We start from the raw sequence: 57,240 nt of genomic DNA on the forward strand, positions 1-57,240 counted from the left end.
CACCAGCGAGCAACGCTCGCGAGAGGGGGAGGCTCCGTCTGGCTCTACCAGCGGAGGGGGCGACGTGAGCCCCCATAATAAATCTGAAAGGAGTATCGAAATGTTAGTGCCGATTGTGATCGAGCAAACGAACCGCGGCGAGCGCGCGTACGACATCTATTCGCGTCTACTTAAAGATCGGATCATTTTTATCGGGGCGCCGATCGATGACGTCTTTTCCAATTTGATTATCGCCCAGCTCCTGTTCTTGGATGCGGAAGATCCCGGGAAGGACATCAATCTGTATATCAACAGTCCCGGCGGTATGGTAACGGCCGGTCTCGCGATCTACGACACGATGCAGTACATCAAGTCGGATGTCTCCACCACCTGCATCGGCCAGGCCTCGAGCATGGGCGCGCTCCTTCTGACGGCCGGAAAGAAGGGCAAGCGCTTCGTGTTGCCCAATTCGAGGATCATGATCCACCAGCCGATGGGCGGCTTCCAGGGACAGGCCACGGATGTCGACATCCAGGCCCGTGAGATCCTGAAGGTGCGCGAGCGCCTCAACGAGATTCTCGCCCACCACAGCGGCCAGCCCATCGACCGGATCCGTCTGGATACCGAACGGGACTATTTCATGTCCGGGGAGGAGGCCCGGAAATACGGCTTGATCGACGAGGTCATCAGCCGCGCGCCGGACCTGAAAGAAAAGGGAAAATAGGAGATAAATCGGCATGGCCAAATCCGAGAAAAACGACGCCCTGTTGCGATGTTCTTTTTGCGGGAAGAGCCGGGACGAGGTGCAAAAGCTGATCGCCGGCCCCACCGTCTACATCTGCAACGAATGCATCGATCTGTGCAACGACATCATCGCGGAGGAATGGGAGGAGGATCGGGAGGCCGTCTCCTCCAAGCTCCCCAAGCCGAAAGAGATCAAGAAGATCGTGGACCACTACGTGATCGGCCAGGAGCGGGCGAAGAAAATGCTGGCGGTTGCGGTGCATAACCACTACAAACGGGTTTCGGCCGCGCCCGAGGTGGACGACGTGGAGCTGCAAAAAGGCAACATCCTGATGATCGGGCCGACGGGGACCGGCAAGACCCTGCTGGCCCAGACCCTGGCCCGGATCCTGGACGTTCCCTTCACCATCGCGGACGCCACGACGCTGACCGAGGCCGGGTATGTCGGGGAGGATGTCGAAAACATCATTTTAAAGCTCCTCCAGGCGGCGGACTACGACGTCGAACGGGCCGAACGCGGCATCGTGTACATCGATGAGATCGACAAGATCAGCCGGAAGAGCGACAGTCCCTCGATCACGCGCGACGTCTCGGGCGAAGGGGTTCAGCAGGCCCTCCTGAAGCTGATCGAAGGGACCGTGGCCAATGTCCCGCCTCAAGGAGGCCGCAAGCATCCCCATCAGGAATTCATCCAGGTGGACACCTCCCACATCCTGTTTATCTGCGGCGGAGCCTTCGTGGGGCTGGAGGCCCTGATCGAGCAGCGGATCGGACAGAAATCGATGGGTTTCGGGGCGCAGGTCCGGCCCAAAAAAGACCGTCATGTCGGCGACCTTCTGCGGATGGTCCAGCCGGAGGATCTTTTAAAATACGGCCTGATCCCCGAGTTCGTCGGCCGGCTCCCGGTGATCGCGACGCTGGAGGAGCTGGACGAGAAGACCCTGATCCGGGTTCTGACCGAGCCGCGGAACGCGCTGATCAAGCAGTATGAAAAATTGTTCGCCTTTGAGAAAGTGAAGCTCAAGTTCACGGACAACGCCATCGCGGCCATCTCGCAGAAGGCCCACGGGCAGAAGACCGGCGCCCGGGGGCTGCGGGCCATTCTCGAGGAAGTCATGCTGGACCTGATGTACGAGCTGCCCTCCCAGAAAAACGTGAAGGAGGTCATCATCAACGAGGACGTGATCCATCAGACGGGCCAGCCGATCCTCCTGTACGAGAATGACAAAGACGTCAAGACGGCCTAGCCGCCGGCACGGAGCATGCGACCGATCATCGGCATCACGCCGGATTTTAGCGACGGGATACGCAAGAGTCCCCGCTCGCCGGGCGAGCCCACCTATTTTCTAAGGGCGCGGTACGTGGACGCGATCAAGGATCTGGGCGGGATTCCCTTTCTTCTGCCGATCACCCGGGATGCCGAACTTCAGGCCGATCTTCTGAACCGGATCGACGGGTTGCTGATCACCGGCAGCGGTCCGGATCTGGACCCCCGGCTCTACCGCGAGCGTCCGACGGCGCGCTTCAAGATCATGAGCCGGGAGCGGGCCGCTTCCGAGCTGGGTCTGGCCCGGCGAGCCTTGAAGCGCAATCAACCGGTGCTGGGAATCTGCGGCGGGCTTCAACTCCTGAATGTGGCGATGGGCGGCAGTCTGGTTCAGGACATCGCGACCCAGGTCCGCGGGGCCCTGGTCCACCGGCAGGAAACCGCGGCCACCCGGCCCTCGCACCCGGTCAGGATTGTCCGGGGGACGCGCCTTCACCGGATCCTCCGGACCGAGCGCTTGAAGGTCAACAGTTCGCACCACCAAGCCCCGAAAATAGTGGCCAAGGGATGGAGGGTCAACGCCTTCTCGCCCGACGGGGTGATCGAGGGACTGGAAAGTCCGCGGCACCGCTTTGCCGTCGGCGTCCAATGGCATCCGGAGTTTTTATATCGCAGGGACGAGGCCAGCCGCCGGCTGTTTAAATCGTTCTTGCGACAGGCCGCGCGTCACGCCTCCCCCTGAATTATAACGCCGCATCGTTCGTGCCCATCCCTCATCGGTAGCCCGGCTTCACGTCCCGGTCCCTTTGGCTCCATCGCACCGACGGGGCCGTTCCGGAGGCGGGATTTGACAATTGGAAAAAATTTCTTTATTATGAATAGGTTATAACCGTACTGAGATTTGGAGCGGGTCATGAACGATTTTCCTCGAATCAAGCGCCTCCCTCCCTACGTGTTTGCGAGCGTGAACGCGCTCAAACTGGAGGCCCGGCGCAAGGGCGAAGACATCATCGATTTCGGCATGGGCAATCCGGACCAGCCCACCCCGAAGCATATCGTGGACAAGGCGGTCGAGGCGCTCAAAAACCCCCGGAACCATCGCTACTCGGCCTCCCGGGGCATCACGAAGCTGCGGGCGGCGATCGCGGACTGGTACCGTCGTAATTTCCAGGTCGAGATCGATCCGGAGACGGAGGCGATCGTGACGATCGGCTCGAAGGAGGGCATCGCCCACCTGGCCCTGGCCACGCTCGGTCCCGGGGACGCCGTGCTGTGTCCCAGCCCCACCTATCCGATTCATACCTACAGCGTCATCATCGCCGGGGCCGAAGTGCGGAGCGTCCCGCTCCGGGAGGACAATGATTTTTTTGAAGACCTCACCTCGGCCTACCGGAACGCCCTTCCCAGGCCCAAGATGCTGATCGTGAATTTTCCGCACAATCCGACGACGCGCGTCGTGGATGCGGGTTTTTTCAAAAAACTGGCGGACTTCGCGGCGGAGCACCGCCTGATCGTGGTGCATGATCTGGCCTATGCCGATCTGGTGTTCGACGGGTACAAGGCCCCCAGTTTTCTCCAGGTGCCGGGGGCCAAGGCGATCGGGGTCGAATTTTTCACCCTGTCGAAAAGCTATAACATGCCGGGATGGCGGGTGGGGTTCTGCGTCGGAAACCGGGAGATCATCAAGGCCCTGACGCAGATCAAGAGTTATCTGGATTACGGAATATTCCAGCCGCTCCAGATCGCGAGCATCATCGCGTTGAACGGGCCTCAGGACTGTGTCCGGGAGGCGGTCCGGATGTACCGCAGCCGGCGGAACACGCTGGTGGACGGCCTCAACCGGATCGGTTGGAAGGTGGAAAAGCCGCTCGCGACGATGTTCGTCTGGGCCCGGATCCCGGAGCCGTTCCGGGAAATGGGGTCCCTGGAATTCACCAAGATGCTTCTGAGCGAGGCGAAGGTGGCGGTCTCCCCGGGCATCGGGTTCGGAGAATACGGAGACGACCATGTCCGTTTTGCCTTGGTTGAAAACGAACACCGCACGCGCCAGGCCATTCAGGGAATCAAGAAAGTGCTGAAAAAAGCGTGAGGCGTGAGGAGTAAGGAGACCTAAGGGCGAACGGCATTGCGCCCGGAATCTTATGAATCCCAAAAGACAGAAGATCGGCGTAGGCCTCATCGGGTTCGGGACGGTCGGAACCGGGGTGGTCAAGATCCTCACGAAGCGCGCGGAGGAAATCCGCCGTCGACTGGGCGTTCCGCTGGAACTGGTCCGGATCGCAGACCTCGATTGGAAACGGGACCGCGGCGTCGCGGTGAAGCCGGCCCTTCGGTGCTCGAAGGCCGAGGAAGTGATCGACGATCCGGAGGTGGATATCGTCGTCGAATTGGTCGGCGGCTATGAGCCGGCGCGCACGCTCATCCTCAAGGCCTTTGAAAAAGGGAAGTGCGTCGTGACGGCCAACAAGGCCTTGCTGGCCGTTCACGGGGAGGAACTCTATCGCGCGGCGCAGAAGGCCGGGATGGATCTGGGGTTTGAGGCCAGCGTGGGCGGGGGGATTCCGATCATCCGGGCGATGAAGGAGGGCCTGGCCGCCAACCGCATCCTGTCCATTTACGGGATCATCAACGGAACGGCCAACTATATTTTAAGCAAGATGACCGAGGAGAAACGGCCCTTCGCCGAGGTATTGGCCGAGGCCCAGCGTCTCGGATACGCCGAAGCCGACCCCCGCTTCGACGTCGACGGCGTCGATTCCGCCCACAAACTGGCGATCCTGGTGACCCTGGCGTTCGGAACGCCGGTCGATATCAAATCGATCTACACCGAGGGCATTACCGGAGTGACCCCGACCGACATCGAGTACGCCAAGGAGTTCGGTTACCGGATCAAACTGCTCGCGATCGCCAAGGCCAACGACGGCTCCATCGAAGTCCGCGTCCATCCGACCATGGTCCCGGAGGAGTATCTGATCGCGACGGTGAACGGCGTTTACAATGCGATCTATGTCGTGGGCGACGCCGTGGGAAACACGCTCTTCTACGGCCAGGGGGCGGGGGCCATGCCGACCGGAAGCGCCGTCGTGAGCGATTTGATGGAGGCCGGCCGGAATCTGCTGTACGATTCGGTGGGCTGCGTGCCGCCGACCGGCTTCGATCCCGACCGGAGGGAGGTCCTGCGAATCCGTCCGATGGAGGAAATCCGGAGCTTCTATTATCTCCGGTTCATGGCCCTGGACAAGCCGGGGGTGCTTTCGCGGATCTCCGGCATCCTGGGAAAATACAACATCAGTATTTCTTCCATGATCCAAAAAGGCCGGAAAGTCGGCGAGGCCGTTCCGGTCGTGATGATGACCCACAAAGCCGTGGAGCGGGACGTTCGCCAGGCGCTGGCCGAGATCGACCGTTTTCCCGACGTCAGCGACCGAACGGTCTTGATCCGCGTCGAGGGGGAAGAGGAAGCCTGACCATGTGGAACGGGGTGATCGAGGCCTACCGGTCGTTTCTTCCGGTGACGGACCGGACGCCGGTCGTAACGCTGCTCGAGGGCAACACGCCCCTGATCCGGGCGAAGCATCTGGTGGCGGCGATCCAGCCGGAGGTCGAGCTGTATTTGAAATACGAAGGCGCGAATCCCACGGGATCGTTCAAGGACCGCGGCATGACGCTGGCGATCTCCAAGGCGATCGAAGGGGGGGCCTCGGCCGTGATTTGCGCCTCGACCGGCAACACCTCCGCTTCCGCGGCCGCGTACGGCGCGCGGGCCGGGATCAAGGTCTATGTCCTGATTCCGGAGGGAAAGATCGCGTCGGGCAAGCTGGCCCAGGCGATGATCCATCGTGCGGTCGTGATCCAGGTGGAAGGGAATTTCGACGAGGCCCTGACGATCGTCAAGGAAGTCTCGGAGAAATATCGCCTCACGCTGGTCAACTCGATCAACCCCTACCGCCTGGAAGGCCAGAAGACGGCCGCGTTTGAAGTCTGCGATCAGCTGGGAGGAGCGCCCGCGTTTCATTTTCTTCCCGTCGGCAACGCCGGAAATATCACGGCCTACTGGAAGGGCTACAAAGAATACCGCGGGCAAGGGCGGATCGACTCGCTTCCCCGGATGATGGGATTTCAGGCGGCGGGCGCGGCGCCGATCGTGCTGGGCCATGTGGTCGAGAAACCCCGGACGATCGCCACGGCGATCCGGATCGGGAATCCGGCCAGCTGGAAGAGCGCGGAGGCCGCGGCCGCGGAGTCCCGGGGCGAGATCAACCTGGTGACGGACGAGGAGATCGTGGAGGCCTACCGGATGATCGCCGGGACGGAGGGGGTCTTCTGCGAGCCGGCCTCGGCGGCCTCGGTCGCCGGCGTGATCAAGATGGGCCGGCAGGGGATTTTCAAGAAGGGCGATCGCGTCGTCTGCACGCTCACCGGGCACGGGCTGAAGGACGTGGAGACGGCGATGAACGTATCCCAGAAGCCGATCACGATCAAGGCCCGGCTGGAGGATGTCGTCAAGGTATTGGGGTATTAAAATGGCATTGATCGTTCAAAAATTCGGCGGGACGTCCGTCGGCAATGTCGAGCGCATTCAAAACGTGGCGGAGCGCGTGGCCAAGGTCAAGGCGGGCGGAAACGACGTGGTCGTGGTGGTCTCGGCGATGGCCGGCGAGACGGACCGCCTGCTGAAGCTCGCCAGCCAGGTCTCTTCCAGCCCCCAAGAACGGGAGGTGGACCTTCTGCTTTCTTCCGGCGAGCGGGTGACCAGCGCGCTGCTGGCGCTGGCGCTCCAGGAAAAGGGGTTCAAGGCGCAGGCCTTCACCGGCCGTCAGGTCGGAATCATCACGGACAGCACGCACACGAAGGCCAAGATCGAACGGATCGTGGCGGACCGCGTGCGGGAGGCGATCGGCGATGGGATCATTCCGGTCATCGCCGGTTTCCAAGGCATCAACCAGAAGTCGGATGTGACCACCCTGGGGCGGGGCGGCTCGGATCTGACGGCCGTCGCGCTGGCCGCGGCCCTGAAGGCCGAGCGCTGCGACATCTACACCGACGTCGACGGCGTCTACACGACCGATCCTCATGTCGTGCCGGAGGCCCGCCGGCTTAATAAAATCTCGTATGAAGAGATGCTGGAGATGGCCAGTCTGGGCGCCAAAGTGCTCCAGGCCCGTTCGGTCGAGTTTGCGGCCAAGTATCAGGTGGCGGTGCGTGTGCTGTCCAGTTTCAACGACGGGGAGGGGACGCTGGTGACCAAGGAGGACCGGGATATGGAACGGGTGGTGGTGTCGGGCGTGACCTACGACAAGAACCAGGCCAAGATCACGATCACAGGGGTGCCCGATCAGCCCGGGATCGCCGCGCGGCTGTTCGGCGTCATCGCCGGGGCGGGGGTCATCGTGGACATGATCCTTCAGAACGTCAGCCAGGAAGGCCTGACCGATATCTCCTTCACCGTCCCGAAGGGGGACGCCCGAAAGGCCGTCGAGATCGCGCGCCAGATCGCCCGGGAGATCGGCGCCCGGGATGTGCAGATGAAAGAGGACATTGCGAAGGTGTCGATCGTGGGCGTCGGGATGCGGACCCATTCCGGCGTGGCGGCCCAGATGTTCGCCGCCTTGTCGAAGGAAGGGATCAACATCATGATGATCTCGACCAGCGAGATCAAGATCTCCTGCGTCATCGACGCCAAATATACCGAATTGGCCGTCCGGGCCTTACATGATGCGTTTGAACTGGGGAAGTCCTAAATAAGCGAGCGACGGCGAGCGCAGGGAAGGGGGAGGCTCCATCCGGCTTTGCCGGTGGAGGGGGGATGGTCGCTCCCCCTGTAATCGTCGCGTTTGAACTGGGAAAAGGGTGAGGTTCGTCCATGCACTTTGTCGAAATTTACGATACGACGCTCCGGGACGGCGCCCAGTCCGAAGACGTCTCGTTTTCGGTCGAGGATAAACTCCGGATCGCCGAGAAATTGGACGGTCTCGGCCTGCACTACATCGAGGGCGGCTGGCCCGGGTCCAATCCCAAGGACATCGAGTTCTTCAAAAAAGTCCGGCAGCTCCCGCTGAAGAACGCGAAGATCGTCGCCTTCGGGGCGACCCGGAAGGCGGACAACCCGGTGGCCAAGGACCCCAACATTCAGGCCCTCCTGGAATCCGGCACCGATCTGATCACCCTGTTCGGAAAAAGCTGGGATCTGCATGTGACCGACGCCCTGGGCATTTCGCTCAAGAAAAACCTGGAACTGATCGCCGATTCGATCCAGTACCTCCGGGCCAAGCGGAAGAAGGTTTATTACGACGCGGAGCATTTCTTCGACGGATACAAGGCCAACCCGGACTACGCCTTAAAGACGCTGCGGCAGGCCGTGCAGGCCGGGGCGGATTGCATCATCCTGTGCGACACCAACGGAGGAGCGATGCCCCGGGAGGTGAGGGACATCTTCTCGACCGTCATGCAGGAGGTTCGGGTCCCCCTGGGCATTCATGCCCACAACGATTCGGAGATGGCCGTCGCCAACTCCATCATCGCGGTGGAGCTGGGGGCGGTTCAGGTCCAGGGGACGATCAACGGATTCGGGGAGCGGTGCGGGAACGCCAACCTCTGCTCGATCGTCCCCAACCTCAAGCTCAAAATGAAGGTGGACTGCATCTCGGACGAGCAGCTCGGACGCCTCAAGGACGTTTCGCGGTTCGTGACCGAGATCGCCAACCTGTCTCCGGACAAGCACCAGCCCTACGTCGGGGAAAGCGCCTTCGCGCACAAAGGAGGCGTGCACGTTCATGCCGTGCAGAAAAATCCGCTGACCTACGAGCATGTCCGGCCGGAAATCGTGGGAAACCGCCAGCGGGTCCTGATCTCCGACTACGCCGGGCGGAGCGTCCTCGAGGGCAAGGCGAGCGAGTTTCATATCCGCTTGAAGAAACGCAGTCCGAAGTTGACGCATCTGCTGCAGACCCTCAAGGAACTGGAGAGCCAGGGTTTCCAATTCGAGGGGGCCGAAGGGTCCTTCGAACTCCTGATGCGGAAGGCCGAGGGAACGCACCGGCGGTTTTTCGATCTGGTCGGTTTCCGCGTCATCATCGAAAAACGACGGGAGCGGGAGGAGCCGATCTCGGAAGCCACCATCCAGGTGAAGGTGGGCGATCACCTCGAGCATACCGCGGCCGTCGGCAACGGACCGGTGAACGCGCTGGACCATGCGCTGCGAAAGGCGCTGGAGAAGTTTTATCCGCAGCTCAAGGAAATGAAACTTCTCGATTACAAGGTGAGGGTGCTGGCGGCCAACAAGGGAACGGCGGCGCGCGTCCGCGTCCTCATCGAGTCGGGGGATCGGACCCGAAAATGGGGCACGGTCGGCGTCTCGGAAAATATCATCGAGGCAAGCTGGCAGGCGCTGGTCGACAGCATCGAATACAAACTTTTACAGGATCGAAGAAAGAAACGGTAAATAAAGCCGGTTCGCGGCTTTGCCGCGAGAGGCGCGGGGGGTGGGGGCATCGGAGGACGTTTTAAGAATCATCCGCACGGGCCCCCACGTACAATAGAAGGAAACGATGGATGATATGCCGTGAGCTCATGGCCGCCCGCGCGCGGGATCGGAGCCCTCTTCAAAGCGCCCTCTTTCTCGGGCTCGTCCTCGGAGCCGCTTCGGGAGGGGTCACGGGCTGCCGCTACGCCGCCGACCCGCCCCGGGACCAGCCGCCCGGACCGGAGGCCGCGGCGACGAGCGTGTATCATCCGGCGGGAGACCGGCCGGCGATTCCGGCGGTGGGAGAGTTGATTCCGCGCCATCGCTTTGCCCAGATCGCAAAATCGGTGGCGCCGGCAGTGGTTCACCTGAAAACCGTCCAGGAGCTCCGTGAAGAAGGCTCCCTGTTTCATCGAAGTCCCGGCCGGGCCTTTCTAAGGCATTTCTTCAAAAACCTCCTGGGGCTCTCCAGGGAAGTGGTCCTCAAGCAGGAGGGCGTGGGCTCCGGTTTTATCGTCGATCCGGCCGGATATGTCCTGACGAATTTTCACGTGGTCAAGCACGCTGTTGAAATCCGCGCCGTGCTGTCGGATGAGCGCGAGATGCCCGCCCGCGTGGTCGGCCAGGACGCGCGCGTGGACCTGGCCCTGTTGCGGCTTGAGGGCGAAGGTCCGTTTCCGGCGGCCGTCCTGGGGGATTCCGCCCGCCTGGAGTCCGGGGAGTGGGCGATGGCGGCGGGCAGCCCCTTGGGTCTGGCCCAGACGTTCACGGTCGGCGTCATCAGCGCCACCGGCCGGTCGCATCTCGGGATCACCTCCCGCGAAAATTTTATTCAGACCGATGCCTCGATCAATTACGGCAACAGCGGCGGGCCTCTCCTGAACATCAACGCCGAGGTCGTCGGAATCAATACGGCGATCATGCCCACGGGGCACGGGATCGGTTTTGCCATTCCGATCAACATGGCCCGTGAGTTCATCGGGGAGGTGCTGAAAAGTCCCCCGGTGCAAAGGGCCTGGCTCGGGATCGAGGCGAGGATGCCCGTGCCGGGGCGCGGCGATCGCGACGGGGTCGTCCTGCAATCGGTCCAGTGGCCCAGCCCGGCCTGGCGGTCGGGACTTCGAGCGGCCGATCGTATCATCCGGCTGGACGATCGGGAGCTAGGAGATGTCGCGCAGCTTCAGCGGTCGATCGTCAAAGGGGGAATCGGGATCGAGAGACGCCTGACCGTTGAGCGGGGCGGTGTCATCAAGGAGATTCGAGTTCGACCCGAGGAATGGCCGATGCGTATTTTCCCTTGACATTCTCTCTAACCTGTTGTATTTTATGTCCAATTTTTTAATCGAGGAATGATTCCCGAATTTGGCCGATCGAGTGGCCACCGAACGTCGTCGTAAACACCGGTCTTGAGGTCCTAGAAAAGGAGGCGAGGGATGAGAAAAGCCGACATTGCCAATGAGGTTTACGAGCGGGTCGGGATTTCGAAGAAAGAGGCGGCCGAGATCATCGAAACCGTTTTGAACACGATCAAGAGCGTGCTTCAAAAAGGAGAAGCGGTCAAGATCGCCGGTTTTGGGAACTTCGTCGTCCGAAGCAAGCGGGCGCGAAAAGGGCGGAACCCCAAAACGGGTCAGGAGATCGGAATTACCCCCCGGCGCGTGGTGACGTTCCGTCCCAGCCAGGTGTTCAAGAAATTTGTTAACAAGACATAGGTGGTCCTTGAAAAAGAAAACCAGCCTCGCGGCGGGGGCGCTGGGTCAACCCGAGAAGAGCCTGGACCCGGACTCACGGCCGGATTCGAATGGTCACGAGCGATTATTTTATAAGATCAGCGAAGTGAGCGACATCACCGGCCTGGAAGCCTACGTTCTCCGCTATTGGGAAAGCGAGTTTCCGATCCTCCGTCCCCAGAAAAGCCGGGGCGGGCAGCGCATTTACCAGAAAAAAGACATCGAAGCGATTCTGAAGATCAAACAGATGCTCTATGAAAAGGGATTTACCATCGCCGGAGCGCGGAAAGTGCTGGCGGCGAGGAACGGTGAACCTTCCGAAACCGCGGCCCGGCCGCTGTCCAAGGAATTTGTCTACCGCCTCCGGGGCGAGTTGGCCGAAATCCTGAGGATTCTTTCTTCACACGACAAACACCGTGTTTGATCCCGTTTTTTTATAAAAACACCCCGATTCCTGTCGGCTTGATCTTGGCGCACATTTGAAAACAAACACGGGGCGTGGCGCAGCCTGGTAGCGTACTCGCTTGGGGTGCGAGTGGTCGGCGGTTCAAATCCGCCCGCCCCGAAAAATTTGCACGGCAAATTTTTGGAGCAATGGAGCAATGGACATTGGAGAATGGACAGGGCTTCCATTGCGGTCTATTTTCCACTGATCCATTGTTCTTCCAAACCCCATGCTCATTCTTGTCACCAATGACGACGGCATCCAGTCGCCGGGGATCCGGGCCTTGGCGAAGGCGATGAAGCGGTTGGGGGAGGTCTATGTCGTGGCGCCGGATCGCGAGCGAACCGCGGCCGGGCACTCCCTCACCTTGCACAAACCCCTCCGGATCGAGCCCCTGGGCCGCCGCGCGTTCAGCGTCAGCGGGACCCCCACGGATTGCGTGAACCTGGCGGTCAATGAAATCCTCCCGCGCCGGCCCGACCTCGTGGTTTCCGGCATCAACCGGGGCGGAAATCTCGGGGACGACGTGACCTATTCTGGAACGGTATCGGCCGCCATGGAAGGGACGCTGGTGGGGATCCCGTCCATCGCCCTCTCGCAACTGGGAGAGGCGCATTTCCATTTTGAAACGTCGGCGCGGTTTGCGACGCGCCTCGTCCGCCAGGTGTATCGCTTCGGTCTTCCCCCGGACACCCTCTTGAATGTCAACGTCCCCGATCTGCCTCCTCCGGCGGTCAAAGGGGTGCGCGTGACCTGTTTGGGCAAGCGAATTTTTGATTCCAATAACATCATCAAGAAAGAAGATCCGCGGGGCAAGACCTATTACTGGATCGCCGGAAACCGGGTCTCCTGGGAGGAACGCAAGGACACGGATCAGGAGGCGGTGGAAAGCGGCCGGATCTCGGTGACGCCCGTTCATCTGGATCTGACCAATTATACCGCCCTGGCGGCCTTGCGGGAATGGGAGAAACGGTTGACGCCGTTTCGCCGGCGGACGCGTCCCTCCCGCCGTCCCTGACGCCCCGCGCCGGTCCATTCCAATCCGGAATCCGTTTTATGATGATCGACGACGAACGCGCACGGCTGAGGATGGTGGATGAGCAGCTCACCGCCCGGGGCATCCGGGACCGGCGGGTCCTGTCGGCGATGGGGCGGGTGCCTCGCCACCGCTTTGTGGAGGAGGCCCTTCGGGACCGAGCCTACGGCGACCATGCCCTTCCCATCGGCGAACAACAGACCATTTCGCAGCCCTACATGGTGGCCTTGATGACCGAGACCCTCGCGCTGAAGGGCTCCGAGCGGGTTCTCGAGATCGGAACGGGGTCGGGGTACCAAACCGCGGTCCTGGCCGAGCTGGCCGCGCAGGTTTATTCGATCGAACGGATCGATGCCCTGGCGTTGAAGGCGCGCCGGCTGCTCGCCGCGCTCGGCTACCGGAACGTGACGATCAAGGTGTTCGACGGAACCTACGGCTGGAAGGAGGAGTCGCCGTTCGATGCCATCCTGGTGACGGCCGGCTCGCCGGAGATCCCCCTGCCGCTGACCGAGCAACTCGGGGAGGGAGGGTGCATGGTGATCCCGGTGGGGGATCGAACGAACCAGGTTTTAAAGAAGGTGAAGAAGACCTCCGCCGGCCTCGAGGTCACGGCGCTGAAGGGATGCGTCTTTGTGCCGCTCATCGGCGGTCACGGGTGGCTGGACTAAAACGGGTGATGAACGGATGCTGAATATCGCGAATACCATGACCGGAAGGAAGGAGCCGTTCCGCCCGGGGCGGGGCCGGAACGTCGGGATGTACGTCTGCGGCGTGACGGTGTACGATCGCTGCCACCTGGGCCACGCCCGCTCGGCCGTCGTTTTCGATCTGATCCGGCGCTATCTCGAATACAAAAAATTCCGGGTCCGCTTCGTCAAGAACTTCACGGATGTGGACGATAAGATCATCCGGCGGGCGGTTCAGGAAGGCCGGTCCTGGACCGAGGTGGCCGAGACCTATATCGGGGCCTATCGGGAGGACATGGGGCGTCTTGGAGTGCGACCGGCGGACCGGGAGCCGAAGGCGACCGAATTTATCCCGGAAATGATCCGCTTGATCAAAAAGCTGATCCGGAAGGGCCACGCCTACTCCGTCGACGGCGACGTCTATTACCGCGTCGAGACGTTTAAAGGTTACGGCAAGCTTTCCAAACGGAAATCCGACGAACTCCTGGCGGGCGCGCGCGTGGAACCGGACGAGCGGAAGGAGAATCCCTTGGACTTCGCCCTCTGGAAAGCGGCCAAGCCGGGGGAGCCGAGCTGGGAGAGCCCGTGGGGTCCCGGCCGTCCGGGGTGGCACATCGAATGCTCGGCGATGTCGATGAAGCTTCTGGGGATCTCTTTCGATATTCACGGCGGCGGGATGGACCTGATCTTCCCCCATCACGAGAACGAGATCGCGCAGTCCGAGGGTGCGACCGGGGAAACCTTGGCGCGCTATTGGGTCCACAACGGCTTCGTGAACGTGAACCGGGAAAAGATGTCCAAGTCGCTCGGGAATTTTTTCACGATCCAGGAGATTTTCGAGAAATCGCCCTGGCCCGAGCCCGTAACCGCTGAGGTCCTTCGTTACTTTCTTCTCTCGACCCATTATCGAAGCCCGATCGACTTTTCGGACGAGGCGCTCCAATCGGCCAAGGCGGGCCTGGACAATTTCTACACCATGTTCCAGAAACTGGAGGAGCAGACCGAAACGGCGTCCCGGCCGCTCGAGCGGAAACTCGGCGCGGCGCTCAAGGCCTTTCCGAAAAGATTCGAGGCCGCGATGGATGACGACTTCAATTCCGCCATCGCCATCGGCGAGATGCAGCAGCTTCGCGCGGTGGTCAACGCCGTGTTGGCCCGGGGAATCTCCCGGTCTTCGTCTCAAGCCGTCATGAAACTTTTTCGGAAGTACGGCGGCTTGGTGGGCCTCTTTCAGGTTCCCTTAATAAATTGGCGATTCGATGTAAAGGCGGCAGCTATAAGCCATGCCGAAGCGCATGCCTCCGGTACTTCAAGCGCTAAAGCTATTTCCGAGTCACGGGGCTCTGATGAGTTTGAGAAAGAGATCAACCAATTGGTTATTGCTCGAGAAGAAGCACGGAAAAAGAAGAACTGGGCCGAGGCAGATCGGATCCGCGATGAACTGGCAAGGAAGGGAGTGGTCCTTGAGGACCGGCCGGACGGAACGACGCGGGTGAGGCGGTGAAGGAGTCTTCCGGCCCAAAGACCTCCCGTTCGGACCCCCGGGATAAAGCAGACCGCATCTTCGGCATCCATCCGCTGATGGAGGCGCTTCAGGGGGAGCGGAGCGTCGAGCGCATTTATATCGCCAAAGGACGGGGCGGGGGCGCCGTGGAAGATCTGATCCGGCTTGCGCGATCCAAGGGCGTGCCGCTTCATTTTGAGCCCCGCGAAGTCCTCGACCGTATCGTCGGCAGCACCAAACATCAAGGCGTCATGGGTCTGGTCGCGGCCAAGGCGTACGGGACGCTGGATGCGATCCTGGAGCGCGCCTCGAAACAAGGGGAGGCGCCGGCCGTTCTGGTGTTGGACGGCGTGGAGGATCCGCGAAATCTCGGGGCGATCTTACGGACCGCCGACGCGGCCGGATTCCACGGCGTGGTCATTCCGCAGCGCCGGGCGGCCGGGCTGACCGAGACGGTGGCCAAGGCCTCGGCCGGCGCGCTCGAGCATGTCGCCGTGGCCCGCGTCGTCAATCTGACCCAGGCGCTTGAAACCTTGAAGGCGGCGGGGCTGTGGATTTACGGGCTGGACCCCGGCGCGGAGAAAAATTATCTGGAGATCGATTATCGCGGGCCGGTCGCGATCGTCGTCGGCGCGGAGGGGGGAGGCATCAGCCGGCGGGTGCTGTCGGGCTGCGATGAGCGCGTCCGTCTGCCGATGAAGGGCCGGGTGGCCTCGCTGAATGTCTCGGTGGCGGTCGGCGTGATGGCCTACGAAATCCTCCGCCAAAGGACGCCCCGTCCATAAGAGAGGGCCCGTTTGACCGAGCCCTCCCTGCTCCGGCGGCTTTTGTTTGACCCGGCTAAGGCTCGGGCGCTAAATTATGCGAAGGTAAGGCGCGAAAAATTTGCCCGACGTGGGCGGGCCGCGTCCTTCGCCAAGCCGGGGACCCAAACAAAAGCCGAGGTCGCAGTCCGGGCTGAGTCAAACAGGCGCACCAAGAGTCATTGTCGGAATGAGGCCTGAAGCCGGAGGGTGAGAGAGCCGGCCATGCGCTCGAGGACAATTTAAGATCCAAACCACTCTAGGGGATGCAGTAACGGCTGCGTCCCCGGACAGACGTAATCCGAAACAAGACTCGATCTCCCTCGGACGCATATGGGCAGCGAAAGAATCCTTCGGCGAAGGCCTCAAACCCGGCACACGGTCACGTCTGGAAAGGTTCGGTTTAACAGGTAACCTATCAGTTAGAACGACTTCAGCAGTTCCTGTTTCTTCTCGTTATACTCTTCGTCGGTAATCAAGCCCTCTTCCTTGAGCTTGTTCAGCGTTTTGAGCTTGTCTTCCAACGTGAACGGCAGGGGCGCGACCGGGGCCGGCTCGACTTTCGCCGGTTCCGTCGGCGGCGCGGCGGGCTGGGGCGCCGCGGTTTGGGGAGGCGCGTTCAGAAGGGAGGCGTAATCGATGCTGAGCCACCGATTCGGGGAGACCTTTTCCTGACCGCCGGGGGCCTTGGTTTCTTCTACGAGCGACTGGAAGGGGCCGGGGGTGAGGTAGAAATCCTGGTCGTTCGTTCCCGGGAAGGGGTTGCCGCCGGTCGGGATGTCCGGTTGACCCGGCTGGTTGCCCATCCGATACCGCCCCAGGATGATGTTGAGATGTTTGTCTTTGACAAACGCCACCCCGGAAGAGGTGGTCCCTTTATAGACGCTCCGTTGATGGTGGAGGAAGAACACGACCCGTTCGTCGGGTTGCGCGGTCCGGAGCGCGGTCGCGAGCGGCTTCGCCAGGAAGGCGGCTTCCGCCGGAATGAAGGCCGGCTCGGGGGTCGCCTTGGACTTCAGAATAAGCGCGGAGAGCATCCCCGGCGGCTCGACGACCTGTATCGATTCCAGAATCCGCTTCATGTCGGCGTCGCCGATGTCCGCCGGATGGTCGAAATGCAGAGGGATCGGCTGCTTCGACTTGTCCAGCCAGGTTTCCAGGGTGACCGAATTGTAGTTGTCCTCCAGGATCGCCTTGGAAACGGTCCGGCCGGTGGCGCACCCCGCGGCGAAGGCGCACAGGAGGAGAACCCCGATGAAGAATAACGGCTTTCGCATCGCGTTCCTTCTGGAATAGTGATGGGCGATATTAAATCACAGTTCCTTCCCGGATGCAATTTTAATTCGAGGGGCCCGGATTGCGGTTGAGTAAGCCCGGGGATTCTGGTATCGTTTAGGATGATGACTCAAAAAGGGGATCGAAAATTTCCGGCGACGATGGCCACGCAGCATCCGGACCATGCCAACGTCCCGTACTGGAAGAAAAACGGCGAGGCCTTCATCAACACCCAGGAGGAGGTCGAGGAATGCATCAGCGCGTTTCGCGACCTCCGTTGCCAGGAGTACATGTGGGATTGGGAGGGAAAGTACGTCGACGAGGCCGTCGTGGACAAGCTCGTCTCGAGCTATTACGACTTCTTCAAACGTCTCCATCTCGGAAGAGACGTCTTCCTGACCTTCCGTCTCCCGAACATCTGGCACGAGAAGGGCTACCGCCTGGCCCGCGCCTACATGGGGATCCTGACCTTCGAGGACCTGACCTCGGATCTGGGCTTCGCCCATCCGCCGGTCTTCGAGGTGATCCTGCCGATGACCGACGAGGCCAAAAAACTGATCCATCTCCAGAGAACCTTCGGGCAGGTGGCGCAGCTCAAGAACGCGGCGTTCGGCAGCCGGAAAGGCATCGATTACCTCCGGGTCATCCCCTTGATCGAGGGCATTTCGGAGCTGACCGGTTCCCGGAAGATCCTGCACGATTATCTGGAGCTCCATGAAAAAGAGTACGGGACGCGTCCGGACTACCTGAGGCCTTTCATCGCGCGGTCCGACCCGCCCTTAAACGCCGGCCTGGTCCCGGCCGTGGTCGCCGCGAAGATCGCCTTATCGGAATATTACAAGTTCGAGGAAGAGTCGGGCGTTCCGGTCTCTCCGATCATCGGCGTGGGGTCGCTGCCGTTTCGCGGCGGGCTGGCCCCCGACCGGGTGAAGGATTTCCTGGCCGAGTACCCCGGGGTCCGCACGGTCACGATCCAGTCGGCCTACCGCTACGACTATCCCCTCGACGAGGTGAAGCGGTCGCTCCAATTTCTCAACCGCCATCTGGCGAAGGGCCGTCCCCGGATCTATTCGCCCGAAGAAATCCGGGAAGGGGAGGTCCTCAGCGGAATCTTCGCGAAACATTACCAGCAGACGGTCGAGGGCCTGGCCGGAATGGTCAACAAGTTTTCGAAGATCATCCCGCAGCGTCGGGAGCGCATGCTCCATATCGGGCTGTTCGGCTATGCGCGGGGCCTCGGCGGCAAACGCCTCCCTCGCGCGATCGGATTCACGGCGGTGCTCTATTCCCTGGGCATCCCTCCGGAGCTGATCGGAACCGGCCGCGGCTTGCGCGAGGTCCGGGAGAAGGGACTGACGGAGGCCTTGAAAGGATTCTATCATAACCTGGAGAAGGACCTGATCCGGGCCGGCCATTTTCTCAACAAAGAAAACCTGAACTTCCTGGCCCGACGGTCCCCGGCCTGGCGGGGCGTCGAGAAAGACGTGGAGGGGATCGAAAAATTTCTGGGCCGCGAGCTGGGGCCCGAGACGGTCGAGCATTATCTCCACCGAAACCTCGTCTCGAGCGCCTATCTCCTATGGCAGTCCGGCAAGATCCCGTCCGACCGGATCCTGGAAGCCGCGAAGATTCGGCGGAGTATTGGGTAGGAACAAGATCGCCTCTCGAACGAATATGAAAAACGCCTCCGGTTCAAGATTGGATCATCCACGTGTCCTTCTGATCACCCCGCCCTTTACCCAGTTGAACACCCCTTATCCGGCGACGGCTTATCTCACCGGCTTCCTGCAATCAAAGGGCTTCCCGGTTTTCCAGGCCGATCTTTCGATCGAGACCTTCCTCGCTCTTTTTTCCCGGCCCGGGCTGTCCCGCCTCTTCTCGGCGATCCGCGATCGGGAAGAAAATCGATCCTCCTCCGGCGGGGTCCTCACGTGGGGGCTCATGATGGAGGAGCGGTATCTCGACACGATCGATCCGACGATCCGCTTCCTCGAAGGCGCCGACCCTTCCCTGGCGACGCAGATCTGCGGGCGGCGCTTTCTGCCGGAAGGCCCCCGGTTCGCGAATCTAAAAGAGGATGATTGGGCCTTCGGAAGCCTCGGCCAGTCGGATCGGGCCAAGCATATCGCCTCCCTTTATATCGACGACCTGACCGACTTGATCCGGGCGACGGTCGAGCCCCGCTTCGGCCTCAGCCGGTACGCCGAGCGCCTGGCGGCCTCGGCCGCGTCCTTCGATCCGCTCCGCTCGGCGCTGGAGTCCCCGCCGGGGCTGATCGACCGGATGTTGGAGGAGGCGCTCGAGCGTTCCCTGAACGAGACCGTCCCCGACCTGGTCGGGATCACCGTTCCCTTCCCCGGAAATCTCTACGGCGCGCTCCGCGCGGCGGCGTTTATCCGCCGGCACCGTCCCCGGACGAAGATCATCCTCGGCGGCGGCTACGTCAACACCGAGTTGCGGGAGCTGGCCGAGCCCCGGCTTTTCGATTACGTCGACTACGTGACCCTCGACGCGGGCGAGGCCCCCGTTCTCGCGATCCTTGACGCCCTCCGAGCGTCCGATCCGGACCCGCCCCTCTGCCGGACCTTCGTGCGGCGCGGCGGACGGGTCGTCTACCGCGACACGACGCCGGAGCGGATCGTTCCCTTCGCCGAGACCGGAACGCCGACCTATCGCGGCCTCCCGCTCAAGCGGTATGTCTCGATCGTCGAGATGTTGAATCCGATGCATCGGCTCTGGTCGGACGGCCGATGGAACAAATTGACCGTGGCCCACGGCTGCTACTGGAAAAAATGCGCCTTCTGCGACGTGGGGCTTGATTATATCCAACGTTACGAGCCGGCCCCGGCGACCCTTCTGGCCGACCGGATCGAGGCCCTGGTCGAGGAAACGGGGGAAAGCGGGTTTCATTTTGTCGACGAGGCGGCGCCCCCCTCCCGTCTCGCCGATCTGGCGCTGGAGCTCCTCGACCGCGGCCGCGTCATTTCCTGGTGGGGAAATATCCGTTTCGAAGAGAGCTTCACACCCGATCTCTGCCGTCTGCTGGCCGCGTCCGGCTGCATCGCCGTGACCGGCGGTATGGAGGTCGCCGCCGACCGGCTCCTCGCGCTCATGGAGAAGGGGATCGATGTCGCGCGGGTGGCGCGGGTCGCCCGCGCCTTCACAGGGGCCGGGATCATGGTCCATGCCTATCTGATGTACGGCTTCCCGACCGAAACCGTTCGGGAGACGATCGAGAGCCTGGAGCGGGTCCGCCAGCTCTTTGAGGCCGGGATTCTCCATTCGGCCTTCTGGCATCGCTTCACGGCGACACGCCACAGCCCCGTGGGGCTCCGCCCCGGAGCGTACGGAATCACGATCACCGGCCCGGCCCGCGGCCCCTTCGCCAATAACGATCTGACGCACCGCGACCCCGCCGGAAGCGATCCGGAACGGTTGGGGCCCGGCCTCGCGAAGGCGGTTTACAATTATATGCACGGGACCGGACTGGAAGCCGACGTCCGCCGTTTCTTCGACTTCAAGCTCCCCAAGCCGAAGGTTCCGAAGAATTTCATCCGGGCCTCACTTCGGGCTTCTTCATCTTCACGGGATGATCTTGATGGAAGGGTGATCTGGCTGGGAGGGACCCCGTCGGTCAGGCCGCTCCGGTCCGGCAAGGTCTCGCTCCTCCTTCCCGGAAACGAGGAGACCGATGAGATCGAATTAAAAGCCGCTCCGGCCGAATGGCTTCGTTCGCTCATACGGGATTCCAGGCCGCGGGGGCGAAAGGGCGCCCCATATCCCCGCCTGGCCGAGGCGAAGGGGCGTTACCCGGGGTCGGGGGGGAAAGCGTTTGAGACGTTCATCAAAAGCCAAGAGTGGAAGGCCGTCCGCGCGGCCGGACTGCTCCTGATCTGAGATCCTTCCCCGCATCGCGCCGGGGAGAAAGGGATCCGTCCATTGAATCCGACCGAAAGTTCTCCCGGGCTTTTTTTGAAGAGGGCCTGGAAACGATTGAGCCCGATTCCCGGCGGGGCCTGGCTCTTCAGCCGACTGATCGGCTGGCGGGTGCCCTACAGCGGCAGCATCGGAGCGCGGGTCGTCGCGTTAGGTCCGGGTTACGCGCGGGTGACGCTCCGCGACCATCGCCGCGTTCGCAACCATCTCCGTTCCATCCATGCCGTGGCCCTCGTCAACCTCGGCGAGATGACCAGCGGGCTGGCGCTCTACACATCCCTTCCCCCCGATATCCGCGGAATCGTCCTGTCGATCTCGATCGAATATTACAAAAAGGCCCGCGGCCGCTTGACCGCCGAAAGCACGGTGACCCTTCCGCCGATCGGCTCGGGCATCGACCATGACGTTCACGCCGAGATCAAGGACGCGGCGGGGGTCCGCCTGGCGCGAACCACCGTCCGTTGGCGGCTCGGGCCGGCATGACCGGGACTTCGCCAAATCCCCCCTCGCTCGACACCCCCTTGACCCGCCATGCCGGAATCGCGGTTCCGCTGATCTGCGGGGCGATGTACCCCTGCAGCAATCCGGAATTGATCGCGGCGGTCTCCGAAGCCGGCGGGATCGGGATTGTCCAACCGGTCTCGCTGACCTATGTCCACGGACATGACTTCCGGGAGGGTCTCCGGCTGATCAGACGGCTAACCCGGAAACCGATCGGGATGAACGCGCTGATCGAAGAGACCTCGAAGGTATACCGCGATCGGATGGCCCGATGGATCGATATCGCCCTGGAGGAGGGGATCCGGTTTTTCATCACCTCGCTCGGCAAGCCCGACTGGGTCGTCGCAAGGGTCCATTCGGCCGGGGGGATCGTCTACCACGATGTCACGGAGCGCCCGTGGGCCGAGAAGGGGAGGGATGCCGGGGTCGACGGACTGATCGCGGTGAACGATCGGGCCGGTGGGCACGCGGGACCGCTAGGCGCGGAGGCTTTGATGGACACGCTCCGGCCGTTCGGGCTTCCGCTGGTCTGCGCCGGCGGGATCGGGACGGAAAACGACTTCGCGGCGGCGCTGCGCATGGGGTATGCCGGCGTCCAGATGGGAACGCGCTTTATCGCCACGGAGGAATGCCGGGCCAGTGCCGCGTACAAGGCGGCGATCCTTCGGGCCGGGGAGGGGGACATCGTATTGACCGAGCGGGTCACGGGCGTTCCGTTGGCGGTGATCCGAACGCCGTATGTCGAACGACGGGGGCTGAAGGCCGGCCCGGTCGGGCGGTGGATGCTGCGCGGCCGGAAGACCAAGCACCTCATGCGGACAATCTACGCGCTTCGTTCGGTCTTCGAATTGAGGCGGGCTTCATTGGACGAAACCGGAAAGCGGGAATATTGGCAGGCGGGGAAGAGCGTGGCCGGCATCGACCGGATCGAAGCCGCCGGGGCGATCGTCCGGCGCTTCGCCGCGGCCGTTTGAAAGAACGGGACGGCTGTATTATAATCCGGACGGTCCGGCGGGTTTCGCGCCGGAGGCTCAACCCCGGAGAAAAAAGATGACCGACAATGAGAAAATCGGACGCCAATTGAATTTCCATTTTTGGATCCTCGTGCTTTTTGTCCTGTCGGCCATTGCGACGGCTTCGGGCGCGGCGCGGGCGGAGGAATCCAGGGAGGTCAAGGCGGACGAGAAGAAGCTGGGGACCCTCGACCCGGCGACCTTCGTCCCGAAATCGCTTGTTTACAGTTCGGACGGGCGGCACGCCATCTGGCTGATTCGAAGCCAAGATCAATATCAAGTTCTGGTGGACGGAACCCCCGGTCCCCTATTCGACGGGACCTTCCGGCCCCCCGTCTTTCTGAGCCCGGACGGCCGACACGCGGCCTACGTCGTGGAAAATCAAAAAGACCGTCGCCTGTCCGTGATCAGCGACCAAACGGTCGGACCGGCGTTTGAGAGCATTCTTCGGGGGACGCCGGTTTTCAGCCCGGACAGCCGGCACATCGCCTACGCGGGGGAGAATCAGGAAAAGCACCGGGTTTTACTCGACGGAAAACCGGGCCCCGAATACGAGCTGGTCGGCCACCTTTCCTTCAGTCCCGACAGCCGGCGTTTCGTGTACGCCGCCCAAAAGGATAAAAGAAGGTTCGTGGTGGTCGACGGTGTTCCCGGTCCCCCCTACGATGACGTTTATCCCACCGGTTTCAGCCCCGACAGCCGACACGTCGTCTATTACGCGACCCAGGGGAAAAAACAACGGATCATCGTGGACGATCATCCGGGGCCGGAATATGACGGGATCGGCCCGCTTCATTTCAATCCGGCTCAGGGGACCTTGCCTCCTTCCCTCGGCTACATCGGTCTGCTCGGAAAGGATTTGATCGAGGTGACGCAGCCCTTGCCGTGATTCCCTCGGTCATTTTGCGTCCGGCCGGGGGGCGCGGCGGAGCCGTTCCTCCCGATCGGAATCGACCTCCGAAAGTCGGAGGCCGAATCGGGTGAACGTCTCGCGGATTCTCGTCACGCAGCGAAGGGCCAGCTCCGGCTCCTTTCGGTCCTCGTAGATGTCGGCCAGGCCCCTCAGGGCCTCGGCCTCCCCCGAGGGGTTTCCCACCTGGCCGAAATGGGTGTAGGAATAGTTGAAACAGGTCTCGGCCTTGCGGTCCTTCCCCAGCTGGCGATAGGCGCGGCCGAGCTGGCCCCATGCGGCGGCCAGGCCTTCCTCGTTGCCGGTTTTTTTGTGGAGATCGATCGCGCGTTTGAGAAATGAAACCGCCTCGCCCGGGCGCCGGCCGTCCATTTCCAGCAGCCCCAGATTTCCGTACAGCAAGCCCAGGGAGAAGTCGTCCCGGACGGACCGGAGCAGCTCCTCCGCCTCCAGATAATAGGCGCGCGAACGTTCCGTCTCGCCGAGCTCCCTCGACAGGTTGCCGAGATTGACCAGGGTCTGGCCCGCCAGACGCTCGTCCGGATTCATTCGCAGCTGTTCCAGGACTTCCCGATAGAGGGACCGGGCCCTTTCCTTTTCATTCAACGCGGCATAGACGTTTCCGAGGTTTCCAATCACGGCCGCAAGCAGCCGCGGGTTGTTTGATCCCCGGACTTCCTCCCGCGCGGTCTCAAAACATCGACGCGCGCCCTCCAGGTCCCCCCGGTGGAGGAGCAGGGCCCCCTGAACATAGGCGGCCGGAAAACTTATAGCGCCGCTGTCCGATTCGTTTGGCATCCGATTCCAATCCGCCGGTCTGTTTACAGCGCCATCAGCGTTCTGATCATCTTCGCATTTTGGACGGCGTAGCCGTTGAGCGTGTTGTTGAAATAGACATGGACCGTCTTACCGTCGTCTAAAAGCGGCCGGATTCGCCCGGCCCAGGCCCGGAGTTCTTTATCGGAATAGCGAGAGGCAAAAAGGTCCCCGGGGCCGTGAAATCGGTAATAGACGATGTCGGCCGTGACCTCCTCGACGCAGGGGTAGCGGGAGGATTGGGCGATGCAAAGCGTGGCCCCGGCCTCACGCAGTATCGAATAGGTCTTCTCGGTAAACCAGGAGGCATGCCGGAATTCGAAAACCGGGTGAACCGGGGACGGGGAGGAATCCTTCCGCAGGAGATCCAGGAACCGGGACAGTCTTTTCCAGTCGGCGCGAAACCCCGGAGGGAACTGCAGCAGCACAGGGCCCAGGCGCCCTCCCAACGTTCGCGCGCCGTCCGAGAACTTTTTCCATGATTTTCCCGCTCGAAAGAGTTTCTGGATATGGGTGATATAACGGCTGGCCTTGACCGCAAAAAGGAAGTCCTCCGCGACGGCCCCGGCCCACTTTTGGTAGGTCGAAACCTTCGGGAGGTGATAGAAGGAATAATTCACCTCGACCGTATCGAAATGCTTTGCGTAAAACGCCAGGCGGTCCTGAGTCGCCTTGACCCCTTCCGGATAGAACAGCCGGTCCCATTCCCCGTAAGCCCACCCCGAAGTTCCGACGCGCAAGCGCGGTTTCATATCTTCCTCCGAGCGTATAAGATGAACACATTCCTGCGGCGGGTGTCAAACAATTCCGGGGGTTCCTTGTTTCCGTACATGACCCGAAGGCCAGGGGTGGAGAAACCGATCGGGCGCCCGAGGACGAATTAAAATCCAAACGACCCCCCGGGATGCCGTAACGGCTGCGTCCCAGGCCCATCCGAACCCGCCCGGGATCCCAATCCCCCTCGGACGCATAGGATCGGTGACGGAATCCCTTGTCGAGGGCCATGCATCATCCGAGGCAGCGGGTGTTTCGGCGGGTTGATTTTCAACCCCCGATGGATTATGATAAGCCTTCTCACCTCTTTAATTGACCGGTGAATTATGCCCCGTTCCAAAACGTCGTTTGTTTGCCAGAACTGCGGTTATTCTTCCCCGAAATGGCTTGGAAAATGTCCGGACTGCGATCAATGGAACAGCCTTCAGGAGGAGTCGGCGGTTCCGGCCGCGGCGTCCCGCTGGATGGCCTCGAATCGGGAACCGCAGAAGCCCCGGCCGATCGGCGAGATTCCGCAGGCGGCGGACGATCGTTTCAGCACCGGGATGGGAGAGCTGGACCGTGTCCTGGGCGGCGGGGTCGTGGCCGGCTCGATGGTGCTCATCGGCGGCGATCCGGGCATTGGTAAATCGACGCTGCTTCTCCAGGCCTTTCAAAAGATCAGCCGGGATCGGCCGGTACTTTACGTCTCCGGAGAGGAGTCGCCGCACCAGATCAAGATGCGCGGGGAGCGCCTGGGCGTCGATTCCAGGAACCTGCTGATCCTTTCCGAGACGTCGCTGGAAGAAATATTGAAAACCGCCCAGTCGATGAGGCCCCGCGCGATCGTGATCGATTCGATCCAGACGGTTTACACCGCCCAGATCACCTCCGCGCCCGGAAGCGTCAGCCAGATCCGGGAATCGGCGGCCCAGTTGATGGTCCACGCGAAACAGACCAACACCCCGACGTTCCTGGTCGGCCATGTCACAAAGGACGGCTCGATCGCCGGTCCGCGCATCCTGGAACATATGGTCGATACGGTGCTTTATTTCGAGGGAGACAAGGGGCATCCGTACCGGATCCTCCGGGCCGTGAAAAATCGCTTCGGCTCGACGAACGAGATCGGCGTTTTCGAGATGAAATCGCTGGGCTTGGAAGAGGTCTCGAATCCCTCCGAGCTGTTTTTGAGCGAACGGCCGTCGAACACGGCCGGCTCGGTGGTCGTCTCCAGCATCGAGGGGACGCGGCCGATCCTGGTGGAGTTGCAGGCGCTGGTCAGCCCGACCAATTTCGGACTGCCCCGACGCATGGCGATCGGCGTGGACCCCAACCGGGTTTCGCTTCTTCTCGCCGTCCTGGAAAAACGCGCCGGGCTGCAGCTCCAGGGACAGGATGTCTTCATCAACGTGGTCGGGGGAATGCAGATCGACGAGCCCGCGGTGGACCTGGGGATCGTGGCGGCCGTCGCGTCGGGGTTCCGGGAGCGGCCGCTGGATCCCAAGATTCTCGTGTTGGGCGAGGTGGGGCTGGGGGGAGAGGTGCGCGCGATCCATCAACCCGAGGTCCGGCTTCGGGAGGCGGCGAAGATGGGCTTCAAGCAATGCCTGTTGCCGGAGCGGAACCGGGCGCGGCTGAGCGGCGTCGACGGAATCGATTTGATCGGCATCGGGACCCTCCGCCAAGCCCTGGAGAATTTATTTGGAAAATAAACGGCGGCTGAAACGATCAGGGGCTTTCCCGAGTGAATAGAGGGTGGGGAAGAGGGTCGCGGTTGATCCCGGGTTTGATGATTGTCCTGATCGCCGGATGCGTTCCGCGTTATTCGGTTGCGCCCGGACCGCCGCTTCGCTCGGCGTCCCTCCAGGACCTCCTCAATGGCCTGGACCGCCGGACGCAGGCGATCGACACGCTCAAGGCCCTGATGAAGATTCGGTCGGAAAGGCAGGCCGGCCTTACGGCGAGCCTGCATTTCTCCCGTTCACCCGAGGGCGTCCCGCCGTCCCTCCGGTTGAGAGGGTTTGATCCGTTCGGGGGGACCCTGTTCGACCTGGTTTGGTCGAACAACCGGGTCCTGTTGACGATTCCGGGCCAAGGACGGGCGCTGGAGAGCGGGCCGGAAAAGGGCGGGGGGCCGTCGCTGCCGCCCGAATTCGGACTGGAAGCGGCCGAGCTGCGGCTGGCCGTCTCGGCGATGGTCGGTCCCTTTGTCGAGCCCGGTGAAATTCCGGTCCTGGAGGAGACGGGGTCGGACTATTTGATCCATTTGATCCGCGTTTCGGGCGGGGAAGGCCGCCTGACGAAGCGGCTTTGGATCGAACGCAGCCGTTTCCGATTGATCCGTGAAGAAATATTTGAACGGGCCCCTTCGACGGAGGGTCTCCATTCCGGGGCCGCGAGCGAGGAGGGGGCGACCGTTGTGGAATTCATCGATTATCAACCTCGATCGGTCCCGGCGGGCGCGGAGATCGACTGGCCCGGCCGGGTGATCGTCACGCGGCCCGGATACGGGGCCGGCCGGGGAAACCGTCTCGAACTGGATTTTGTCGAGGTCCATCCGAACGCGGCGATTTCTCCCGAGGAGTACAGGATTCCGTGAAGGAAGGGCGATGAGGATACTGGGCATAGAGACCGCGACCGGCCTGGGGGGCGTGGCCCTGATCGAGGGCGAGACGCTTCGGGCCGAATACCGGATCGACATGACGATGGCGCATGCCGAGCGGCTGATGGTCCTGATCGACCGGGTGCTCCGGGACAGCGGCCGGGGTCCGGATGATCTGGACGCCCTGGCCGTTTCGATCGGGCCGGGCTCATTCACGGGACTGCGCGTCGCGGTGAACACGGTGAAGGGTCTGTTGTTCGGAAGACCGATTCCCGTCGCGGCGGTGCCGACCCTGGAGGCCATGGCCTGGAACGCCTCGGCCGGGGGGTATGCCGTCTGTCCGATGATTGACGCCAAGAAGCAGGAGGTGTACGCGGCCCTGTTCTCGAGCGAGGCCGGCGGGACGCTCAAGCGCGTGATGGAGGATCGGGTCATTTCGGCGGAGGCCCTGTGCGAGCACCTGTCAAGGTCGCCGGGTCCTCCGACCGTCTTTCTGGGAGACGGGGCCGCGCGATACCGGGACGTTTTGCAAAAACGACTCGGTCACCGGGCCGTCTTTGTTCCCCCGCCGTTGTCGGATTCCCTTCCCTCCATGGTCGCCCGGCTGGGTCTCCAGCGGATTCAACGGGGCGAGGCGTCGGACGCCGGGACCCTGGTCCCGGTCTATGTCCGGCGGTCGGATGCGGAGGTCAATTGGGAAAAGGGCGTCACCCCGCGAAAATTAAATCTCAAACGGGTGTCGGGCCGGTCGAACCGGTGATGAGACACGGGGAGGTGGGCCGGGATCAAAAAATATCGATACGGCCGATGACCCCGGCCGACCTGGACGAGGTGATGCCGATCGAGCAGGCGTCCTACACCACGCCCTGGAAGCGGTCGATGTTTGAGTCGGATCTGCAGGGCAACCCCTTCGCCCGGTTCTTCGTGGCCCGGGATTCCGAGCGGGGTGCGGTGGTCGGCTACGTCTGTTTCTGGAAGGTGTTTTCCGAGCTGCATCTCATGAATCTGTCGGTCCATCCGGACCGGCGGCGTCTGGGAATCGGGGAAACGCTGGGTCGTTGGACCCTGACGTGGGCCGGGGAAAACGACATTTCTTTGATCACGCTGGAGGTGAGGGCCTCCAACGAGGCCGCGAAACGGCTGTACGAGAAACTGGGTTTTAAGCTCGTGGCGGTTCGGCGCAACTATTACCGCGATCCGAGCGAGGACGCCTTGATCATGAATTGGTCCGAGGGATGAGCATCCCGGAAAGGAGATCGGCCATGCTGAATGAACGGATGGAGTTTCGAGAAGTCTTGCGCCAACGGAATTCGGAATTTCAGAAGCTGGAGGAAGTGCATCATCGCCTGGAGGAGGAATTGAACGCTTTGACCCGACGCAAGACCCTGACGCCGCAGGAGGAGTCGCACAAAAAACAGATCCAGGTGGAAAAATTGCACACGAAAGATCGCATGGAAGCGATCCTTCGCGATTATCTGAAACAGCACGAGACACCTTCCTGAGGCGGAAAATGTTTGGGATCGGACTGCCGGAACTGATCGTGATCCTGGTCATCGCCCTGCTGGTCCTGGGCCCCCAGCGCCTTCCGGAAGTGGCGCGCGCCCTCGGCCGGGGCATGGCGGAGTTGAAGCGCGCCACACAGGACCTCAAGGACGAGTTCGACGCCGAGGCCCGAAAGATGGATGAGCCGGTCGAGGCCAAGTCGCATGGGCCGTTGCCGACGGGCGGGAGGGCCCTGCCGTCTCAGGAATCCGGAGCCTCCGGCCCATCCTCCGAGGAGAAACCGTCATGACAGCCCTTCGCGGCCGTCCCGATGAAGCGTCTCGGATGCCGATCACCGGCCATCTGGAAGAGCTCCGAAGCCGGCTGCTCAGGGTGGTCTGGGCCCTTCTCGTCGGAATGGCGCTCGCGTACACGGTCTCGGACGATCTTGTCGGATGGCTCAAGCGGCCGCTGGCGGCCGATCTGTATTTTTTTTCCCCGATGGAGGCCTTCTGGGTGACGATCAAGGTGTCATTTTTCGCGGGAATTTTCCTGTCCCTCCCGGTGGCGCTCTACCAGATCTGGCGCTTCGTCTCGCCCGGCCTCCTTTCCCACGAACGGCGCCTGGCCGCGCCCTTCGTGCTGCTCGGCTGTCTGTTTTTTGTAGCGGGACTGGCCTTCTGCTATTTCGTCGTCGCGCCGTTTGCGCTGAATTTCCTGGTGGGGTTCGGGGTGCAGCAGGGCTTGAAGCCGGTCTTCTCGATCGGGCTTTATATCGACTTTCTCCTCAAGTTTCTGCTGGCCTTCGGCCTGGTTTTCGAGCTGCCCTTGGCGATCACGATCCTGGCCAAGCTGGGGCTCGTGACGCCGCAGTTTCTGTCGCGCCGGCGCCGCTACGCGATTTTGGTGAACGCGATCCTCGCCGCGATTCTCACCCCCACGACGGATGTCTTTAACATGATGCTGATGATGGTCCCCCTGCTGATTTTCTACGAACTGGGGATCTGGGGCGCCCGGCTCTTCGGACGGAAACCGATCCGGTCCGGGGTGGCCGAGGAGGCCAAGGGCGAGGCCTGATGCCAGAGGAGGGGAATTTGAATCCGCATAGCGAGCACAATCCCCGCCTGGAAGGCGGGGTTAGCGAGCGAATTAAAATGGAGATTTTGTCCACCCGGATCGAAGAATCCCCGGCCGGAACGCCGGGGTTCTTCAAACGACGATACCGTATCATCATGACCTTCTTAGGGTTGGGTTTGATCGTCTGGATCGCGGCGGGCCATCCTCCAACCGCGATAAGCCAGACGGAAATGCCGGATCCCCGAAACAGCGTTCAGGCCCTGGCGCTGGACCCGGATGGGACCCTGTTCATGGGGACGTTTGGGAACGGAATTTATAAGAGTCGGGACGGCGGCCTTCATTGGGAAGCGATCTCGGAGGGATTGGGCGATCCTTACATCATGACCCTGCTGATCCGGCCGTCTCCCGAGAAAAAGCCGGGTGTTTCGAAAACGATCATGTTCGCCGGGACGGCCCGGCTCGGCGTTTTCCGGAGCCGGGATGCCGGGCTTCATTGGGAGCATGTGAACGCCGGCCTCGCCAACACCCAGGTTTCGGCGCTGCTTTACGATTCCAGGAACAAGCTCTACGCCGCCACGGGGGACGGCGTGTTTCGAAGCGAGGATCACGGCGATCACTGGACGGCCCACAACACCGGACTGAGCGACGTCCTGGTGCGCTCCCTGATCATCGATCGCGAGGGAACCCTGTATGCCGGGACCGGAGGCAAGGGACTTTACAAGCGCAAACTCAGTCAGGAAAACTGGGAGCGGCTGTCCCGGGGGTTCGAGGGCGATCGGGGGCTTCTGGAGAATTTTATCCGCGTCCTGACCCTCGGGGCGGACGGGACCGTTTACGCCGGAACCTTCGACGGCGGGATCTACACATCCCGGGATGGAGGAAAAAGCTGGAACGACCTGAACCAGGGTCTGGTCAATCAGTCCATCCGGGCGATCCTCATCGGCAAGGACGGCGTGTTGTATCTCGGCACCGGCCGGGGGGTCTTCGCGCGCTCACCGAAAGACACCCGCTGGAACTCGATCAACGGGGCGCTGGAGGATCTCAACATCCAATCGATGGTGATCGACGGGGAAGGTCATATCTATGCCGGCACGGCGCGGCATTTGTATAAAGGCTCGGCCAAGGGCGACTGGGCCCCCCTTACGGAGGAGCTGTTCCACTCGAAGAAGGGGATGTGAGGAAGGGCGGCGATGGCGCACGATCCGTTGAATATCCTGATCATCCATGGGATGGGCGATCAGCCCAAGGATTTCTCGATCGGCTTTCAGAAAGAGCTCCTTTCGAAATTTAACACGTCCCTGGCCTACTTGGCCAAGGATTATGCGGTTTCGAAGCCTTCCGGGGCCGAGCCCATGAATTTCATCTCGGGCTGGTGGGCCCCGGTCATGGACGCGACGCAGAAGGAGCTGGAGAGGAGAATTTATAATAAGAAGATTCCCTTTCTCCGGAAATTCGGGATGGGCTTCATGGGGGATGTGGTCGCGTATCAGGGCCGGCCCGTTTACAACGAGATTCACCGACATCTCGCCGAAGCGCTCCGCGCCCATCTCAAATCCGGGAGCGGGCATCTCACGATCATCGCCCACAGCCTCGGGAGCGTGATCGCCTCCGATTTCGTGTACGATCACACGCTCAAGATCGGAAAAACCTTCCAGGACGGCTTCGGCGTCTCCTTCTCGAACTTCTTCACGCTGGGCTCTCCGCTGGTCCTCTACGCCATGCGTTCCGCCAACGGGGAGGCCTTCAGTCCGGGCAGGCTCCTGGATCATTTTGACCGGCCGGTGAGGGTCGAATCCGAAACGGGTTGCTGGCTGAACCTCGTTGACGACAACGATATCATCGGTTACCCGATCAAGACGATCAACCGTTTCTATCGGGAGGCCGTGACGGCGGATCTCACCGTGGACGTCGGGGATTTCCTCACACGGTGGAACCCGTTGAGCCACGCGCATTACTGGGACAATGGCGGGGTCGGCCGGATCATCGCCGATAAGCTCGCGATTGATTTTGCCGGGATCCATCTGGGCTTGAAAGGGCCCGACCTCCAAGCGGCGCTGGTCCATTTCCATCGGCGTTACGGGTTGTGATGAAGCCGAGCCGTTTCGTCCTCATCGTCGCGATCGTCGTCCTGTTCGGTTCGGTTCTGTCCGTTCCGGAAGGCCGGGCCGGGTTTTCCGAGCGGCCGGTGGCGACGGGTCTCGATTTTCCGGTGGCGATGGCCTTCTCCCCCGACGGTCGTCTTTTCTTTACGGAGCGTTTTTCCGGCCAGGTCCGGCTGATTGCGGACCCCACCTCCGCCCATCCCCGTCTCCTTCCCGGCGCGGTTTACCGGTTCGGTCCGGTCTCGACCTTTTTCGAACGGGGCCTTCTCGGGCTGGCGCTCGATCCCGATTTTCAGACCAACGGTCGCCTCTACGTCTATTATTCCCACCGGGGCCGGAATTCCAAGACCGATCCCTACCGCCATCGCCTGATGCGGATCACGGTGAAGGGCGATCGCGGGGATGCGCCGGTCGCCCTCCTGGACCGCCTTCCGATCGGAAGCGACTCCGAGTCGGGGGCCGGAAATCACAACGGCGGCATCCTGGTCTTCGGGCCGGACGGCAAGCTGTACCTCAGCATCGGGGAACTCGCCACCCCCGGAAACTCCCAGAATCTGGATTCCTTCGCCGGGAAGATCCTGCGCTTGAATCCGGACGGCACGGCCCCGACCGACAATCCCTTCTACGATCCCAAGCGTCCGACCTCGCCCCGGTCCTACGTGTACGCGCTCGGTCTGCGGAACAGTTTTGGTTTGACCTTCGGGCCCGGTCCTCCCGGGCAGGCCCGCTTGTTCGCCACCGAGAACGGTCCCGCGACCAATGACGAATTGGATCTCATCGAGCCGGGGAAAAATTACGGCTGGGATGACGACCGGGTCAGCGGGATCCGAAACAAACCGGGGTATGTCGATCCGATCCTGGTCTACCGCCGGACGATCGCGCCCACCGGGATCGTCTACTACACCGGCGCGGGTTATCCGGAACGGTATCGGGGGCATCTGTTTTTTGCGGACTGGAACGAGGGACGGATTCGCATGGTGACCCTCGCCGGTCGCGATTCGGTCCCCGCGGCCGGCGGGGCGGAGGATCTCTTCCGCCATCGCGGCGAAGGGGTGGTCGGTCTGGCCGCGGGCCCCGACGGGCTTCTTTATTTCACGACCCCCAAGGGAATTTATCGCCTGGTCTATGATGATGCGCATTGATCCGGCCCGGGTGCTCGACAAAGCCGGGCCCCGCATCATCCGGATCGACGGATGGCTGTGCGGCGGGCTGCGATGGCTGGCCGTCGGATTGTTCTTAGTCGCGGGCTGCGGTATCGATAAACCCTTCATTTATCATCCCGAACGTGAAATCCAGGCCACCCCGGAATCGGTCGGGCTATCCTACGACGACGTCTATTTCAAAACTGCCGACGGCGTCAGCCTGAACGGGTGGTTCGTCCCCGGCCCGGATCCGTCCAAGGTGATGATCTGGTTTCACGGCAACGGCGGAAACATGAGCCATCGCGTCAAGCGGCTTCGGCTGTTTCACGACGAGCTGGGTCTCTCGGTCTTTCTCTTCGATTACCGTGAGTACGGCCGGAGCGGGGGATCGGTTTCGGAAGAGGGCACATACCAGGACGCCCAGGCGGCCCTGCGGTATTTGAAAACCCGCACCGGGCTGTTGGCGAATCGGATCATCTATTTTGGCCACTCGCTCGGAAGCGCCGTGGCCGTCCATCTGGCCGTGGAAGCTCCCCCGCGCGCCTTGATCCTGGAGTCCCCCATCACCTCGATCGACGATATGGCCCGTGTGAAGCTCCCGTACCTCCCCGTCGGGTTCATGATCCACGACAAGTATGACGCGTTTTCCAGGATCGGCAAGGTCCATGCGCCCCTTCTGGTCCTCCATGGCGACCGCGATGAGGTCGTTCCGTTTGATCAGGGCCGTCGATTGTTCGAGGCCGCCAATCCTCCCAAGGTGTTTTATGTCATCCCGGACGCCCATCACAACGACACCTTCACCGCCGGCGGTCAACCGTACTGGAAGGCCTGGAAGCGATTTTTGGACCGCCTCGAATGACCGGTCGTTTGTAGGTTTCACGATAAGCGGTGGTCCTCTTCGTTTGCCTGACAGGGTGTCGCGTGGACAAGGCGTTTATTTATTTTCCCAGCCGCGAGATCGAGGCCACGCCGGCGTCGGTCGGCCTGGCCTACGACGACGTCTATTTCAAGACGGCCGACGGGGTGCGCTTGAACGGCTGGTTCGTGGCCGGTCCGGGACCGGAATCCGGATCGCATGCCGTGATGATCTGGTTTCACGGCAATGCCGGGAATATCGGCCACCGGGTGGAGAATCTCCTCCGGTTTCACGACGAACTGGGCGTATCGGTCTTTATCTTCGACTATCGCGAATACGGGCGGAGCGGGGGATCGGTTTCGGAGGAAGGAACGTACCGGGACGCCGAAGCCGCCTTGGATTATGTAAAATCCCGGACCGGTTTTCCCGCAGACCGGATCCTCTATTTCGGCCGATCCCTTGGGGCCGCCGTGGCGGTCGAGCTGGCGCTGAAGGCCCCGCCCCGCGCCTTGATCCTTGAGACGCCCATGACCTCGATCCGGGAGATGGCCAGGGCGCACTACCCTTCCCTTCCGCTCGGCCCCCTAATTCGCACCGAGTATGATTCCCTTTCGAAGATCGGGAGGATCCGCGTGCCGCTTCTGATTTTACACGGGGATCGGGACGAGATCGTTCCGATCGATCAGGGCCGCCGGCTGTTCGAGGCCGCGAACCCGCCCAAGGAATTCTACCCCATCCCCGGCGCCTCCCACAACGATACCTATGTCGTCGGCGGTCCGCCGTACTGGAAGGCCTGGCGGAAATTCCTGAACGGACTTCCCTGAGTCGCGCCGGTCCGGATCAGTCCGATACGATTCGGAAGGCGGGCGGGCTGATCCCCTCATGGCGGCATTGGGGGCAGCGGCTGGGGCTGGAATACCGCCGGCGGTCGGAAAAAACGAATCCGCAGCGGTTGCAGACGGAGGGCTCGATGATCAGCCGCTTCGGGGGATGGAGACTCTTCGCGACATGCTCCATGTGGGCGATCGCCTCTTTCTCCGAAATCCGGATCCTCTTGGAGAGATCCCGCGCCGTCATCGGGCCCTTCTCGAGCTCGGCCGTGATGCGTTGGCGGATGGTCATGTTGTCCGGGGATGACATAAACGGTTATGGATGCGTTGGCGTCTTAAGTGCGGCTAGGCGATAAACGACGGCCGAGATGATGATCACCGCGACGGTCAGGGCAAAAACCAAACCGCGCGGAATATCCATGTAGATCAGTTTTTCGAGATAGTGGGCGATAAAGGAGCCGGAATAGGAGCCGGACGGTGTTCGGTTCCAGAGCCAAAGCTCCAGATAGGTGAGAGGGCAGATCCAGTTGAAGGATTGCAGAAGCACGCTGTACGTTAACGCTCCCAAATGAAGCCACATCACCCGTCGCACCCGTCGGCCGATGAGGGCGCCTCCGATCAAGAAGAGGATCCAGGCGAAATGGATAACCACCACGGCATCGGCCGCGATGATGGTGATCGGACCCATGTTTTTCCCTCCGGACCGAATCCACGACGGGTCGAAACCGATTATAAGCGGAACTTGCCGAAAAGTCATCTTGGTGCTACCTTTAATTCTGTCGACCGGATTTCAGGGAGTCCCATGGCGCGAATCGACGGACTGTTTAAAATTCTCCGCGAAAAGAAAGGGTCCGACCTCCATCTGTCGCCCGACAATCCGCCCCTGATGCGGGTCGCGGGCGATCTGGTCCCGATGGCCTCCCAGAAACTGACCCACGAAGAAAATCACGCGCTGCTGTTCGAAATGATGAACGAGCCGCAGCGCAAGCAGTTCGAGGCGACCCGCGACATCGACTTCGCGTACGAGGTGGCCGAGTTGGAGGCCCGCTTTCGCGCGAACATCTTCTACGGCCGTCTGGGCATCGGCGCCGTTTTCCGGCTCATTCCGACGCAGATCCTGACCGTCGAGCAACTCGGGCTTCCTCCGGCCGTGCTGAAGTTCACGCGCCTCAAAAAGGGGCTGGTCGTGGTGACTGGTCCGACCGGAAGCGGGAAGTCCACGACGCTGGCGGCCATGATCGACCACATCAACAAGACTGAAAAGGAACATATCCTCACGGTCGAGGATCCGATCGAGTTCGTGCATGTCAGCCGGGGCTGCCTGATCAATCAACGGGAGGTGGGCCATCACACGAAATCGTTCGCGACGGCGCTCCGGGCCGCCCTGCGGGAGGACCCGGACATCATCCTGGTCGGCGAGATGCGCGATCTGGAGACGATCGAGCTGGCGATCACCGCGGCCGAGACCGGGCATCTGGTGTTCGGCACGCTGCACACCAACAGCGCGGCCAAGACGGTCGACCGGATCATCAACGTTTTCCCGACGGCCCAGCAGGAGCAGATCCGGGCGATGCTGGCCGAGTCGCTCCGGGGGGTGATCGCGCAGCAGCTTCTCAAGACCGTGGACGGCAAACGGTGCGCCGCCCTGGAAATCCTGTCGGTCACCCCGGCCGTCTCCAACCTGATCCGCGAAGGCAAAACCTTCCAGATCCCGTCCGTAATCCAGACCGGAAAGGCCGAGGGGATGCAATTGATGGATCAGGCGATCCAGGCGCTCCTGGCCGCGAAGAAAATCACGGTCGAGGAGGCCCAGAAATTCGCCGCGAACAAGTCGCTTTTCCAGTCCCCCGCGACGGGATCGCCGGCCCATGGATGAACGGCGCGTCGAAAAGGTCACGCAGCCGGTTTCCTTCGAGCTGGCGGACCGCCGCCGGCTGGACGGCGATGTCTTCCTCCAGCAGTACGAATCGCATCACACCGGGCGTCAGACCGTCGGGGATCTCCTGAACGAGGCCGTCCCGTTCATTCCGGTGAAGGCGGCCGGGAAAGTCGTGCTTCTCAACGCGGTCCAGATCGTCACCGCGGCCGTTCCCTCGAAATCCGAGAAGGACGATCTGATGACACTGGGAAAGCGGTACGCGATTCGGATCAAGACGACCCAGGACAAAGAAATTTCGGGAGATATTTTCGTCAACCTTCCCGAAGAATCCTCCCGCGTGAAGGATTATTTCAATCAGTCAACCCGGTTCTTCGCGATATTCCAGCCCGATTCGATTGTTTATGTGAACCCGAATTTTATCCTCACCGTGGAAGAGTGAGTCGCCCCGGACCGAATTGACGGCCTCCCCGTTGATGGTGTACATTCTGGGTCCATATGCTGTCATTCATCCATCTCCACGAGAAGGAACCGTCCTGAATCGATCAATGAACCATTTTATGGTCTGGATCGCCGCCTTCCTGTTCCTTTCCGGTTGTGTGTCCTCATCGAAATATCACACCCTGGAGGAGTCGTCGAAGGCCGAGCAGGAAAAACTCCGGCAGCAGATCGCCTCGCTCCAGACGCAGAAAGACGGGCTGGACAAGGATCTCGCGGCGCTCCGTCAGGAGAAGCAGACCGCCGAGACGGAGATCGCGTCCCTCAATGAAAAGCTGACGCGGCAGCTGCAACAGTCGGCCGCATTGGCGGCGCAGAAGGACGCCGAGATCCAGCAACTAAAGGGAACCTACGAAAGCCTCGTCAAGGATCTCAAGGGCGAGATCGAGCGGGGTGAGATCAAGGTGACCCAGGTCCGGGACAAGTTGACGGTGGACCTGGTCGAAAAAATCCTGTTCGATTCCGGCCGGGCCGAAGTGAAGCCGGGGGGCAAGGAGGTTCTGAAGAAAGTCGGCAACATCCTGAAGGACGTCAAGGACAAGGACATACGGATCGAAGGCTACACGGACAACGTCCCGATCGGGGAGAAGATCCGTAGCAAGTTTCCGACGAACTGGGAGCTTTCCACCCAGCGGGCGACGAACGTTCTCCGGTTTCTTCAGGATGAGGGGGGAGTGGACGGCGCGCGGCTCGTCGCCTCCGGATACGGCGAGCATCGGCCGATCGCCAGCAACGACACGCCCGAGGGCCGGGCCCAGAACCGCCGGATCGAGATCGTCCTGGTGCCTTCGGATATTCAAGGGGTGTTGAACGAACTGAAATAATTGGGCCGAGGAGTCGGGCGTCGATCCCGTTACGGAAACGGCGGCAGGGGGGCGTAGGACACCGGAAAACCCAGGAGCGTCTCCAGCCAGCCGGCCATTTCATTCTCCGGCAGCGGCGCGCGGTTCAGCCGGGCCTCGATCGCAAATCCGCCGCTTGTCCCGACCATGCCGACGATCACCCACGCGTTTTCCATCCACGGATAGAGCTCCTGAGTCTGAAATTCGCAGAGCGTCGCGTAGAGCCGTCCGTTGGGCGAAATCACGGAGAAGATCTCGGGCAACTCGTTGAATCGGCAATGGACGGAACAACGATACGCATACCGCGCCCCCGGCCCGGCGGTCTTAAAATCGTCCAGGGCGGATTCGGAGAATCCGGTGAGATAGGCCCGAATCTCCGCCGGTTCTCCGCCCCAGGTCGCGGCCAGACGTCCGGCCGGAACGAGAAACTCGTACGCATCCGGGAGGTTGTATTCAAATTGACAAGGGCCGAACGCATCCGGCCAGGAACAGAGCAAGGCCGCGTCCGGCTCGCCGGTCTCGAGAATGATCTTTTCGTTTTTCACACGGGTTTCGATCGGCAGATCAAGGAGCGATACGGCGGTTTGGAAGGCGCGCCGACGTTCATCAAGCCAGAGTTCCCGCCGGTCGTTTCCCCGCGTCTCGTCCGGCGTGATTACCTCGGCGGTCTGCAGGCGAACTCGAATGAAGGAATGTTGGTCGCGGAATCCGATCCAGAACATTCCCTCCGGGAGATGGGTCACCCAGCGCCCTTGCATTTTGCAGGGATGGCTGACCGAGCAGTAGGTTCCGGATCGCTTGTTCCGTTGAAAACAGGTATGATACGCGCCGGCCAGTAGAAAGAAATCCCCGCGCCAGCCCTCGCGGATATGCACCAACGTGACGTCTTCCTTCGGCCAGATATCCAGTTGATTGATTTCACGAGGTGCGGCCACCGGCCATTCCTCGACGTAGCCGATCATTTCTTTATCCCGTGTCGCCGGTTTTAATCCGAGTCCGGCCAAGCGTCCGCTCAACGCCGATACCTCACCCCATTGAAACGTCGCTTTTGATTCCCACCGCCGCTCGCGCATATGCGAAGCTCCGTATTAGTTTCGTTTTGAGCCGGCGGGTCCTGTCCTTCGGCAGCCCCATCCGTCCTCACTTCTGGGCTTACACAGTCTGCGGTTCACCCTCACGGGAGATCCCCTGGCTGTGTCGTTGCGGGCGGATGGGGCGCCCCGCCTCCGGCCGCCCGCCTAATTTCCCCCGGCCTCGATACAGGCGACGCCCCGGGGTCCGACGATCGCTCCGTGTCTCGTTCCGGCGGGGATGATCAAGCGATCGCCGGGATGAAGCTCCACCTCGCGGCCGCTGTCCGGCAATGAGAAGACGATGCTTCCCTCGAGACAAAAGAGCGTTTTGCGATACGGATGCGCATGAGCGGCATAGACATCGCCCGGGCCGTTCGACCACCGGCTGGGCGACAGCCCTCTCGCCTTAAAGAAGTTGATGATTTCTTCCTCCGGAAGCGGATGAGCGTGCGGCCAGCGCAGGACCTGGACGTTGCCGGGTAGAGTTTCATGATAAGAAGGCGGTTTCAAGATCGGGTTCTCCGGAGCGCGGCCGAATTGAATCTCCAGCATAACCGGTTCAAGGATGGATGTGCAAGAGGGCTTTCGTGTATGATACCGCCATGTCCGTCCAGGATCCTCCGTTTGATATAAAAACCCTTCGCGGTCTGTCCGAGAAGGAGGCCGCCGACCGGCTGGGCGAGGAGGGATATAACGAGCTTCCCTCGGCCAAACGGCGCGGGACTGCGGCCATTGCCTTCGAAATCGTCCGTCAGCCGATTTTTATTCTGCTGGCCGCCGCCGGTTTGATTTATCTGATCCTGGGCAATCGCAATGAGGCGCTGATGCTGCTCGCCTTCGTCGGGGTCGTCATCGGCATCACCCTCTATCAGGAGCGAAAGACCGAGCGCGCGTTGGAGGCGCTGCGCGACCTGTCGAGCCCCCGGGCGCTGGTCATCCGGGACGGCCTGCGAAGGCGCGTCGCCGGCCGGGAAGTGGTGCGCGACGATCTTCTCGTGCTGTCCGAAGGGGACCGTGTCCCGGCCGACGCCGTGGTCCTGTCGGCCAACGATCTGTCGGCGGATGAATCGCTGCTGACGGGCGAGTCGGTCCCGGTTCGAAAGTCGGTCTGGAACGGCGTCATGGAACTGTCCCGTCCCGGAGGGGACGATCGGCCGTTTGTATATTCCGGCACGCTGGTGGTGCAGGGACAGGGCATCGCCCGTGCGCGGGCGACCGGCGACCGGACGGAGATCGGGAAGATCGGGATGGTGCTGGAAAAAGTTGAAGCGGAAGAAAGCCCGCTGCAGAGGGAGACCGGCCGCCTGGTTCGGAACCTCGCGATCGCCGGCCTCTCCCTCTGCGGCCTCGTCGTGATTTTATACGGCTTGACGCGGGGGAACTGGCTGAACGGATTTCTGGCCGGGATCACGCTGGCGATGGCGCTTCTGCCGGAGGAGTTTCCGGTCGTGCTGACCGTCTTTCTGGCGATCGGGGCCTGGCGGATCGCACAGCACCGGGTGCTGACCCGCCACGTCACGACGGTCGAAACGCTGGGCGCGGCCACGGTGCTTTGCGTGGACAAGACCGGGACGCTGACGCAAAACCGGATGACGGTCCGCCGGATCTTCTCGAAGGGGGAGGTGTGCGAGATCGGGGAGTCGCCGGGACCGTTGCCGGAGAGCGTTCACGAAATTCTGGAATTCGCCCTACTGGCCAGCGAGATCGATCCCTTTGATCCGATGGAGAGGGCCATCCGGGAACTGGGCGATCGATCTCTGGCCCGGTCCGAACATTTTCACCGGGACTGGACTTTGGTTCAGGATTATTCCCTGACCTCCAAACTCCTGGCGCTGTCGCATGTCTGGAAATCGCCCGACCGTAACGCCTGTATTGTGGCGTCCAAGGGCTCGCCCGAGGCGATCGCCGACCTGTGCCATCTCGATCCGGCCGCAAAGGAAGAGCTCGCCCGCCGGGTCGGTTCGATGGCGGACGAGGGTCTTCGGGTGCTCGGCCTGGCCCGGGCCGAATTCGGCGGGACCGCCTGGCCCGGTGACCAACATGACTTCGATTTTGTCTATCTGGGCCTGATCGGGTTGACCGACCCTGTCCGTCCGTCTGTTCCCGAGGCGCTGCGGGAATGCGAAACCGCCGGCATACGGGTCGTGATGATCACCGGAGACTATCCGGGAACGGCCCGCGCGATCGCACGGCAGATCGGGCTGGGGCCGGTCGATGCGATGATTACCGGCGACGCGCTGGAGCGACTGGGTGACTCCGAGCTCCGCGAGCGGATCAAAAAGGTCAATCTCTTTGCACGGATCCTCCCGGAGCAGAAGTTGCGTCTGGTCGAGGCCTTGAAGGCGAACGGCGAGGTGGTGGCGATGACGGGCGACGGCGTGAATGACGCGCCGGCCTTGAAATCGGCGCATATCGGCATCGCAATGGGGGGCCGCGGCACCGATGTCGCCCGCGAGGCTGCGGCGCTGGTGTTGCTGGAGGATGACTTCGCCTCGATCGTCCAGGCCGTGAAGCTGGGCCGCCGGATCTTCGACAACCTTCGGAAGGCGATGGCCTATATCCTGGCGATCCATGTCCCGATCGCCGGCATGTCGCTGATCCCGTTGATGACGGGTTGGCCCCTTGTTTTTTTCCCCGTCCATATTATGTTTCTCGAATTGATCATCGACCCGGCCTGCTCGATCGTTTTCGAGGCGACGCCGGAGGAGGCCGATCTGATGACCCGGCCTCCCCGGGATCCAAAGCGGCCCTTGTTCGGCATCCGGATTGTCGGGCTGAGTCTTTTGCAGGGGATCATCGTTCTGTTGATCATCCTGGCGGTCTACGGCATCGCCCTGTATCGCGGGCAGGGAGAGTCGGACGCACGCGCGCTGGTCTTTACCGCGCTGGTCATCGCCAACCTTGGACTGATCTTCACCAACCGTTCCTGGTCCCGCACCATTCTGGAGACGCTGCGGAGGCCGAGTCCCGCGCTCTGGTGGGTCGTGGGAGGCGCGTTGGCCTTTCTCGGCCTCGTCTTCTATATCCCCTTTCTGCGAAATCTGTTTCATTTTGCGCCGCTGCGTCCGATGGATGTGGCGGTCGCGTTCGCGGCCGGGGCGAGCGGCATTCTCTGGTTTGAGGCTTTGAAGCTGTTCAACGGCCGGCGGAAGCGATCTAAAATTAAATAAAAAAACGACTTTAATCCTGTGCATCGGCGGGTCCTGTCCTTCGGCAGCCCCAGCGTGCTCGCCACTCCGCCCGGCGTAGGGACCCCGGCTGCTCTGGCTGGGGCGCCCCGCCTGCGGCCACCCGCCGCTATTACTTCTTTCGCCGCCAGAGCATCAAAAGCTCTTTTCCCTCGCGACGGGGAATGGACCTGGGAACGCGATCCAAGACCAATTTAAAGCGGTGGCTGAATCGGTCCAGCAGCTCATCGCGCGTCGCGCCGAACGGCGGGCCGGTCTCGGGCCGTATCGCATAGAAAACGCCGAGCAGGATGCCGTCCGGCTTCAAGAGGCTCGCGGCCGCTTCGACATAGCGGTCCCGATGATCCGGATCGATCGCGCAGAAAAAAGTATTTTCAAAAATAAGATCGTAGGGTCCGCGCAGACGGGCGGGCAGATGAAGAAAGTCGGCCTGTTCGAACCGCGCATTCTTTAAACCTTCCAAATCGGCCAGCCGCGTCGCTTCCTCGACGGCTTTTTTAACGACATCCAGACCGATCACATCGAACCCTGCGGAAGCCAGCGCGCGCGCGTCATGCCCGTGCCCGCAACCCGGGACGAGCGCGCGGCCGTATCGGAACGGCACGGCCCGACCCGACCCCGAATCGTTTTTCAGGAAATCGACCAGGCCGGGCGACGCCCCGCCCTGATCCCAGCCGGTGTCGCCGTTCCTGTACAGCTCCGCCCAGAACGCGGCGTCGACTTCCTGTTCCTTCCGCCCGATGTGGGGATAATGTTTTCGTCCCGGTCTCGTCATGGTTTATAAATTAAAAAAATAAACCCGGAAGCGGATTCTTCATCCTAAAGCGGCTACGACGTCCGCGCTTCCGGGTTTTGGTGGCCCTGGGATTGCATCCCAGGCTTCACCTTCGAGAAGGGTATGGCGCTTAGGACGCGGCCACCTCACTCGCCGTAGGGTTAATACAACTGCCCACTGGACCACCTCCTTCCTCGGAACGGGGGCCCTCCCACGCGTCAGGATCGAACCCCCTTACGCGCGGGCCCCGCCCCTATGCGGCGTTCCACCGCGCCGGGCCGGACCCAGGTCCGCCCGTCCCATCGAACCGGCCGCCGCTGCCGGCCCGACGAGCCGCCTCCCGCATACCGGGAGACTCGGGGAGGAGTGACTCCCCTGAAAACCCGAACAGACATCCCATAAATCTTAGCAGCAGTTAGGGCATATTGCAATACGCCCCCGCAAAATTTCTCTACCGTCCCAGCAGCCGGGAGAGGATCATCTCGGTCGAGCGGGATTTGTTGAGCGTGTAGAAGTGAATTCCGGGCGCGCCCTTGTCCAGCAGATCGCGGGCCTGGCGAAAGGTCCAGTCGATACCGTAGCGGATCACGTACTCCGCGTCGGTCTGACGGGGTTCCAACGTCCGGACGATCTCGGCCGGGACGCGCGCGCCGCACATCGCGGCGAATTTATGAAGCTGGCCGTAGTTCGTGACCGGCATCAGGCCGGGCAGGACCGGAAGCGTGATTCCCAAGGCCCGGACCCGCTCGACGAACCGAAAATAGTCTTCGTTGTTGAAGAACAGCTGGGTCGTTATAAAATCCGCCCCGGCCTCCGCCTTCTCCTTGAGATGACGCAGGTCCTCCTCCATGGTGGGGGCCTCGGGATGTTTTTCGGGATAGCCGGCGACGCCGACGCAGAAACCGTCCATCTTCCGGATGTGGCGGACCAGGTCGACCGCGTACCGGTATTCCCGTCGGTTTTCGGGAGGAAGATGGCCGTCCTTGGGCGGATCGCCCCGGAGCGCCATGATGTTCTCGATCCCGAGGACGCGGATCTTCTCCACGATCGCCTCGATCTCGTTTCGGGTGTGGGCGATGCAGGTGAGATGGGCGACGGTCGTGAGCCCCAGCTCGTTCTGGATCATGCCGGCCGTCTCGATCGTCCGGTCGCGGCTCGATCCCCCGGCCCCGTAGGTGAGCGTGACGAAGGAGGGCGCGAGCCCCTTCAGGTCCCGCACGGTGGACTTGAACTGGGTCATCCCCTCCGGCGTTTTCGGAAGGAAGAACTCGAAGGAAAAAACCGGACGCCGGTCGTTAAAACAGTCCCGAACTTTCATGGCGCCGCGGCCTCGTTTTCGGAGGGGCCTTCACCTTTTTGTCTGTCGGCAATCAACCCAGTTCCCTCCATAGAAATCTTCATAAGATTAGCGCAAACGGGAATCGATGCCAAGAAAAAAATTGCGCCGTTACCATCCCATTCGTTTGGCCAGGAACGGAGCGGCCATCAACGCCAGGCCCACGGCGACGATGCCGAGGGTGCCTGAAACGAAATAGGGATAGATCATCAGGAACAGGCCCGCGGCCAGGGAAGGTCCCGCCCGTTGGCGTTTTCCGTAGACGAAATAGCCAAGGCCGACCGCGCTGAATAGCACGGTCAGGAATAAATTCAGAACGTCGCTGTCCATCGGATGCCCCCGCCCGTGCTCATCCCGGCCGGACCCGATAGAGGACCGCCGGGTCTCCGCCGGGATGGCGCCGGCGGCTCCCATTCAATCGATGATCCGTTCATGAGGTTTAAGGGTCGAGAGGATCGGCTTGGCATCTTCAAAGAACTGAAAGGCCGTCGCCTCGAAGGCCTCGGCCTGGGAATAGGTCAACCAGTTCACCCAGGCGACCGGCAGCAGGCCGAGCCAGAGTCCCATTTTGCGCGTGATCTTGTATGAAAATGTTTTCCGCTGTTCGCCATCCACGAACAAACGGTAGTGCACTTTATAACTTTCCTGGACGCTCCAGGAAGGCAGGGCCGTCAGTGTCACCAAGGAAAGGTAATGGAAGATCGTCGCGGCCGTATGGGGGCGGTTCCATTCCACATCCACCAGACAAAACACGCCCGTCCGGGGGATCTCCATGACGTCGGCCGTATTGGCGAAGGGCGTTTCATTGTTAAAGACCGCCTGCAAGGCGGTCTTGCCCCCTTCGTTCGGAAAGGGGAAGGGATTGATATGATAGGAGAGCAGGTCGTAGGATCTGGATTCGGGCGGTTTTCCGATCATATCGACCGGGAAATCCCGGTAGACGATGATGCAGGAAGATAAAAAGACCGGAAATAAGAGGCCAGCCGAAAGGACAAGGGCGATTTTTTTACGGGGCTGGTTTCGAATGGGCGATCCTCTGAGGGTGTTTTAAGGCCGGGCCGGACGGGGGGTCGCCTCCGGGTGAGCGGATTCATAAGACCGTATCTGGCCTTCATACTGCAAGGTCAGGCCGATGTCGTCCAGGCCGCCCAGCAGACAGCTGCGGCGGAAGTCGTCCACCTCGAATCCAATCTCCAGGCCGTCGCCCGATATCACCTTCTTTATCTCGAGGTCCACGGTCAGCCGGTACCCGGGTGTCCCGCGGACGCGCTGAAAGAGCGTTTCGACCTGTCCTTCCGAAAGCCTCACCGGCAGGATACCGTTCTTAAAACAATTATTGTAGAAAATATCGGCAAAGGACGGCGCGATGACGCACCGGAAACCGTAATCCAATAAGGCCCATGGCGCGTGTTCCCGGGAGGACCCGCAGCCGAAGTTCGCCCGCGCGACCAGAATGGTGGCCCCGCGATAGCGTTCGGCGTTCATCTCGAATTCCGGATTCGGTTTTTGGCCGTCGATGAAGCGCCAATCGTAAAACAGAAACCGTCCGAAGCCCGTCCGCTCGATCCGCTTTAAAAACTGCTTGGGGATGATCTGATCGGTGTCGACATTGGGGAGGTCGAGCAGTGTGACGATCCCGGTGTGTTTTTTAAAAGGGTCCATGGTTCACACGCGTTATTGTAGGGGCGACCCCCTGGGGTCGTCCTGGGCAGGCACGGGGGCCTGCCCCTACATTAATCCTTCGATTCCAATTCGTATTGTCGCACGTCGACGAAACGGCCTTCGACCGCGGCGGCGGCCGCCATGATCGGGCTGACAAGATGCGTCCGCCCGCCCTTTCCCTGACGGCCCTCAAAGTTTCGGTTGGAGGTCGAGGCGCAGCGCTCGCCGGGTTTTAAGATATCCGGGTTCATCCCCAGACACATCGAGCAGCCCGACTCCCGCCAGTCGAACCCGGCCGACCTGAAGATCCGGTCCAGGCCTTCTTCCTCGGCCTGTTTTTTCACCCGTTGCGAGCCGGGCACCACCATCGCGTAAACATTTGGAGCGACCCGCCGCCCCTTCACAAATCGGGCTGCGTGGCGGAGGTCCTCGATCCGGGCGTTGGTGCAGGAGCCGATGAAGACCCGGTCGATCGGGATGTCGGTCATCGCCGTTCCGGCCCTCAACCCCATGTAGTCCAGCGCCCGCTCGGCCGATTTCCGCGCGTTGGGGTCCGCAAAATCGGACGGGTTCGGCACGCGGGCATCGACCGGGACGACCTGTCCGGGGTTGGTGCCCCACGTGACCTGGGGCGCGAGGGAGGCCGCGTCGATTTTCAGGGCGCGGTCGAAGCGGGCCCCCGCGTCGGTGGGCAGGCGCTTCCACCGTTCAACGGCCGCGTCGAATCCGCCGTCGGCGGAGGCCGGAACGTATCGCCGGCCCTTGAGATACTCAAAGGTCTTCTCGTCGGGGGCGATCATCCCGGCGCGGGCGCCGCCCTCGATCGACATGTTGCAGACCGTCATCCGCTCTTCCATCGAAAGCCCTCGGATGGTTTCCCCGGCGTACTCGATCACATGACCCGTTCCCCCGTCGGTCCCGATCCGGCCGATGATTGAAAGGATGATGTCCTTCGCCTCGATGCCGAACGGCCGCCGTCCGTTCACCTCAATCAAAAAGGTCTTGGGTCTGTCCTGGAGGAGGCACTGGGTCGCCATCACGTGCTCCACCTCGCTGGTGCCGATCCCGAAGGCCAGCGCCCCGAAGGCGCCGTGCGTCGAAGTGTGGCTGTCGCCGCAGACCAGCGTCTGGCCGGGCAGGGTCAAGCCCAGCTCCGGCCCGATGACGTGGACGATCCCCTGGTCGGGACTGCGGAGATCGAAGAGCGTGACCCCGAACTCTCTGCAGTTTCGGACCAGCGTTTCCATCTGCTGGGCCGAGATCGCGTCCTCGATTGGAATCGACCGGTCGGTGGTGGGGACGTTGTGGTCCATCGTGGCGAAGGTCAGATCGGGCCGGCGGACCCGCCGGCGGGCCAGGCGAAGGCCTTCGAAGGCCTGGGGAGACGTGACCTCGTGCACCAGGTGGCGGTCGATATAGATAAGGGAAGGCTGGCCCGTCTCTTCGTGGACGACGTGCGCCTCCCAGGTTTTCTCGAACATCGTTTTCGCTTGCATGGCTCTACCCGGACATGGTCCTGTCTTAGGAACCTATTTTTGCACAGAATCCGGTGCGAGGGCAAGCCATAATCCATTCGCTTTATTTTCGGCTTTCCGTGGGGGAGGCCACCAGCGATCTCTCCTCCGAACGGAGCGGATGATCCACCGCATGGTGAGTCGGTTTTCTCCGGACGGATCGGGCCAGGCTCAAGACGATGGGGACGGCCATCACGGCCACGCCGGCCATTCCGGACCAGAAGAAATACAAATGAGACGATTGGAGCAGCGGCATCCCCACGATGACGGCGTCGAACACGTAGTGGGCCACGATGACCGTGATCAGACCGTAACGGACGAAGAAATAGCCGGAGACCAGGCCGTCCACGGTCAGTTCGATTCCCCGGGTATAAAAGGGCATTACGGAATAGTCCGAATGGGCGAATCCCCAGATCAGGGCTGGGACGAAGAGGGCCAGGGCTCGCGACCGAAAATATTTAATCATCAGGGCGATCGCGAAGAACCGGTAGATCAATTCCTCCGAGACGGAAGACCGGAAGGCGTTGGTGATGGGTTCCAGGAAGGGAAGCCAGGTGCCCAGCATATTGGAATAGCTGCTGGGAACGGGCGACCAGACATCGAAGTAGCGTTGGCCCACCAGATAAAAAACCGTCATATAACCCAGGCTGATCGACGCCAGCAGGTAGCCCATGAACAGGGCGCGCGTGAAATCCCGGGAAAGCCAGCCGCGTCTTCCAGTGATCTGATCCACCCGCTTGGCCGTGAAAACTTCCCGGCCGACGGCCCATCCGGCGACGGCGAACAAAAACGTCACAACACCCGACCAGAGGGTCGCTTCGATCGTGTCGAAGATCCATCCGCCCCAAAACGTGTAGAGGGGGGAATCGGTGGAGTACGAGGACCGGATGTTGGGAATGGCATTGATCTCCCCGAGAACTTTCGCCGTCACCATGGCCAGGGCCAGGTACAAGGCCCCTTTCCAGGGGATGGTCCTGTATTTATGGTGGGTCAGAAATATGACCAGCGCGGACAGGGAAAGGAAAACCGTCAACAATCCGCTCAGCCTCGCGAGCAGTTCCCCCTTCGAGCTTTCCCCCTCGTACATCTCCGCAAATTTTTGGGGAACGCTGATCGATTGCTCATACCCGTCCACCGCGTCCCCGTGAACGGCGAGGGTCATCAGCAGTTGGGCCTCTCCGAGGGAGGGCGTGGACGCCTTCCATGTAAAGATATGGTCGGTCCTTTTCTCCCTTTGCTTGGTCGAGGCGTTGATCAGGTCGTAGCTCAAGAAATCAACGTCCTTCTGATTCTGGATAAAGGTTTCGGCCAGCTCCAGGGCCCGGCTTTGTTTAAGGCGGGCTCCCTTCGTATCCTCCGGAATGTAATGGTTAAACGCGATGATCCGGCCTTTGGGGTTTACATAAACTCTGAACTCCTCGTACTGAAGTTCCTTCAAGAAGCGGACCTTCCAATACCGGAGGGGCAGATCTTGCGCCAGGGCATTGAAGCGGTCCATCCCCATCGATCGCTGAAGGTAAAGTGCGGCGTCGCTATCCTCGGAAAAAAGGACGGTTTCCACATAACCGTCCAGGTTGAATCCCTGCGCTTCGAGGAATTGCCGTGCCTCGCGTAATGCGTGATTTCTTGATATGTGGGAATTCATCGTGGCCGTCGGAGAGGCGTCGTCGTAGAACCTCAGAAAGACGAACAGGGCGATGACCGCCAAGAGAGCGATGAAAATGTCTTTTTTTTCTAATGAGGTTTTCATCGGATGGGCGCTTCCTGGAGGCACAATTTAAGTGTATCACGTCGTCGACGTCCGTCAATCCGATCTCCCCCCTCGAAAGTGGGTTTTTCGGTTCATTTCGCGGCGGTTGCGCATCGGTTACGATTTTATTATAATGACACCACAGGATACGAACGGGAGCCTTTTGAATGAAACGAAGCAAGGGACAGGTCGAGTCCGAAATCAGCAACGCCATGATTCAATTCGAAAAGGATTACATGGGTCGGGGTCCGAAGGAGAGCAAAACCTGTATTATCGACGATATGATCCTTGTGCGCCTCAAAGGAGTTCTGACCCCGGCCGAGCAACAGCTGGCCAAGAATCCGAAAGGGACGGACCTGATCAAGGAGATACGCTCCAACCTCCTGGAACAGGCCCGGGGATTGTTGACCGAGGTGATCGAAAAAATTACGGGGCTCAAGGTGGTCAGCCTCCACACCGACATCAGTACAAAAACAGGGGAGCGGGTCATTATTTTTTCATTGAACGAAAATCTGGAGGAGCGATCCCGCAACAATAATACTTGACCAAGGGACTTGGCCTGGTGTTCAATAATGGAAATGGAAGATAGCCCGAAGGATCCCGCTCCGCCGGATCGGTCGGGCTGTAAGCCGACTCGGAATGGGTCGGCATTTTTTTGTCTTTAGGTCCCGCGACGACTGGTGACGATGCTCCACGACTACCCTTTGCTCATACTGCTTGCGCCCCTGGCCGCGGCCCTTCCGACCGCGTTTCCGTCCGCCTGGATCGGCCGGAGGGCGTACGGGATCGGGGTTCTGGCCCACGTGCTGGCTTTCGGGCTGGCCGTATGGGTCCTTCGCGAGGTGGGGACGCCCGGCCACGATCCCTTCCGCATTTTCCTCTTTCCCTCCCCCTGGAGCCGCCTGGTCAATTTCGAACTTTCAATCGACCGCCTGGCCGCCGTGATGATGGTTCTGATCACCGGTATTGGGGCGCTGATTTATCTCTATTCCGTTCGCTACATGCAGTCCGAACGGGGACGCGGATGGTTCCATACGCTTCTGGCCCTGGCCGTCTTCGTGCTTCTCTGCATGGTTTCCAGCGCCAATCTGCTGATGCTCTTTGTTTTCTGGCAGCTCTTGAGCTGGATTCTCAGCCTGCTGGCCTACAACTATTCGCACACGCCCACGGCGCAGGGCGCCTTCCGGACCTTTACGATGCTTCGCCTGGGGGATGTCGCCTTTCTCGCCGGGATCGTCCTGGCCTACGGTCTCTACGGCACACTCGATTTCGATCCGCTCTTCAGCCGGGCCGCGGGGGATCCGATGCTGTTGTCGCTCTTCGGGCCCGAAAGCGGGATCGAAGTCGGCGGCCCCACGGTCGTCGCCCTCCTGATTTTTGTCGGGGCCATGAGCAAGTCCGCCCAGTTTCCCTTGCATATGTGGCTGCCCGATTCCCTCTACGCGCCGACCCCGGTTCATGCCCTTCTGCATGCCGGAATCATCAATGCCGGCGGCTTCCTCCTAAACCGTCTCGCCCCGCTCTACGGCCTCAGTCCCGCGGTCTTGCATGCGGTCTTCGTCGTCGGCCTGCTCACCGCCCTCCTGGGGGCCTCCATGATGCTGACGCAGAACGACATCAAAAAAACCCTGGGCTACTCCACGATCGGGCAGATGGGCTACATGATCATGGAATGCGGCCTGGGGGCCTTCGCCCTGGCGGTCTTTCATCTGATCGCGCACGGGCTGTTCAAGGCCACGATCTTCCTCCATTGCGGCAACGTGATCCATGCGGCCCGGCTCGATCCGAGGTTTCCGCCGAAAATCGAGACGTCGGAGCCGCCGGACTTTTCGCTCCTGACCTGGCTGACCGGGTTTACGACGACGCTCATCCTCCCGCTGATCATCCTGCTGGCCGCGCACGGGGTGCTCAACATCACCTTCAGGGACTCGCAGGGGGTCGTGATCTTCCTGTTCTTCAGCTGGGTCACCTCTTCCCAGGCCATCCTGACGCTCTACCGTTTTCGGGCGGTCGCCTCCCGAAAGGTGGCGGCGCTCATGCTTCTCACGCTTCTGCTGGTCGTCTCAACTTATCTTCTCGCGGCGGAGGCCTTCACCTATTTTCTCTATCCGGCGCCGGGTCGTGTGTCCGCTTATTTCCAGGCCGCCGCATTGCCGGGGGGACTGTTCGATGCCGTGATCCTGGCGACCGCGCTGTTTGTCATTCTGGGATGGACCCTCATCTACGCGAGGAGCCACGGACGCTCGATCCGTTTGCCGGAATGGGTCGGCGAACTGCATGTCCGGTTCTATCTTTTCTGCATGAACCGGCTTTACATGGACGCCCTTTTGCTTCGACTCGGCCGCCGATTCGCCCGCGCCGCCCGTTGGACGGAACGGAGCCGGCTCTTCGCCCCCGTGCTGTCCCTGATCGCGCTCGGCCTGGTCTGGCCCGCGTTGGGTCGGGCGGCGGATCTGCCGGCGCCGACCCTGGCGATCTTGGCTGCGTCGGCCCTCCTGCTCCCGCTCTTCCCCTTTCACGGGGTCTATGTCACCGCCCTGACCCGTCTGCCGGGTTACGGGCCGGTGCTCGTCGCCCTGCTGCTGCCCGCGGCCGGATTCTACGGGCTGGTCCATCTCCTTCCCGATCTTCCGCCGGAGCTCCTGGGAAATGTGAGCCGGCTGGCCTTGATCGGCGCCCTCTACGGCACATTCAGGGCGCTGATGCAGGACCGACCGAAGCGCCTGACGGCCTATGCCGGTCTGGTTTTCTATTCGGTGCTGTGGTGGCATTTGGCCGCGGCCCGAAGCCCGACGCCCCAGGCCGGCGTCTACGCCGGCTCGGCGGCGCTACTCACCGGCGGTCTCTTCTTTGCCTTCAATCGCCTGGAGGCGCGGTACGGGGATCTCGGCGCTGATCCGGGAATTGGCCGGATGGGGGGACTGGCTCTGCCGATGCCCCGCTTTGCCACGATGCTGGGCTTCCTGGTGATGGCGACCGTTGGCCTGCCGCCCTTCGGCCTATTTTCCGGCTTCATCGGGATGCTGCTCAACCCGCCCGTCACCCGCTTGATCGAAACGCCCGGGGCTTTGCTGGTCATCCTCCTCGCCTGGTTCGGGGCGTCGTGGTATCTGTTCCGGATGATGCAGCGACTCCTCTTCGGTCCCCATCGGCCGGAAATCCTCTATGAAGACCTCCGCCCGACCGAAGTCGCCTCCTTCATGATCGTGCTGGCGTTATTGATCGGCTTGGGCCTTGCGCCGCACGGCTCCCTCGACGCCTCGTTTCTTGCCGACGGTTATCGCACCGCGATGGAATGGAGCCGATGGAACCCGTAGAGCCCAAACACTACAACGACACCCAGCGGATGCGGCTCCGGGGGGTGATCCTGATTGCCGGCGAGATCGTCGCCCCGTACTGGCCGATGCGAACCTTTGTCCATCACAATCCGCTGCATGCACTGGAAGATCTTCCTTTCGGGGAGGCGGTACGGCGCGGGCGGGAACTTCTGGGCGGAAACGGTTATCTCTCCAACGCGCTTTTTCGGGATTATTTCCGCTCGGGCCGGATCCTTCCTCGCCAGGTCGACGCCGCTCTCAGGCCGATGGCGCAGGACCGAAAGGTGGCGCTGGGCCGCAGGGAAGTCGGGCACATCGATGTGCTCCGGGCCCGTCTGCTTCGGGGGATCTCCGACCCCGCGCCCCTCTCGGAAGGCGGCGCGCTCGAGGCCCGGATCGGCCGCGGCGCGGATCGGTCCCTGGTCGACGCGCTGGCCGAGCGGCTCGCGCCCCTGCAGGATTTGCCGGGTCACCCGGAGCCCGTCGTCCCCGCGCCCCCTGGCCGGAGTTCGACCCTGGCGGACTGGTGCGACCGCGCCCTCGGCGCGAAGACCACCGAGCTCATCGATCGGGAATTGATCAAATGGTGCGAGGCCTTCTTGGACGAAGGGCACGCCGCCTGGTGGATGCCCGGTCGGGATAGGGGATTCTACGGCGCGTGGAAATGGCTGGCCGGGCGGGAATGGTCCCCCTGCGCGATCCCGGACAGCCGAAGTAAAATCGCCCGTCTGCCGGACCCGCCGGAAGATGCGCTGCTGGATTCGCTCGACGCGCTCGGAATTCCATCCGAGGCCTGGCCGGACTATCTTTCGCGGCACCTGGCGGCGCTGCCCGGCTGGGCCGGTTTCATTAAGTGGCGTTCGGAGCAGGCCGACTATGAGTGGCAGCAGGTCTATCCAGCCGATCTGGTCCAGTACCTCGCCGTGCGGCTTTGGTATGAGCGGGAATTGGTGCGGCAGGCCTGCCGGGAGGAACTGGGGGTCGACGGGAATCTGAAGTCCATTTCCGAAGCGGTCGCGCGGAACGCGGGCGCCATGGAAAAAGCAGCGGGGCTTCGCGAAGCGTCCCTTCCGCGCGGGGATTCCCGCCACCGATCCTCCGCCTGGCGGCTGAAGTCGCTCGCGGACGCGCTGGAGATCGATGTCCCCGTTTTAATCGAAACCCCGCCCGAGACGCTGAAGGTCCTGCTGGAATGGCTCGACGCCTTTCCGGAGTCGGAGCACGGGCCGGTGTGGCTGGAGGCGTTGGAGGCCGGGTATCAGGAGCAATTAATCGATAAACTCCGGTCCAATCTATCCGGCCCGCCGCCGGCGCCGACGACCGTTCGTCCTCAAGCGCAGGCGGTCCATTGCATCGATGTAAGGTCCGAGCCGTTCCGGCGCCATTTGGAGGCGGTCGGGGATTATGAAACCTACGGCTTCGCGGGTTTCTTCAGCGTCTTCATCCGGTACCGAGCCCTGGGCCATCTCCACGAGACAGACCAGTTTCCCGTGATCATGAAGGCCAAGAACGTCGTGCGCGAAGTTCCCCGGACCTATCATGGGCAGCGGCTCTCCAGGCACCAGGCCGGGACCAGGCTGCTCCAGGCGGGGCATGAGCTGCTTCATGACCTGAAGGAAAATGTGGTCACCCCTTATGTGGCGGTGGAATCGCTCGGCTGGTTTTACGGTTTACCCTTGCTCGGCAAAACCGTCTTCACCGCTTGGTATCAAAATTGGACCGACTGGCTCCGGCGCACCTTCGTGCCGACGGTCGCCACCGCCGTGACCGTGGACAAGCTGTTGCGGGAGGAGGTCGAGGAAATGCTGGCCGCCGAGCAGCGCTCCGTCATCCGCCGTGCGCTCCAGGAACGGTTCGGGGACCGCGATCTGAATCTTTCCCTCGAGCGGCTGGATTATCTGCGCAAACGGGCCCTGGATGAACCTTATTCGGGACAGCATCCCCCGAAAGGATCGCTCACGGCCGGGGAGGAGGCGGACTTTGTCCGGGCGCTGCGCGATCAGTACCGGATCAACCCGGGCGGCGCCTTCGCCCGCATGGAGCGCATCACCCGGATCGGCTTCACGCCCGGAGAGCAGGCCTTCACGGTCGAGACCGCTCTCCGGATGATGGGACTGACCCGGAACTTCGCCCGGCTCGTCCTCTTCTGCGGCCACGGCGGAACGACCGAGAACAATCCCTTCGAGGCGGCGCTGGACTGCGGCGCCTGCGGCGGGAATTCGGGTCAACCGAATGCGCGGGTCCTGGCGGCCATGGCCAACAAACCGCTGGTCCGTGACGCGCTGGCCCGGAACGGCATCGTCATTCCCCAGGATACCTACTTTATCGCGGGCCTGCACGATACGACGACGGACGCCGTTCGGCTCTTCGACCTTGAGGATCTTCCACACACCCACCTCAAAGATCTGCTCCGTTTAAGCCGCGACCTCGAAGAGGCCGGCCGGCGGACCAGCCAGGAGCGATGCGCTCGGTTTCCGGAGATCGCGGCCATTCTCCCGCCGGGCCGGGCGACGCGGGAGGCGCGCCGGCGGAGCGGCGACTGGAGCGAGGTCCGGCCGGAGTGGGGGCTGTCGGGCAACGCCGCCTTTCTCGTCGGCCGCCGCGAGTTGATCCGGGGGATCGATCTTGGAGGCCGGGTCTTTCTTCATTCCTACGACTACCGCGACGATCCCGCCGGCCGGCTGCTGGAGATCGTGATGACCGGTCCGCAAGTCGTCGGGGAATGGATCAACATGGAGCATTATTTCTCCACGGTCGATCCCGAAGTGTACGGCAGCGGGAGCAAAATTTACCACAACGTCGTCGGCCGCTTCGGGGTGATGTCGGGCCCCCAGAGCGATCTTCGCACGGGCCTGGCCCGGCAGACCGTGATGGACGGGCCGCGGCCGTTCCATGAGCCGGTCCGGATGTTCACGCTGATCGAGGCGCCCCGGGATAGGATCATCCGGATCATCGGACGTCAGCGGTTTCTTCAGCATCTGTACGACAATCAATGGGTGCACCTGGCCGCGCTTGATCCGGAGGAAAAAATGTTCTATCGTTATGTTCCGAGGCAGGGATGGACGCCCTTCGGAGTCGAAGGCCGTCCCTGAAGACAAACCCGTCTTAATCAGGAGGAGTATTGCGCATGACCGGCCTCACGCTTCATCCGATGAAAGAGATCCGGATCGTCATTCAAGGCGAACACGTGAAATTTGCGACCGATTTGCTGGACGCCATCAAGGCGACCGGCTACACAATCATCCACAATATCTCGGGCAAGGGCCACCACGGTTTCCACACCGCCCATCCGATGTTCAACGAGATGGACAGCCTGGTGATGCTGATGACCGTCGTCCCGGAGGAGAAGGTGGAGCCGATCCTGGCCGGACTGAAGCCGGTTTTCGACCGCTACACCGGGGTCATGTTCGTCTCGGACGTCGCCGTCAGCCGCGCCGAATATTTTTCGGGGCAGGAAGGGCAGAAGTAAAAAAAGATTTAACACTCATTTAACCCCGCCTTGATCATTTCGTCTCTTTCGTCTGGCATAATCACGCCTGAACGAATCATAATCCGCTCAACTCATCGACAGATAAGGAGATTCCGTCATGAGCCAAAAGAAAATCACGGCGCTTTTGCTCGCTTCGCTCCTGTACGCACCCGCGGCCCACGCGACCGACCTCATCGCGATCGGGACGGTGAACGGCGCCTACGAGGATTTCTCGACCCAAACGGCCGCTCCACTGGAAAACGGCGTGCCGGGTAACCGGCTCGGCGGGGTGGGTTCCGGCCTGGCCTATGCCGGGGGGACGACCTTCATCGCCATCCCGGACCGGGGTCCGAATGCCAACCCCTACAACAGCCTGGTCGACGACACCGTGTCCTATATTGACCGGTTTCAGACCTTTAATTTTAGCCTCTCGCCGAGCGATCCGGGTTCGGCCCTCCCTTTCACGCTGACCCCCATGCTCACCGACACGACGCTGTTGTCGAGCCGTAGCCCGCTCGTCTACGGCACGGGTTCCGGTCTGGGACTGGAAAGCGGCGCGCCCGTTTTGAATGCCGTGAATCACACGCATTATTTCACCGGCCGTTCGGACAATTTCGATCCGTCCAGGCTCTCGACCTATCCCGGGGACGCCCGTCTGGATCCGGAGGGCGTGCGCGTCTCGAACGACGGCCGGAGCGTTTTCATTTCGGACGAATACGGCCCCTATGTTTACCAGTTCGACCGCGCCACCGGAATGCGCATCCGGTCTTATGCCCTGCCCGACAACCTGGCCATAGCCACACTTAGCCCGCAGAAAGATGTCGAGATCGGCTCGAATACAGTCGGCCGCGTCACCAACAAGGGCATGGAAGGCCTCGCGATTACCCCGGACGGCGAGATGCTTGTGGGGATCATGCAGGCCAACCTGGAGCAGGATAAGAAAAAGAGCCTGCGGATCGTCACCATCGCCATCCGGAGCGGTGTCGTCC

The 57,240-nt window shown here is 61.7% G+C and carries 55 protein-coding genes and 1 tRNA gene (1 of these 56 only partly in view); 42 read left to right on the plus strand and 14 right to left on the minus strand.

The window, feature by feature from the left end; translation table 11 throughout:
- Positions 1-94 precede the first annotated feature (94 nt).
- The 16 genes from clpP (at position 95) to rlmB (ending at position 15,638) form a co-directional block, all read left to right on the plus strand.
- Positions 95-703, plus strand: a complete 609-nt coding sequence (clpP, locus tag VMN77_07605) for an ATP-dependent Clp endopeptidase proteolytic subunit ClpP (GenBank protein HTN43647.1) — start codon at positions 95-97, stop codon at positions 701-703.
- A gap of 13 nt (positions 704-716) precedes the next feature.
- Positions 717-1,970 carry an ATP-dependent Clp protease ATP-binding subunit ClpX gene (clpX, locus tag VMN77_07610; GenBank protein HTN43648.1) on the plus strand — a complete coding sequence of 418 codons (1,254 nt, stop codon included), beginning with the start codon at positions 717-719 and terminating at the stop codon, positions 1,968-1,970.
- Between the two features lie 15 nt (positions 1,971-1,985).
- Complete coding sequence (locus VMN77_07615; GenBank protein HTN43649.1) at positions 1,986-2,732, plus strand: gamma-glutamyl-gamma-aminobutyrate hydrolase family protein; 747 nt, start codon at positions 1,986-1,988, stop codon at positions 2,730-2,732.
- A gap of 171 nt (positions 2,733-2,903) precedes the next feature.
- Positions 2,904-4,079 carry an alanine transaminase gene (gene alaC / locus VMN77_07620; protein HTN43650.1) on the plus strand — a complete coding sequence of 392 codons (1,176 nt, stop codon included), beginning with the start codon at positions 2,904-2,906 and terminating at the stop codon, positions 4,077-4,079.
- 52 nt (positions 4,080-4,131) lie between these two features.
- Positions 4,132-5,457: a homoserine dehydrogenase gene (locus tag VMN77_07625; GenBank protein ID HTN43651.1), complete on the plus strand. Its 1,326-nt coding sequence runs from the start codon at positions 4,132-4,134 to the stop codon at positions 5,455-5,457.
- Positions 5,454-6,512 carry a threonine synthase gene (gene thrC / locus VMN77_07630; protein ID HTN43652.1) on the plus strand — a complete coding sequence of 353 codons (1,059 nt, stop codon included), beginning with the start codon at positions 5,454-5,456 and terminating at the stop codon, positions 6,510-6,512. Before VMN77_07625 ends, thrC begins: the two co-directional genes overlap by 4 nt.
- A gap of 1 nt (position 6,513) precedes the next feature.
- A complete protein-coding gene (locus VMN77_07635; GenBank protein ID HTN43653.1) occupies positions 6,514-7,731 on the plus strand; it encodes an aspartate kinase in 1,218 nt (405 codons plus the stop codon).
- Positions 7,732-7,853: 122 nt separating this feature from the next.
- A complete protein-coding gene (gene cimA, locus VMN77_07640; GenBank protein HTN43654.1) occupies positions 7,854-9,431 on the plus strand; it encodes a citramalate synthase in 1,578 nt (525 codons plus the stop codon).
- Positions 9,432-9,541: 110 nt separating this feature from the next.
- Positions 9,542-10,753, plus strand: coding sequence for a trypsin-like peptidase domain-containing protein (locus VMN77_07645; GenBank protein ID HTN43655.1), 1,212 nt, complete (start codon positions 9,542-9,544; stop codon positions 10,751-10,753).
- 132 nt (positions 10,754-10,885) lie between these two features.
- Positions 10,886-11,164: an integration host factor subunit alpha gene (locus VMN77_07650; protein ID HTN43656.1), complete on the plus strand. Its 279-nt coding sequence runs from the start codon at positions 10,886-10,888 to the stop codon at positions 11,162-11,164.
- A 7-nt stretch (positions 11,165-11,171) separates the two neighbouring features.
- Positions 11,172-11,606 (plus strand): MerR family transcriptional regulator, encoded by a 435-nt coding sequence (locus VMN77_07655; GenBank protein ID HTN43657.1) that lies wholly within the window; start codon positions 11,172-11,174, stop codon positions 11,604-11,606.
- Between the two features lie 68 nt (positions 11,607-11,674).
- A tRNA-Pro gene (locus VMN77_07660) sits at positions 11,675-11,748 on the plus strand.
- Between the two features lie 108 nt (positions 11,749-11,856).
- Positions 11,857-12,645, plus strand: coding sequence for a 5'/3'-nucleotidase SurE (surE, locus tag VMN77_07665; GenBank protein ID HTN43658.1), 789 nt, complete (start codon positions 11,857-11,859; stop codon positions 12,643-12,645).
- A gap of 44 nt (positions 12,646-12,689) precedes the next feature.
- Positions 12,690-13,331 (plus strand): protein-L-isoaspartate(D-aspartate) O-methyltransferase, encoded by a 642-nt coding sequence (locus VMN77_07670; GenBank protein HTN43659.1) that lies wholly within the window; start codon positions 12,690-12,692, stop codon positions 13,329-13,331.
- A gap of 16 nt (positions 13,332-13,347) precedes the next feature.
- Positions 13,348-14,853 (plus strand): cysteine--tRNA ligase, encoded by a 1,506-nt coding sequence (gene cysS, locus VMN77_07675; GenBank protein HTN43660.1) that lies wholly within the window; start codon positions 13,348-13,350, stop codon positions 14,851-14,853.
- A complete protein-coding gene (gene rlmB, locus VMN77_07680) occupies positions 14,850-15,638 on the plus strand; it encodes a 23S rRNA (guanosine(2251)-2'-O)-methyltransferase RlmB (GenBank protein HTN43661.1) in 789 nt (262 codons plus the stop codon). The genes cysS and rlmB overlap by 4 nt, the downstream gene beginning before the upstream one ends.
- Before the next feature lie 440 nt (positions 15,639-16,078).
- Here rlmB and VMN77_07685 read toward each other — a convergent pair whose 3' ends face one another.
- Positions 16,079-16,933 (minus strand): SHOCT domain-containing protein, encoded by an 855-nt coding sequence (locus VMN77_07685; protein ID HTN43662.1) that lies wholly within the window; start codon positions 16,931-16,933, stop codon positions 16,079-16,081.
- 120 nt (positions 16,934-17,053) lie between these two features.
- Here VMN77_07685 and ppcA point away from each other — a divergent pair, with 120 nt between their 5' ends.
- The 5 genes from ppcA (at position 17,054) to VMN77_07710 (ending at position 23,270) form a co-directional block, all read left to right on the plus strand.
- Positions 17,054-18,580, plus strand: coding sequence for a phosphoenolpyruvate carboxylase (gene ppcA / locus VMN77_07690; protein HTN43663.1), 1,527 nt, complete (start codon positions 17,054-17,056; stop codon positions 18,578-18,580).
- Positions 18,581-18,629: 49 nt separating this feature from the next.
- Positions 18,630-20,828: a radical SAM protein gene (locus VMN77_07695; protein ID HTN43664.1), complete on the plus strand. Its 2,199-nt coding sequence runs from the start codon at positions 18,630-18,632 to the stop codon at positions 20,826-20,828.
- A gap of 42 nt (positions 20,829-20,870) precedes the next feature.
- Complete coding sequence (locus VMN77_07700) at positions 20,871-21,350, plus strand: hotdog fold domain-containing protein (protein HTN43665.1); 480 nt, start codon at positions 20,871-20,873, stop codon at positions 21,348-21,350.
- A complete protein-coding gene (locus tag VMN77_07705; GenBank protein HTN43666.1) occupies positions 21,347-22,342 on the plus strand; it encodes a nitronate monooxygenase in 996 nt (331 codons plus the stop codon). The genes VMN77_07700 and VMN77_07705 overlap by 4 nt, the downstream gene beginning before the upstream one ends.
- 76 nt (positions 22,343-22,418) lie before the next feature.
- Positions 22,419-23,270 carry a hypothetical protein gene (locus VMN77_07710; GenBank protein ID HTN43667.1) on the plus strand — a complete coding sequence of 284 codons (852 nt, stop codon included), beginning with the start codon at positions 22,419-22,421 and terminating at the stop codon, positions 23,268-23,270.
- A gap of 9 nt (positions 23,271-23,279) precedes the next feature.
- Here VMN77_07710 and VMN77_07715 read toward each other — a convergent pair whose 3' ends face one another.
- Together VMN77_07715 and VMN77_07720 are read right to left on the minus strand one after the other, a co-directional pair.
- On the minus strand, positions 23,280-24,089 hold the full coding sequence (locus tag VMN77_07715) for a tetratricopeptide repeat protein (protein HTN43668.1): 810 nt from the start codon (positions 24,087-24,089) through the stop codon (positions 23,280-23,282).
- Between the two features lie 23 nt (positions 24,090-24,112).
- On the minus strand, positions 24,113-24,859 hold the full coding sequence (locus VMN77_07720) for a DUF72 domain-containing protein (protein ID HTN43669.1): 747 nt from the start codon (positions 24,857-24,859) through the stop codon (positions 24,113-24,115).
- Positions 24,860-25,207: 348 nt separating this feature from the next.
- Between VMN77_07720 and radA the strand changes: the two genes are divergently transcribed.
- From radA to VMN77_07780, 12 genes are all read left to right on the plus strand, one after another.
- The gene (gene radA, locus VMN77_07725) at positions 25,208-26,572 is read left to right on the plus strand and encodes a DNA repair protein RadA (GenBank protein HTN43670.1); all 1,365 of its coding nucleotides are present in this window, start codon (positions 25,208-25,210) and stop codon (positions 26,570-26,572) included.
- A 62-nt stretch (positions 26,573-26,634) separates the two neighbouring features.
- A complete protein-coding gene (locus tag VMN77_07730) occupies positions 26,635-27,459 on the plus strand; it encodes a hypothetical protein (protein HTN43671.1) in 825 nt (274 codons plus the stop codon).
- Between the two features lie 10 nt (positions 27,460-27,469).
- Positions 27,470-28,222 (plus strand): tRNA (adenosine(37)-N6)-threonylcarbamoyltransferase complex dimerization subunit type 1 TsaB, encoded by a 753-nt coding sequence (tsaB, locus tag VMN77_07735; protein ID HTN43672.1) that lies wholly within the window; start codon positions 27,470-27,472, stop codon positions 28,220-28,222.
- Positions 28,222-28,701 carry a ribosomal protein S18-alanine N-acetyltransferase gene (gene rimI, locus VMN77_07740; GenBank protein ID HTN43673.1) on the plus strand — a complete coding sequence of 160 codons (480 nt, stop codon included), beginning with the start codon at positions 28,222-28,224 and terminating at the stop codon, positions 28,699-28,701. The genes tsaB and rimI overlap by 1 nt, the downstream gene beginning before the upstream one ends.
- Positions 28,702-28,724: 23 nt before the next feature.
- Entirely contained in the window at positions 28,725-28,964 is a 240-nt protein-coding gene (locus VMN77_07745) for a DUF465 domain-containing protein (protein ID HTN43674.1), read from the plus strand.
- A gap of 8 nt (positions 28,965-28,972) precedes the next feature.
- Complete coding sequence (tatB, locus tag VMN77_07750) at positions 28,973-29,254, plus strand: Sec-independent protein translocase protein TatB (protein HTN43675.1); 282 nt, start codon at positions 28,973-28,975, stop codon at positions 29,252-29,254.
- On the plus strand, positions 29,251-30,021 hold the full coding sequence (tatC, locus tag VMN77_07755) for a twin-arginine translocase subunit TatC (GenBank protein ID HTN43676.1): 771 nt from the start codon (positions 29,251-29,253) through the stop codon (positions 30,019-30,021). The genes tatB and tatC overlap by 4 nt, the downstream gene beginning before the upstream one ends.
- Before the next feature lie 17 nt (positions 30,022-30,038).
- Positions 30,039-31,199, plus strand: coding sequence for a hypothetical protein (locus tag VMN77_07760; protein HTN43677.1), 1,161 nt, complete (start codon positions 30,039-30,041; stop codon positions 31,197-31,199).
- A 12-nt stretch (positions 31,200-31,211) separates the two neighbouring features.
- A complete protein-coding gene (locus VMN77_07765; protein ID HTN43678.1) occupies positions 31,212-32,108 on the plus strand; it encodes a hypothetical protein in 897 nt (298 codons plus the stop codon).
- The gene (locus tag VMN77_07770; protein HTN43679.1) at positions 32,108-33,265 is read left to right on the plus strand and encodes a PQQ-dependent sugar dehydrogenase; all 1,158 of its coding nucleotides are present in this window, start codon (positions 32,108-32,110) and stop codon (positions 33,263-33,265) included. The genes VMN77_07765 and VMN77_07770 overlap by 1 nt, the downstream gene beginning before the upstream one ends.
- Complete coding sequence (locus VMN77_07775; GenBank protein ID HTN43680.1) at positions 33,249-34,124, plus strand: alpha/beta hydrolase; 876 nt, start codon at positions 33,249-33,251, stop codon at positions 34,122-34,124. Before VMN77_07770 ends, VMN77_07775 begins: the two co-directional genes overlap by 17 nt.
- Positions 34,125-34,186: 62 nt before the next feature.
- Positions 34,187-34,945: an alpha/beta hydrolase gene (locus VMN77_07780; protein HTN43681.1), complete on the plus strand. Its 759-nt coding sequence runs from the start codon at positions 34,187-34,189 to the stop codon at positions 34,943-34,945.
- 16 nt (positions 34,946-34,961) lie between these two features.
- Here the strand turns inward: VMN77_07780 and VMN77_07785 are convergent, their stop codons facing one another.
- Positions 34,962-35,243, minus strand: coding sequence for a transcriptional regulator (locus tag VMN77_07785; protein HTN43682.1), 282 nt, complete (start codon positions 35,241-35,243; stop codon positions 34,962-34,964).
- Positions 35,244-35,267: 24 nt separating this feature from the next.
- The gene (locus tag VMN77_07790; protein HTN43683.1) at positions 35,268-35,639 is read right to left on the minus strand and encodes a DUF2784 domain-containing protein; all 372 of its coding nucleotides are present in this window, start codon (positions 35,637-35,639) and stop codon (positions 35,268-35,270) included.
- A 114-nt stretch (positions 35,640-35,753) separates the two neighbouring features.
- Between VMN77_07790 and VMN77_07795 the strand changes: the two genes are divergently transcribed.
- The 3 genes from VMN77_07795 (at position 35,754) to VMN77_07805 (ending at position 38,149) form a co-directional block, all read left to right on the plus strand.
- On the plus strand, positions 35,754-36,827 hold the full coding sequence (locus VMN77_07795; protein HTN43684.1) for a type IV pilus twitching motility protein PilT: 1,074 nt from the start codon (positions 35,754-35,756) through the stop codon (positions 36,825-36,827).
- Positions 36,820-37,269 (plus strand): hypothetical protein, encoded by a 450-nt coding sequence (locus VMN77_07800; protein HTN43685.1) that lies wholly within the window; start codon positions 36,820-36,822, stop codon positions 37,267-37,269. Before VMN77_07795 ends, VMN77_07800 begins: the two co-directional genes overlap by 8 nt.
- A 106-nt stretch (positions 37,270-37,375) precedes the next feature.
- Positions 37,376-38,149, plus strand: a complete 774-nt coding sequence (locus tag VMN77_07805; GenBank protein HTN43686.1) for a flagellar motor protein MotB — start codon at positions 37,376-37,378, stop codon at positions 38,147-38,149.
- A gap of 29 nt (positions 38,150-38,178) precedes the next feature.
- Here VMN77_07805 and VMN77_07810 read toward each other — a convergent pair whose 3' ends face one another.
- Positions 38,179-39,240 carry a hypothetical protein gene (locus VMN77_07810; GenBank protein ID HTN43687.1) on the minus strand — a complete coding sequence of 354 codons (1,062 nt, stop codon included), beginning with the start codon at positions 39,238-39,240 and terminating at the stop codon, positions 38,179-38,181.
- Between the two features lie 165 nt (positions 39,241-39,405).
- Positions 39,406-39,750: a cupin domain-containing protein gene (locus tag VMN77_07815; protein ID HTN43688.1), complete on the minus strand. Its 345-nt coding sequence runs from the start codon at positions 39,748-39,750 to the stop codon at positions 39,406-39,408.
- A 92-nt stretch (positions 39,751-39,842) separates the two neighbouring features.
- Here VMN77_07815 and VMN77_07820 point away from each other — a divergent pair, with 92 nt between their 5' ends.
- Positions 39,843-42,410, plus strand: coding sequence for a cation-translocating P-type ATPase (locus VMN77_07820; protein ID HTN43689.1), 2,568 nt, complete (start codon positions 39,843-39,845; stop codon positions 42,408-42,410).
- A gap of 130 nt (positions 42,411-42,540) precedes the next feature.
- On the opposite strand, the gene VMN77_07825 is transcribed toward VMN77_07820, so the two are convergent.
- The 7 genes from VMN77_07825 to VMN77_07855 form a co-directional block, all read right to left on the minus strand.
- On the minus strand, positions 42,541-43,203 hold the full coding sequence (locus VMN77_07825) for a methyltransferase domain-containing protein (GenBank protein ID HTN43690.1): 663 nt from the start codon (positions 43,201-43,203) through the stop codon (positions 42,541-42,543).
- 451 nt (positions 43,204-43,654) lie between these two features.
- On the minus strand, positions 43,655-44,521 hold the full coding sequence (metF, locus tag VMN77_07830; protein HTN43691.1) for a methylenetetrahydrofolate reductase [NAD(P)H]: 867 nt from the start codon (positions 44,519-44,521) through the stop codon (positions 43,655-43,657).
- Between the two features lie 129 nt (positions 44,522-44,650).
- Positions 44,651-44,953 carry a hypothetical protein gene (locus VMN77_07835; GenBank protein HTN43692.1) on the minus strand — a complete coding sequence of 101 codons (303 nt, stop codon included), beginning with the start codon at positions 44,951-44,953 and terminating at the stop codon, positions 44,651-44,653.
- Positions 44,954-45,457 (minus strand): hypothetical protein, encoded by a 504-nt coding sequence (locus VMN77_07840; GenBank protein HTN43693.1) that lies wholly within the window; start codon positions 45,455-45,457, stop codon positions 44,954-44,956. It lies immediately after the preceding gene.
- A gap of 129 nt (positions 45,458-45,586) precedes the next feature.
- A complete protein-coding gene (gene leuD / locus VMN77_07845; GenBank protein HTN43694.1) occupies positions 45,587-46,201 on the minus strand; it encodes a 3-isopropylmalate dehydratase small subunit in 615 nt (204 codons plus the stop codon).
- Between the two features lie 71 nt (positions 46,202-46,272).
- Positions 46,273-47,697, minus strand: a complete 1,425-nt coding sequence (leuC, locus tag VMN77_07850) for a 3-isopropylmalate dehydratase large subunit (GenBank protein ID HTN43695.1) — start codon at positions 47,695-47,697, stop codon at positions 46,273-46,275.
- A gap of 82 nt (positions 47,698-47,779) precedes the next feature.
- Positions 47,780-49,465 (minus strand): type II CAAX endopeptidase family protein, encoded by a 1,686-nt coding sequence (locus tag VMN77_07855; protein HTN43696.1) that lies wholly within the window; start codon positions 49,463-49,465, stop codon positions 47,780-47,782.
- A gap of 167 nt (positions 49,466-49,632) precedes the next feature.
- Between VMN77_07855 and VMN77_07860 the strand changes: the two genes are divergently transcribed.
- The 5 genes from VMN77_07860 to VMN77_07880 form a co-directional block, all read left to right on the plus strand.
- On the plus strand, positions 49,633-50,010 hold the full coding sequence (locus tag VMN77_07860) for a DUF2294 domain-containing protein (protein HTN43697.1): 378 nt from the start codon (positions 49,633-49,635) through the stop codon (positions 50,008-50,010).
- Between the two features lie 141 nt (positions 50,011-50,151).
- Positions 50,152-52,782, plus strand: a complete 2,631-nt coding sequence (locus tag VMN77_07865; GenBank protein ID HTN43698.1) for a proton-conducting transporter membrane subunit — start codon at positions 50,152-50,154, stop codon at positions 52,780-52,782.
- A complete protein-coding gene (locus tag VMN77_07870) occupies positions 52,770-55,874 on the plus strand; it encodes a DUF2309 domain-containing protein (protein HTN43699.1) in 3,105 nt (1,034 codons plus the stop codon). The genes VMN77_07865 and VMN77_07870 overlap by 13 nt, the downstream gene beginning before the upstream one ends.
- A 35-nt stretch (positions 55,875-55,909) precedes the next feature.
- Positions 55,910-56,251, plus strand: a complete 342-nt coding sequence (locus VMN77_07875; protein HTN43700.1) for a P-II family nitrogen regulator — start codon at positions 55,910-55,912, stop codon at positions 56,249-56,251.
- A gap of 118 nt (positions 56,252-56,369) precedes the next feature.
- Positions 56,370-57,240, plus strand: partial view of an esterase-like activity of phytase family protein gene (locus VMN77_07880; GenBank protein HTN43701.1) — the 5' portion only. 557 nt of this gene lie beyond the right edge of the window; the window shows 871 of its 1,428 coding nt (coding positions 1-871); its start codon is at positions 56,370-56,372; the stop codon falls past the right edge of the window.

The sequence above is a fragment of the Nitrospiria bacterium genome (genome assembly GCA_035498035.1).
Taxonomy (GTDB): domain Bacteria; phylum Nitrospirota; class Nitrospiria; order JACQBZ01; family JACQBZ01; genus JACQBZ01.

What these genes read in the sequence shown, in the direction of transcription:
- VMN77_07820 (HTN43689.1), top strand. Translation starts at nt 39,843, where the DNA reads ATGTCCGTCCAGGATCCTCCGTTTGATATAAAAACCCTTCGCGGTCTG.
- VMN77_07875 (HTN43700.1), top strand. Translation starts at nt 55,910, where the DNA reads ATGACCGGCCTCACGCTTCATCCGATGAAAGAGATCCGGATCGTCATT.
- leuC (HTN43695.1), bottom strand. Translation starts at nt 47,697, where the DNA reads ATGCAAGCGAAAACGATGTTCGAGAAAACCTGGGAGGCGCACGTCGTC.
- VMN77_07775 (HTN43680.1), top strand. Translation starts at nt 33,249, where the DNA reads ATGATGATGCGCATTGATCCGGCCCGGGTGCTCGACAAAGCCGGGCCC.
- VMN77_07860 (HTN43697.1), top strand. Translation starts at nt 49,633, where the DNA reads ATGAAACGAAGCAAGGGACAGGTCGAGTCCGAAATCAGCAACGCCATG.
- VMN77_07870 (HTN43699.1), top strand. Translation starts at nt 52,770, where the DNA reads ATGGAACCCGTAGAGCCCAAACACTACAACGACACCCAGCGGATGCGG.
- leuD (HTN43694.1), bottom strand. Translation starts at nt 46,201, where the DNA reads ATGGACCCTTTTAAAAAACACACCGGGATCGTCACACTGCTCGACCTC.
- VMN77_07855 (HTN43696.1), bottom strand. Translation starts at nt 49,465, where the DNA reads ATGAAAACCTCATTAGAAAAAAAAGACATTTTCATCGCTCTCTTGGCG.
- tatC (HTN43676.1), top strand. Translation starts at nt 29,251, where the DNA reads ATGACAGCCCTTCGCGGCCGTCCCGATGAAGCGTCTCGGATGCCGATC.
- VMN77_07865 (HTN43698.1), top strand. Translation starts at nt 50,152, where the DNA reads ATGCTCCACGACTACCCTTTGCTCATACTGCTTGCGCCCCTGGCCGCG.
- VMN77_07705 (HTN43666.1), top strand. Translation starts at nt 21,347, where the DNA reads ATGACCGGGACTTCGCCAAATCCCCCCTCGCTCGACACCCCCTTGACC.
- cimA (HTN43654.1), top strand. Translation starts at nt 7,854, where the DNA reads ATGCACTTTGTCGAAATTTACGATACGACGCTCCGGGACGGCGCCCAG.
- VMN77_07650 (HTN43656.1), top strand. Translation starts at nt 10,886, where the DNA reads ATGAGAAAAGCCGACATTGCCAATGAGGTTTACGAGCGGGTCGGGATT.
- VMN77_07840 (HTN43693.1), bottom strand. Translation starts at nt 45,457, where the DNA reads ATGATCGGAAAACCGCCCGAATCCAGATCCTACGACCTGCTCTCCTAT.
- ppcA (HTN43663.1), top strand. Translation starts at nt 17,054, where the DNA reads ATGATGACTCAAAAAGGGGATCGAAAATTTCCGGCGACGATGGCCACG.
- alaC (HTN43650.1), top strand. Translation starts at nt 2,904, where the DNA reads ATGAACGATTTTCCTCGAATCAAGCGCCTCCCTCCCTACGTGTTTGCG.
- clpX (HTN43648.1), top strand. Translation starts at nt 717, where the DNA reads ATGGCCAAATCCGAGAAAAACGACGCCCTGTTGCGATGTTCTTTTTGC.
- VMN77_07625 (HTN43651.1), top strand. Translation starts at nt 4,132, where the DNA reads ATGAATCCCAAAAGACAGAAGATCGGCGTAGGCCTCATCGGGTTCGGG.
- rimI (HTN43673.1), top strand. Translation starts at nt 28,222, where the DNA reads ATGAGACACGGGGAGGTGGGCCGGGATCAAAAAATATCGATACGGCCG.
- radA (HTN43670.1), top strand. Translation starts at nt 25,208, where the DNA reads ATGCCCCGTTCCAAAACGTCGTTTGTTTGCCAGAACTGCGGTTATTCT.
- metF (HTN43691.1), bottom strand. Translation starts at nt 44,521, where the DNA reads ATGAAAGTTCGGGACTGTTTTAACGACCGGCGTCCGGTTTTTTCCTTC.
- VMN77_07795 (HTN43684.1), top strand. Translation starts at nt 35,754, where the DNA reads ATGGCGCGAATCGACGGACTGTTTAAAATTCTCCGCGAAAAGAAAGGG.
- cysS (HTN43660.1), top strand. Translation starts at nt 13,348, where the DNA reads ATGCTGAATATCGCGAATACCATGACCGGAAGGAAGGAGCCGTTCCGC.
- VMN77_07745 (HTN43674.1), top strand. Translation starts at nt 28,725, where the DNA reads ATGCTGAATGAACGGATGGAGTTTCGAGAAGTCTTGCGCCAACGGAAT.
- VMN77_07770 (HTN43679.1), top strand. Translation starts at nt 32,108, where the DNA reads ATGAAGCCGAGCCGTTTCGTCCTCATCGTCGCGATCGTCGTCCTGTTC.
- VMN77_07785 (HTN43682.1), bottom strand. Translation starts at nt 35,243, where the DNA reads ATGACCATCCGCCAACGCATCACGGCCGAGCTCGAGAAGGGCCCGATG.
- VMN77_07615 (HTN43649.1), top strand. Translation starts at nt 1,986, where the DNA reads ATGCGACCGATCATCGGCATCACGCCGGATTTTAGCGACGGGATACGC.
- VMN77_07715 (HTN43668.1), bottom strand. Translation starts at nt 24,089, where the DNA reads ATGCCAAACGAATCGGACAGCGGCGCTATAAGTTTTCCGGCCGCCTAT.
- tatB (HTN43675.1), top strand. Translation starts at nt 28,973, where the DNA reads ATGTTTGGGATCGGACTGCCGGAACTGATCGTGATCCTGGTCATCGCC.
- VMN77_07645 (HTN43655.1), top strand. Translation starts at nt 9,542, where the DNA reads ATGATATGCCGTGAGCTCATGGCCGCCCGCGCGCGGGATCGGAGCCCT.
- VMN77_07800 (HTN43685.1), top strand. Translation starts at nt 36,820, where the DNA reads ATGGATGAACGGCGCGTCGAAAAGGTCACGCAGCCGGTTTCCTTCGAG.
- tsaB (HTN43672.1), top strand. Translation starts at nt 27,470, where the DNA reads ATGAGGATACTGGGCATAGAGACCGCGACCGGCCTGGGGGGCGTGGCC.
- VMN77_07835 (HTN43692.1), bottom strand. Translation starts at nt 44,953, where the DNA reads ATGGGAGCCGCCGGCGCCATCCCGGCGGAGACCCGGCGGTCCTCTATC.
- VMN77_07805 (HTN43686.1), top strand. Translation starts at nt 37,376, where the DNA reads ATGAACCATTTTATGGTCTGGATCGCCGCCTTCCTGTTCCTTTCCGGT.
- VMN77_07685 (HTN43662.1), bottom strand. Translation starts at nt 16,933, where the DNA reads ATGCGAAAGCCGTTATTCTTCATCGGGGTTCTCCTCCTGTGCGCCTTC.
- surE (HTN43658.1), top strand. Translation starts at nt 11,857, where the DNA reads ATGCTCATTCTTGTCACCAATGACGACGGCATCCAGTCGCCGGGGATC.
- VMN77_07825 (HTN43690.1), bottom strand. Translation starts at nt 43,203, where the DNA reads ATGACGAGACCGGGACGAAAACATTATCCCCACATCGGGCGGAAGGAA.
- VMN77_07720 (HTN43669.1), bottom strand. Translation starts at nt 24,859, where the DNA reads ATGAAACCGCGCTTGCGCGTCGGAACTTCGGGGTGGGCTTACGGGGAA.
- VMN77_07710 (HTN43667.1), top strand. Translation starts at nt 22,419, where the DNA reads ATGACCGACAATGAGAAAATCGGACGCCAATTGAATTTCCATTTTTGG.
- VMN77_07810 (HTN43687.1), bottom strand. Translation starts at nt 39,240, where the DNA reads ATGCGCGAGCGGCGGTGGGAATCAAAAGCGACGTTTCAATGGGGTGAG.
- VMN77_07635 (HTN43653.1), top strand. Translation starts at nt 6,514, where the DNA reads ATGGCATTGATCGTTCAAAAATTCGGCGGGACGTCCGTCGGCAATGTC.
- VMN77_07790 (HTN43683.1), bottom strand. Translation starts at nt 35,639, where the DNA reads ATGGGTCCGATCACCATCATCGCGGCCGATGCCGTGGTGGTTATCCAT.
- VMN77_07765 (HTN43678.1), top strand. Translation starts at nt 31,212, where the DNA reads ATGGCGCACGATCCGTTGAATATCCTGATCATCCATGGGATGGGCGAT.